The 57,671-nt window shown below is 62.1% G+C and carries 41 protein-coding genes, 1 tRNA gene and 1 pseudogene (1 of these 43 running past the window's edge); 25 read left to right on the forward strand and 18 right to left on the reverse strand.

The features are described 5' to 3' along the window. Positions 1–350 precede the first annotated feature (350 nt). Together JNB89_RS28120 and JNB89_RS28125 are read right to left on the reverse strand one after the other, a co-directional pair. A complete protein-coding gene (locus JNB89_RS28120; RefSeq protein ID WP_220364376.1) occupies positions 351–1,274 on the reverse strand; it encodes a dTDP-4-dehydrorhamnose reductase family protein in 924 nt (307 codons plus the stop codon). 11 nt (positions 1,275–1,285) lie between these two features. Further along, positions 1,286–1,549: a heavy-metal-associated domain-containing protein gene (locus JNB89_RS28125; protein ID WP_220364377.1), complete on the reverse strand. Its 264-nt coding sequence runs from the start codon at positions 1,547–1,549 to the stop codon at positions 1,286–1,288. A 121-nt stretch (positions 1,550–1,670) separates the two neighbouring features. Between JNB89_RS28125 and cueR the strand changes: the two genes are divergently transcribed. The 4 genes from cueR to JNB89_RS28145 all read left to right on the forward strand — a co-directional run bounded on the left by cueR (position 1,671) and on the right by JNB89_RS28145 (position 4,382). Next, positions 1,671–2,111 carry a Cu(I)-responsive transcriptional regulator gene (gene cueR / locus JNB89_RS28130; protein ID WP_220364394.1) on the forward strand — a complete coding sequence of 147 codons (441 nt, stop codon included), beginning with the start codon at positions 1,671–1,673 and terminating at the stop codon, positions 2,109–2,111. A gap of 285 nt (positions 2,112–2,396) precedes the next feature. Then, complete coding sequence (locus tag JNB89_RS28135; RefSeq protein WP_006053111.1) at positions 2,397–2,543, forward strand: DUF3563 family protein; 147 nt, start codon at positions 2,397–2,399, stop codon at positions 2,541–2,543. A 229-nt stretch (positions 2,544–2,772) separates the two neighbouring features. Next, on the forward strand, positions 2,773–3,117 hold the full coding sequence (locus JNB89_RS28140; RefSeq protein ID WP_220364378.1) for a hypothetical protein: 345 nt from the start codon (positions 2,773–2,775) through the stop codon (positions 3,115–3,117). A gap of 224 nt (positions 3,118–3,341) precedes the next feature. Beyond that, positions 3,342–4,382, forward strand: a complete 1,041-nt coding sequence (locus tag JNB89_RS28145) for an ABC transporter substrate-binding protein (protein ID WP_220364379.1) — start codon at positions 3,342–3,344, stop codon at positions 4,380–4,382. Between the two features lie 48 nt (positions 4,383–4,430). Here JNB89_RS28145 and JNB89_RS28150 read toward each other — a convergent pair whose 3' ends face one another. Further along, positions 4,431–5,276, reverse strand: a complete 846-nt coding sequence (locus JNB89_RS28150; RefSeq protein WP_220364395.1) for a 23S rRNA (adenine(2030)-N(6))-methyltransferase RlmJ — start codon at positions 5,274–5,276, stop codon at positions 4,431–4,433. 336 nt (positions 5,277–5,612) lie between these two features. Then, entirely contained in the window at positions 5,613–6,584 is a 972-nt protein-coding gene (locus tag JNB89_RS28155; protein ID WP_220364380.1) for a potassium channel beta subunit family protein, read from the reverse strand. Positions 6,585–6,827: 243 nt separating this feature from the next. Between JNB89_RS28155 and JNB89_RS28160 the strand changes: the two genes are divergently transcribed. Together JNB89_RS28160 and JNB89_RS28165 are read left to right on the forward strand one after the other, a co-directional pair. Beyond that, positions 6,828–7,625 (forward strand): 3-hydroxybutyrate dehydrogenase, encoded by a 798-nt coding sequence (locus tag JNB89_RS28160; RefSeq protein WP_013339828.1) that lies wholly within the window; start codon positions 6,828–6,830, stop codon positions 7,623–7,625. A 10-nt stretch (positions 7,626–7,635) separates the two neighbouring features. Further along, positions 7,636–8,862 carry a DUF3734 domain-containing protein gene (locus JNB89_RS28165; RefSeq protein ID WP_013339827.1) on the forward strand — a complete coding sequence of 409 codons (1,227 nt, stop codon included), beginning with the start codon at positions 7,636–7,638 and terminating at the stop codon, positions 8,860–8,862. Between the two features lie 105 nt (positions 8,863–8,967). Here the strand turns inward: JNB89_RS28165 and JNB89_RS28170 are convergent, their stop codons facing one another. After that, positions 8,968–10,167: an amino acid aminotransferase gene (locus JNB89_RS28170; RefSeq protein WP_013339826.1), complete on the reverse strand. Its 1,200-nt coding sequence runs from the start codon at positions 10,165–10,167 to the stop codon at positions 8,968–8,970. Between the two features lie 334 nt (positions 10,168–10,501). Between JNB89_RS28170 and uvrB the strand changes: the two genes are divergently transcribed. From uvrB to JNB89_RS28195, 5 genes are all read left to right on the forward strand, one after another. Then, a complete protein-coding gene (gene uvrB / locus JNB89_RS28175) occupies positions 10,502–12,595 on the forward strand; it encodes an excinuclease ABC subunit UvrB (protein ID WP_013339825.1) in 2,094 nt (697 codons plus the stop codon). Between the two features lie 568 nt (positions 12,596–13,163). Further along, positions 13,164–13,712, forward strand: a complete 549-nt coding sequence (locus tag JNB89_RS28180; protein WP_220364381.1) for an iron transporter — start codon at positions 13,164–13,166, stop codon at positions 13,710–13,712. Between the two features lie 116 nt (positions 13,713–13,828). Further along, a complete protein-coding gene (locus JNB89_RS28185) occupies positions 13,829–14,161 on the forward strand; it encodes a cupredoxin domain-containing protein (protein ID WP_013339823.1) in 333 nt (110 codons plus the stop codon). A 79-nt stretch (positions 14,162–14,240) separates the two neighbouring features. Further along, positions 14,241–15,086, forward strand: a complete 846-nt coding sequence (locus JNB89_RS28190; protein WP_135894762.1) for an FTR1 family iron permease — start codon at positions 14,241–14,243, stop codon at positions 15,084–15,086. Further along, positions 15,083–16,489 (forward strand): 4Fe-4S binding protein, encoded by a 1,407-nt coding sequence (locus JNB89_RS28195; RefSeq protein ID WP_220364382.1) that lies wholly within the window; start codon positions 15,083–15,085, stop codon positions 16,487–16,489. The genes JNB89_RS28190 and JNB89_RS28195 overlap by 4 nt, the downstream gene beginning before the upstream one ends. A gap of 313 nt (positions 16,490–16,802) precedes the next feature. Here the strand turns inward: JNB89_RS28195 and hemP are convergent, their stop codons facing one another. From hemP to JNB89_RS28215, 4 genes are all read right to left on the reverse strand, one after another. Then, positions 16,803–17,066, reverse strand: coding sequence for a hemin uptake protein HemP (gene hemP / locus JNB89_RS28200; RefSeq protein ID WP_218742226.1), 264 nt, complete (start codon positions 17,064–17,066; stop codon positions 16,803–16,805). 344 nt (positions 17,067–17,410) lie between these two features. Continuing rightward, the gene (locus tag JNB89_RS28205) at positions 17,411–17,893 is read right to left on the reverse strand and encodes an SRPBCC family protein (RefSeq protein WP_220364383.1); all 483 of its coding nucleotides are present in this window, start codon (positions 17,891–17,893) and stop codon (positions 17,411–17,413) included. Between the two features lie 92 nt (positions 17,894–17,985). After that, positions 17,986–18,384: an OsmC family protein gene (locus tag JNB89_RS28210; RefSeq protein ID WP_013339818.1), complete on the reverse strand. Its 399-nt coding sequence runs from the start codon at positions 18,382–18,384 to the stop codon at positions 17,986–17,988. Positions 18,385–18,575: 191 nt separating this feature from the next. Then, a complete protein-coding gene (locus JNB89_RS28215; RefSeq protein WP_218742229.1) occupies positions 18,576–19,454 on the reverse strand; it encodes a pirin family protein in 879 nt (292 codons plus the stop codon). A 121-nt stretch (positions 19,455–19,575) separates the two neighbouring features. On the opposite strand from JNB89_RS28215, the gene JNB89_RS28220 reads away from it, so the two are divergent. After that, entirely contained in the window at positions 19,576–20,562 is a 987-nt protein-coding gene (locus JNB89_RS28220) for a LysR family transcriptional regulator (RefSeq protein ID WP_013339816.1), read from the forward strand. Between the two features lie 394 nt (positions 20,563–20,956). Here JNB89_RS28220 and JNB89_RS28225 read toward each other — a convergent pair whose 3' ends face one another. The 9 genes from JNB89_RS28225 to JNB89_RS28265 all read right to left on the reverse strand — a co-directional run bounded on the left by JNB89_RS28225 (position 20,957) and on the right by JNB89_RS28265 (position 28,942). After that, entirely contained in the window at positions 20,957–21,376 is a 420-nt protein-coding gene (locus JNB89_RS28225) for an ExbD/TolR family protein (protein ID WP_220364384.1), read from the reverse strand. 28 nt (positions 21,377–21,404) lie between these two features. Continuing rightward, positions 21,405–22,133, reverse strand: a complete 729-nt coding sequence (locus JNB89_RS28230; protein WP_220364385.1) for a MotA/TolQ/ExbB proton channel family protein — start codon at positions 22,131–22,133, stop codon at positions 21,405–21,407. Positions 22,134–22,160: 27 nt separating this feature from the next. Next, positions 22,161–22,895 (reverse strand): energy transducer TonB, encoded by a 735-nt coding sequence (locus tag JNB89_RS28235; protein ID WP_013339812.1) that lies wholly within the window; start codon positions 22,893–22,895, stop codon positions 22,161–22,163. A gap of 287 nt (positions 22,896–23,182) precedes the next feature. Further along, the gene (locus JNB89_RS28240) at positions 23,183–23,419 is read right to left on the reverse strand and encodes a (2Fe-2S)-binding protein (RefSeq protein ID WP_013339811.1); all 237 of its coding nucleotides are present in this window, start codon (positions 23,417–23,419) and stop codon (positions 23,183–23,185) included. A gap of 490 nt (positions 23,420–23,909) precedes the next feature. After that, a complete protein-coding gene (gene murI, locus JNB89_RS28245; RefSeq protein ID WP_220364386.1) occupies positions 23,910–24,794 on the reverse strand; it encodes a glutamate racemase in 885 nt (294 codons plus the stop codon). Positions 24,795–24,929: 135 nt separating this feature from the next. Beyond that, complete coding sequence (gene bfr / locus JNB89_RS28250; protein ID WP_027213586.1) at positions 24,930–25,409, reverse strand: bacterioferritin; 480 nt, start codon at positions 25,407–25,409, stop codon at positions 24,930–24,932. 182 nt (positions 25,410–25,591) lie between these two features. Continuing rightward, the gene (locus JNB89_RS28255) at positions 25,592–27,115 is read right to left on the reverse strand and encodes a fumarate hydratase (protein ID WP_220364387.1); all 1,524 of its coding nucleotides are present in this window, start codon (positions 27,113–27,115) and stop codon (positions 25,592–25,594) included. 52 nt (positions 27,116–27,167) lie between these two features. After that, the gene (locus tag JNB89_RS28260; protein ID WP_013339807.1) at positions 27,168–27,734 is read right to left on the reverse strand and encodes a TIGR00645 family protein; all 567 of its coding nucleotides are present in this window, start codon (positions 27,732–27,734) and stop codon (positions 27,168–27,170) included. 314 nt (positions 27,735–28,048) lie between these two features. Continuing rightward, positions 28,049–28,942 (reverse strand): DMT family transporter, encoded by an 894-nt coding sequence (locus JNB89_RS28265; RefSeq protein WP_220364388.1) that lies wholly within the window; start codon positions 28,940–28,942, stop codon positions 28,049–28,051. 407 nt (positions 28,943–29,349) lie between these two features. On the opposite strand from JNB89_RS28265, the gene acs reads away from it, so the two are divergent. From acs to JNB89_RS28330, 13 genes and pseudogenes are all read left to right on the forward strand, one after another. Then, entirely contained in the window at positions 29,350–31,332 is a 1,983-nt protein-coding gene (gene acs, locus JNB89_RS28270; protein ID WP_013339805.1) for an acetate--CoA ligase, read from the forward strand. A 251-nt stretch (positions 31,333–31,583) separates the two neighbouring features. Beyond that, positions 31,584–32,036 carry a DUF4212 domain-containing protein gene (locus JNB89_RS28275; RefSeq protein WP_218742215.1) on the forward strand — a complete coding sequence of 151 codons (453 nt, stop codon included), beginning with the start codon at positions 31,584–31,586 and terminating at the stop codon, positions 32,034–32,036. Positions 32,037–32,040: 4 nt separating this feature from the next. Further along, positions 32,041–34,059 (forward strand): VC_2705 family sodium/solute symporter, encoded by a 2,019-nt coding sequence (locus tag JNB89_RS28280; protein ID WP_220364389.1) that lies wholly within the window; start codon positions 32,041–32,043, stop codon positions 34,057–34,059. Positions 34,060–34,119: 60 nt separating this feature from the next. Continuing rightward, positions 34,120–34,210 (forward strand) — tRNA-Ser (locus JNB89_RS28285). Between the two features lie 971 nt (positions 34,211–35,181). Beyond that, entirely contained in the window at positions 35,182–37,692 is a 2,511-nt protein-coding gene (locus JNB89_RS28290) for a type VI secretion system Vgr family protein (RefSeq protein ID WP_220364390.1), read from the forward strand. A gap of 51 nt (positions 37,693–37,743) precedes the next feature. Continuing rightward, positions 37,744–40,673, forward strand: a pseudogene (locus JNB89_RS28295) (lytic transglycosylase domain-containing protein). A 15-nt stretch (positions 40,674–40,688) separates the two neighbouring features. After that, positions 40,689–41,045 carry a lysozyme inhibitor LprI family protein gene (locus JNB89_RS28300; RefSeq protein ID WP_013339800.1) on the forward strand — a complete coding sequence of 119 codons (357 nt, stop codon included), beginning with the start codon at positions 40,689–40,691 and terminating at the stop codon, positions 41,043–41,045. Positions 41,046–41,054: 9 nt separating this feature from the next. After that, positions 41,055–41,306 (forward strand): PAAR domain-containing protein, encoded by a 252-nt coding sequence (locus JNB89_RS28305; RefSeq protein ID WP_013339799.1) that lies wholly within the window; start codon positions 41,055–41,057, stop codon positions 41,304–41,306. Positions 41,307–41,498: 192 nt separating this feature from the next. Beyond that, positions 41,499–42,002 carry a hypothetical protein gene (locus JNB89_RS28310; RefSeq protein WP_346656235.1) on the forward strand — a complete coding sequence of 168 codons (504 nt, stop codon included), beginning with the start codon at positions 41,499–41,501 and terminating at the stop codon, positions 42,000–42,002. Between the two features lie 458 nt (positions 42,003–42,460). Continuing rightward, entirely contained in the window at positions 42,461–44,626 is a 2,166-nt protein-coding gene (locus JNB89_RS28315; RefSeq protein ID WP_222859091.1) for a filamentous hemagglutinin N-terminal domain-containing protein, read from the forward strand. A 47-nt stretch (positions 44,627–44,673) separates the two neighbouring features. Continuing rightward, positions 44,674–46,515: a ShlB/FhaC/HecB family hemolysin secretion/activation protein gene (locus JNB89_RS28320; RefSeq protein WP_431026610.1), complete on the forward strand. Its 1,842-nt coding sequence runs from the start codon at positions 44,674–44,676 to the stop codon at positions 46,513–46,515. Positions 46,516–46,525: 10 nt separating this feature from the next. Next, positions 46,526–47,440: a peptidyl-prolyl cis-trans isomerase gene (locus JNB89_RS28325; RefSeq protein WP_220364392.1), complete on the forward strand. Its 915-nt coding sequence runs from the start codon at positions 46,526–46,528 to the stop codon at positions 47,438–47,440. Positions 47,441–47,565: 125 nt separating this feature from the next. Then, positions 47,566–57,671, forward strand: partial view of a filamentous hemagglutinin N-terminal domain-containing protein gene (locus JNB89_RS28330; protein ID WP_223216882.1) — the 5' portion only. The gene runs 1,417 nt beyond the window's last position; 10,106 of the gene's 11,523 nt are visible here — the first part of the coding sequence; it begins with the start codon at positions 47,566–47,568; its stop codon lies off the right edge, out of view.

Below are 57,671 nucleotides of genomic sequence, written 5' to 3' on the forward strand. Positions count from 1 at the left end.
ACAGGACCGTGAAACGACTCCACGCCGATGATAGTGCGGATTACCCGTGTGAAAGTAGGTAATCGTCAGGCTCCCCAGCAGTGACCGCAACCCCACCCCGCAAAGGTGGGGTTGCGGCGTTTACGCGAGAGAAAAACGCCCGCCGCACCGCACACCGTCCTCGCATCGCGAGAGACTCAGTTCGCGACTGCAAATCTTCGATGTGCCCGTGAAGCGCCGGCACCATCAGTGTGATTGGGTGCAACCTACTGGGCGGTCCGCTCATATCTCAAGATTTACAACGCAACCGCACCGTCGGATCGACTGTCTCAGCAACTGGAAGCGGCAAAACGGACCGCTTATCCGCGCCGTTAATCAGGGCGCATCTCGCCACGCCACGGAAACGCGGCTAACACCTCGCGAATCCCCGTATCGAACGCCGTGCGTCGGCCAATGCCAAGCAGCTCCAGCCGTTCCGACGCAAGATGGCAATTGTGGGGGCGAGGCGTCGCATCAGTCGGCGCATGTTGCGGGGTGAGCCGCGCGTCGAGGTTTAGCGCTTCGGCAAGGCGCATGGCTATCTCGTACTTGGTCATCGGTTCGTCGCCTGACCAATGCACGATGCCGCGAATCGCGTTACCCTCGACATGACGCTCGAGCATTTGCCGGATCACGAATGCAACGTCCGGCGTGAAGGTCGGATAGCGAATCGCCCACGCGTCCATGTTAGCGGCTTTGCCTTGTACCGCAACGGACGCGGCGATCGCCGGCACGAGGCTGGTTACGGCAGATTCTGCCCAATCGACGATAGGTCCATACAGCAGCGGCAAGCGCAGCACACAGCCGAAGTCGGTCGCGCCGGTCAACGCGCGCTCGCCTTCCAGCTTGCCGCGTCCATATGCATTGAGCGGCGCAGGCTCAGCGTCCGGCCGATAGGGCGGCCGACTGCCGTCAAACACATAATCGGTGGAAATGGACAGCGTCCATGCCCCGCGCCGATGCGCCGCAGCTGCGATTGCACGGACCGCATCCACATTCAGTGCGCGGGCCAATTCAGGGTGACGCTCGCACACATCCGGCCGACGTTCTGCAGCAGCAACCACGAGCGCATTAGGCGCTTCACGTTCGACAAATTCCTCGACCGCCCGCGAGTCGCGCACATCGAGCGCAACAGTATTCGACGCAGGGCGAGTGAATGCTGTGCCCACGACCTGCCAGGCCGGCTGCTTGGTCAGTTCGTTCATAACAGCGCGACCAAGCAAACCTGAAGCTCCTATCACGGCGACCTTGAACATGATCGCGTCGCCTAACGCGCCACGCTACCGGAGGAGCCACCGCTGGCGGCGCCTGCATCGGCCGACGCGCGTCGCTGCACGTCCTTGACGGTATAGCCCGCGTCCTCAATGGCGGCCTTCAGTACGTCGACCGCTTGCGTTGACTCGACCGCGACGCGGCCCGCCTCGAGATCGACCTGAACATTGGCCGCTTCGTCATGCTCGCGGACGGCGTTCGTGACTGCTGCCACGCAATGCTGGCAGCTCATACCTTCAACGTGAAATTCAGTCTTCATCGGAATTGCCTTTGGAAATGACCGCTGCTGAGTTGAATTATGCCTGCAGGAGCGGAATTTAAGTGGCTGACCTTCCCATCATGGGAAGGTGTACGATCGAGGCAGTCAGGAGAACATGGTTATGAATATTGGTGAAGCGGCCCGCGCGTCGGGCGTCACGGCAAAGATGATTCGCTACTACGAAAGCGTGGGACTGCTCACGGCGAAAGGCCGCACGAGCGCCGGCTATCGAGTTTACGGCCCGCAAGAAGTCCATTCATTGCGGTTTATCCGTCAGGCGCGCCGACTTGGTTTTCTCGTGGAAGATATCAGGCGGTTGTTGGCGCTGTGGCATGACCGCACGCGCGCGAGCGGGGAAGTGAAGGCGATCGCGCTGGATCATGTGGCAGACCTCGATCGGCGCATCGCCGAACTCACGGAAATGCGAGACATATTGGCGCACCTCGCTGCCCATTGTCACGGCGATGATCGCCCGGAGTGCCCGATCATCGAACGACTCGCCGACGCTGAATTGCTGACCGGGGGCGAAGGCAGCAGTTGCCATAGACCGTCGTCGTCGTGAATTGCAATGCACCGCTTGGAACGTTCTGCTGCAGCCGTCGCGATGCACCTGAATTGTGCGACACGCGGAGCGCGGGCAAAAATCGAACGGTCGTGAGCTGTCAACGCCAATAAAATCAATTCCTTATACGCACCATCTGTGTGCGTCATTCCAAACAGGAATGCACATCATGCGAGCATTTCACTGGCGCGGTTGCACCATCGGCCTATAATTCGGGTTAACCCTTTTACGGGAAATCCCTGATGCTAGGTCCACCGGGGATTCATTTGATCCTTGGAGAACGTCATGTTTGCATACATCCTTGAAAAGCTGAGCACGTGGTTTGAAACTGCCGAGCGCGACCGCCGTGAAGCCTACTTGGCTTCGTCGTCGGACATCGTGCAGTTGGAACAGCGTATCCGCTCGCTCGAAACCAACGGCTATTCGCTGTAAGTTTCAACAGCGGGGCAGGCCTCGTGGCCGGTGCGCTCCCGTCGCTGTGATTAGTTGTTCATTGTAAAGCCCCGTAATTGCGGGGCTTTGTCGCATCTGGACGCCCCTTATTCGCAGTTGGGCGCCCAGACACTGGAGTTGGCGAAGATCGACTAGCTTCCGGACGTATGTCGCGGTAATGTAAGGCGTTGTCCGCGCAACGCGGCTTTTCGACTTAACCGGTCCGCTCATGTCTCCAATTCGCACGTTCAAACGCTCGGCGGCCGTCGTTGCCCTTTCTTTGCTCGCGACCTGCGCCACGTCGAGCGTTTTCGCCGCGTCGAGCAATACGCGCAAACCCGTCATTCTCGACACTCAGAGCGGCATCAGCGACGGCCAGAGCGGCACTGTGCTGCAGACCGCGCCGCTCTCCCGCCAGCCCATCGTCGAAGCGCAACCGATTGCGACACCTGCCGAACTCGCGCCGAATTCATCGGTGCCGATCGTTGTCGCGCCTTATATCGAACTGCCTGGCGGCGGCGCCACGCTCCCGCAACAGCCGCAGCCAGGCCATGCGCCGCACTACCGGCAATAGCGTGCCTCAACGACCGCTATCTACAGGCCAACGCCAACGTCCATAAGCACGCTGGAGCACCCGGCCTCCCATGCCCGTTGCGCTTTCCGACGATTCGGGTTTGGGCGCATGGCGCGCGCCCGGTCGAAAGACGACAATCGTCCAGCGGTTTGTCGCGCCCAAAGCGGCGCCTAGGTGGCCGGCTCGGCCATCGCACGGAACGAAAACACAACAAGGAGACGTCAATGTTCTCTCACTGGATGCGGCGTGCTGCCGGCGTCTTCGCCGTGCTTTTCGCCGCTGCCGTGCCGCACGGCGTAGCGTTCGCCAAGGACACACCTGAAAAGCCGGCGTTGACCCTGGCCGTCGGCGGTTTGCCTGGGCTTTACTATTTGCCCGTGCTGGCGGCGCAACAGTTGGGCTATTTCAAGGACGAAGGTCTCGAAGTCACGCTAGAAGATTTCGCAGGGGGTTCAAAGGCGCTGGAGGCGGTGGTAGGGGGCAGCGCGGATGTCGGCGCCGGTGCGTTCGAGCATACGCTGTTCATGCAGGCCAAGGGCCAGCGATATCGGGCATTTGCGTTGATGGGCCGAGCGCCGCAGATCGCGGTTGCAGTATTGACGTCGAAAGCCGACAAGATCAGAACGCTCGCGGATTTCAAGGGGGCGAAAGTGGGCGTGAGCGCGCCGGGTTCTTCAACGGATCTGGTTCTTACGGTCGCATTGCGCAAGGCGGGCGTGCAGAGAAGCGATATCGCCGCGATTGGCGTGGGCAGCGGCGCCACGGTACTGGCGGCGGTCGGCAACGGCCAGATCGACGCACTCTCCAACGTGGACCCTATGATGACCAAGCTCACGCGCAGTGGTGCGATCAAGGTGCTGGTGGATACGCGCACGGTGAAGGGCACGCAGGAGGTGTTCGGCGGAACGATGCCGGCCGCCACGCTGTACGCTCCGGAGAGCTTCATCCAGAAATATCCGAAGACGACGCAGGCGCTCGCCAATGCAATCGTGCGTGCAGATCATTGGTTGCAGACCGCGAGCGATGCGGACTTGCTGAAGATGGTACCGCCGGCGTACCTGCTCAACGATTCCGCGTTGTACGTGGAGGCTTTCCACAACGTACGCGACGCCTACTCTCCGGACGGCCTGATGCCCGCCGACGGACCGGCGACTTCACTGCGTGCGCTGGCGTCGTTTGATAATCGGCTCGACCCAAAGAAGATCGACCTGAACGCAACCTACACCAACGACTTCGCCCGCAAGGCCGCGGCACAACTCAAGTAACAGCGCGATGAGAGCGCGCCTCTACCGGCGCGCGTCTTTTGCGCGATTTCAATCGCCGCGGTATTCCACCTTGAACTGCGCGGCTCTGTCCTCGCCGAGCGCTTTTACGATCCACGGCATCTGCTCTTTGAGCATTTTGGGCAGCGTGTACGGCGGATTAAGAATGAACATGCCGCTGCCAAATAGACCAAAACCGTCCGCCGGCGGATTGCTGACGGTCAGGCTGACATGCAGCCAATTGCGCTCTTGCAGCTTTTTCAACTGCTCGGGAAAGCGTTGCGATTCCGGGCGCTTCACCTGCGGATACCAGACCGCGTAGGTGCCGGTTGGGAAACGTTTCAGACTTTCTTCGACGCAACGAAGCGTGCGTGCATAGTCGCGCTTGTCCTCGTATGACGGATCGAGCAAAACCAGTGCGCGGCGCGGCGCGGGCGGGAGCAAGGCGAGAATGCCGTCGAAGCCGTCACCCGCGTACAGCATTGCGCGACGGCCTGCATCGCGGAAATTGTGCCGGAGCACGTCGATTTCCGTGCTGTGCAGCTCGAACAGACGCATCCGGTCCTGCTCGCGCATTTGTCGCCAGGCGATATACGGCGAACCGGGGTAGAAGCGTAACTGGCCGTCGGGATTCAGTGCAGCGACTTCGTCGACATATTCGGCGAACAGCGGCGGCAGGTCGTTGCGTTCCCACAGCCTGGCGATGCCGGTCTGGAATTCGCCGGTCTTTACCGCGTAGCCTTCCTGCAGCGAGTAGACACCTGCACCGGCGTGCGTGTCGATATACCAGTAGGCTTTGTCCTTCTGACCGAGGTAGCGCAGTAGCTGCAACACGACCGCGTGTTTGAGAACGTCGGCGTGATTGCCTGCATGAAAGGCGTGGCGATAGCTGAGCATATGAGGAGACGCTGAAAGAGGGCGTGCTGTTGCTGGCTGGAACGGGCGATGCGCAGGTAACTGGGCGCGCAGCGCGGCAAAGACAGTCGCTATACAGCGCGGTCGCGTATTGTACGCGACGTAACGCAACATAACGCGACGCGCCCAGCTGCGTCCAGCCGCGTCGAGCCGCGTCGAGCCGCGCCGGGCCCACCGAATCGACCCGCAAGCCGAGTCCGGCAGGGTGCGGGCCCGAGCCGAAACTATCAAGCGCCCCGGCGTCACCTCCACACCAGTTGGCGCGCGCCCCTGGCAGCACGATTCTCCCTCGGCCGCAACCAGTTCCCCGAAGCGGCGTCAGTCGTGCGCGTCGCCAATAATGCCTTCGATACGCTCCTTGAGCTCCGGCGTGATCTTATCGGCGACATCGGCGGACTTCATGTTCTCGGCGATCTGCTCGACGCGCGATGCGCCCGTAATCACCGTGCTGACATGCGGGTTCTTCAGAATCCAGGCGATGGCGAGCTGACCCACCGTGCAGCCCAGTTCGTCCGCCACCTCGCCGAGCTTGCCGACCACATTGTTCTTGCCGACGTCGGTTACCTGTTTGCGCAACCAGTCATAACCCTGCAACTGCGCGCGGCTGTCCGCTGGTACGCCATTGCGGTATTTGCCGGTCAAAAGGCCGGACGCCAGCGGACTCCAGGTAGTCAGGCCAAGACCGATGTCGTCGTAAAGACGCTTGTATTCCTGCTCCACGCGCTTGCGATGAAACAGGTTGTACTGCGGCTGCTCCATCACGGGTTTGTGCAGATGGTGACGCTCGGCAATCTCATAAGCGGCGCGAATTTCGTCAGCGCTCCATTCGGACGTGCCCCAGTACAACGCCTTGCCGCGCGTGATCATGTCGCTCATTGCCCATACCGTTTCCTCGACAGGCGTGTTCGGGTCGGGACGATGACAGAACACCAGATCGACATAATCGAGCTGCAGACGTTTGAGCGACGAATCGATGGCGTTCAGCAGATACTTGCGGTTCAGTGTGTGATACTGATTTGGCGCTTCCTCGAGTCCCCAGAAAAACTTGGTGGACACCACGTAGCTCACGCGCGGCCACGCCAGTTCCTTGAGCGCCTGGCCCATGATTTCTTCAGATTTGCCGCCAGCGTAGACCTCGGCGTTGTCGAAGAAGTTGACACCCGCGTCGCGCGCGGCCGCGAGCGATTCACGCGCCGCGCGATGGTCGACCTGATTGCCGTACGTGACCCACGAGCCGATGGACAGTTCGCTGACTTGCAGGCCCGAGCGGCCTAGACGCCGATAATTCATGCAATTCTCCTGATAGTGAAGCGACTGGAATCCTGCCAGAACACCCAGTGTAAATAGATCAGGCCCGGCGTGCTTTTTAACGGCCCCCGGCACACGGTTCATGCACAATAGCAGCATTGGCCGCAGTGCAACATTCGGCCGAACGGTATAGGACGCAGCCTATGCACGCCTATGCCATTCGGCTGACTTCCCGCTGCGCGCGGCTCGTGGTCTCATTGCTCATCAACTGCATGGAGGTTCTGGATGTCGTCACTGAACACAAATCTGAATGGCAAGGTCGCGGTGGTCACCGGCGCCGCGAGCGGCATCGGCAAGCAGATTGCGTTGACCCTCTCGGCCGCCGGAGCGGCTGTGGCCATCGCCGACCTGAACCAGGAGGGCGCCAACGCCGTGGCCGAAGAAATCACGAAGGGCGGCGGCAAGGCGATCGGCATCGCCATGGACGTCACCAATGAAGACGCAGTCAATCAGGGCATAGACAAGGTCGCGGCAGAGCTGGGGTCGGTCGACATTCTCATTTCCAACGCGGGCATCCAGATTGTCAACCCGATCGAGAACTACTCGTTTGCCGACTGGAAGAAGATGCAGGCGATTCACGTGGACGGCGCTTTCCTGACCACCAAGGCAGCGCTCAAGCACATGTACAAGGACGATCGCGGCGGTATCGTCATCTACATGGGCTCGGTTCACTCGCACGAGGCTTCGCCGCTCAAGTCCGCTTACGTGACAGCCAAGCATGCGCTGCTCGGGCTTGCGCGCGTGCTCGCGAAAGAAGGCGCGAAGCACAACGTGCGCTCGCATGTCGTGTGTCCCGGCTTCGTGCGTACTCCGCTGGTCGACAAGCAGATCCCGGAGCAGGCGAAGGAGCTCAATATCAGCGAAGAAGAAGTCGTCAAGCGGGTCATGCTGGGCGGCACCGTCGACGGCATCTTCACCACGGTGGAAGACGTCGCGCAAACCGTGCTGTTCCTGTCCACTTTCCCCACTGCGGCGCTCACCGGCCAGTCCTTCATTGTGAGCCACGGCTGGTACATGCAATAAGGAGGCGCGCATGGCGCAACCCAAGCCCAAGCAGGCGCGCCTCGGTGCACCCGGCAATCAGGAAGGCGCTGGCGCCGGCGCGGCGCCTCGCACGCGCATTCAATTGCCGGGTTACGAAACCATTGCGCTCACGCTGCAGGGCGGGGGTGCGCTTGGTGCTTATCAGGCCGGCGTTTTTCAGGGACTTCACGAGGCGGGCATCGAGCCGAACTGGCTCGCGGGCATTTCCATTGGCGCGTTGAATACTGCGATTATCGCGGGCAATCCGCCGGAAAAGCGGGTCGAGCGGCTGCTGCAGTTCTGGGAGACCATCTGTCAGCCGGCATTCGGTCCGCCGCTACCCGCGTTTGTCGAGCATGCGTTCTTCAACTCGAGCGACGCGGTGCGCAAAGCGTTCACCGCAGCTCAAGCTGTCGGCGCGCTTGTCGAGGGGCAAAAGGGCTTCTTCGTGCCGCGTTTTCCTCCGCCATTGCCAACCGTTTCGGGGCCGCCTCAGGCGGCCAGCTACTACGACACGGCGCCGCTGAAAGCGACATTGGAAGCGCTATGCGATTTCGACCGCATCAACTCGCGGGAAATGCGCGTGTCCGTAGGCGCGGTCAATTGCGGCACAGGGAATTTCGCCTATTTCGACAATACGCACACCACGCTGAGGCCCGAACATTTTATGGCGTCGGGTGCATTGCCGCCGGGTTTCGCGGCGGTCGAGATTGACGGGCAATACTACTGGGACGGCGGCTTGATGTCGAACACGCCGCTTTACGAGGTGGTGCAAACCACGCCGCGGCGCGACACGCTCGCGTTCCAGGTCGATTTGTGGAGCGCGATCGGGCCGGTGCCCGACAACATCACCGACGTGCAGGGGCGCATGAAAGACATTCAGTACTCAAGCCGCACCCGGCTCGTGACCGACATGCTGCAACGCTCGCAACGGTTTCGGCGCGTGCTGCGCGAGGTGTTGGACCGCGTCTCCCCGGAGCAGCGCGACGACCCTTGGTGCAGGCTCGCCGAAGATCTGTCGTGCTCAAAGCGCTACAACGTGATTCATCTCATCTACCGGCATAAAGAGTACGAAGGCCACTACAAGGACTTCCAGTTTGGTCTGTCGACAATGCGCGAGCATTGGCAAAGCGGGCTTGACGACATCCGTCATTCGCTTTCGCAGCCGGACTGGCTTGCCATGCCGGATAACGATGCGGGCTTCGTCACGCACGACATTCATCGCGATTCGCGCTGAAAGCGGCGTTGGCAAATTCGCCAACGCAAATAGAAACGGCGCCCTCGAAGGGCGCCGTTTCTATCCAAGTTCAGCAACGCGCGTGTGAGCGCTTTGCCGAATGCTTTACTTCAACACATGCGCAATCGCGTTAGCGACGACGTCCAGATTGCGCGTGTTCAGCGCAGCCACGCAGATGCGGCCGGTGCTGACGGCATAAATGCCGAACTCTTCGCGCAGGCGGTCGACTTGCGGCGCGCTCAGGCCCGAGTACGAGAACATGCCGCGCTGTGCATTGACGAAGCTGAAGTCGCGATCCACGCCGCTTGCCTTCAGACGCTCGACGAGACCGTTGCGCATGGCGCGGATGCGGTCGCGCATTTCGGCGAGTTCCGTCTCCCACGTGGCACGCAGCTCCGGCGACGCGAGCACCGCGGCGACCACCGAGCCGCCATGCGTCGGCGGGTTCGAGTAATTGGTGCGGATCACGCGCTTGAGTTGAGACAGCACGCGCGTCGCTTCTTCCTTGCTGCCCGTGATGATGGACAGCGCACCGATACGCTCGCCGTACAGCGAAAAGGACTTCGAGAACGACGAAGAGACGAACACGTTCAGTTCCGAGGCCGCAAAAAGGCGCACGGCCGCGGCGTCTGCTTCGATATTGTCGCCAAAGCCCTGATACGCGATGTCGAGGAACGGCACCAGATTGCGCGCCTTGACGACCTCCACGATTTGCTTCCACTGGTCGACCGTGAGGTCGACGCCCGTCGGGTTATGGCAGCACGCGTGCAACACGACGATGGTGCCGGCCGGGTAGCTGTTGAGCGCGCTCAGCATGCCGTCGAAGTTCACGCCGTGCGTATGCGCGTCGTAATACGGGTACGAGACCACTTCGAAGCCCGCGGCTTCGAAGAGCGCGCGGTGGTTTTCCCAGCTCGGATCGCTAATGGCGACCTTGGCGTTCGGGTCGAGGCGCTTCAGGAAGTCCGCACCGATCTTCAGCGCGCCCGTGCCGCCCAGTGCCTGCGCCGTCACGACGCGGCCCGCCGCGATCAGCGGCGAATCGTTGCCGAGCAGCAGTTTTTGCACGGCTGCGTCGTATGCGGCGATGCCCTCGATCGGCAGATAGCCGCGCGGCAACGCTGCTTCGACACGCGCCCGTTCCGCATCGCGCACGGCGCGCAACAGCGGAATCTTGCCTTCTTCATTGAAATACACGCCAACGCCGAGATTGACCTTGGTGGGGCGCGGGTCGGCGTTGAAGGCTTCGTTCAGGCCCAGAATCGGGTCGCGGGGAGCAAGTTCGACGGCGGAGAACAGAGACATGGTGGGTGGCCAGCAGTAGTGAAAAGAGGGCGGCTACGAGCATGCAGGCCCGCGCGGGCTGCGTTTATGCAAAACGCAAGCGCCGGACGACGCGAAACGCGGGCAACTCCAAGCGAGCGCAACTTCGCATTGTAACGAATCTGAGAGCGTTTTTAGGACGACGACGTCAGTTGGCGGGCTTATTTGCTTGAAAAACAGGCAAGCGTCGCAACATGCCTGACATCGTCTGCGTTTTGCAAGCTGCGCTCTTACGCGGATCCGTTCATTCCGTCCCCGATCCGGGTTTGCGCAACCCGTTAGAATAGTTTTTTGCCCAAGGCCGTTGCCGCCCCCCATGTCCGAACAACATCTGACAGAAGCCGAAGATGCGCTCGACGAATCCAAATTCGTCCGTTTCGAAGGCTCGCCGTTTCAGCTTTATCAGCCATATCCGCCCGCCGGCGACCAGCCGACGGCGATCGACACGCTCGTCGAAGGCATCGAAGACGGTCTCTCGTTCCAGACGCTCCTCGGCGTGACCGGTTCGGGCAAGACCTTCACGATGGCCAACACGATCGCGCGCCTTGGCCGTCCGGCTATTGTGTTCGCGCCGAACAAGACGCTCGCGGCGCAGCTTTACTCGGAGTTCCGCGAGTTCTTTCCGCGCAACGCGGTCGAGTATTTCGTTTCCTACTACGACTACTATCAGCCGGAAGCTTACGTGCCGCAGCGCGACCTATTCATTGAAAAGGACTCGTCGATCAACGAGCACATCGAGCAGATGCGTCTGTCGGCCACTAAAAGCCTGATGGAGCGGCGCGACGTGGTGATCGTCGCGACCGTGTCGGCCATTTACGGTATCGGCAATCCGTCCGAATACCACCAGATGATCCTGACGCTGCGCACCGGCGACAGGCTCGGCCAGCGCGACATCATCGCGCGGCTGATCGCCATGCAGTACAACCGCAATGAAGCGGACTTTCAGCGTGGCTCGTTCCGGGTGCGCGGCGATACGATCGACATTTTCCCCGCCGAGCATGCAGAAATGGCGGTGCGTGTCGAATTGTTCGACGACGAAGTGGAAACACTGCAACTCTTCGATCCGCTCACCGGACGCGTGCGTCAGAAGATTCCGCGTTTCACGGTTTATCCGTCGTCGCACTATGTGACGCCGCGCGATACCGTCGTGCGAGCCGTGGAAACCATCAAGGCTGAGCTGCGCGAGCGGCTGGAGTTTTTCTACAGCGAAGGCAAGCTGGTCGAGGCGCAGCGCCTTGAGCAGCGCACCCGTTTCGATCTCGAGATGCTGCAGGAGCTGGGCTTCTGCAAGGGCATCGAGAACTACTCGCGGCACTTTTCCGGCGCGGCGCCCGGCGAGCCGCCGCCCACGCTGGTCGATTATTTGCCGTCGGACGCGATCATGCTGCTCGACGAGTCGCACGTGCTGATCGGCCAGTTGAACGGCATGTACAACGGCGACCGCGCGCGTAAGGAAAATCTGGTCGACTACGGTTTCCGGCTGCCGTCCGCACTGGACAACCGGCCGCTGAAGTTCAACGAATTCGAGCGCAAGATGCGTCAGGTCGTGTTCGTAACGGCCACGCCGGCCGAGTACGAGAAGAAGACCTCGGGGCAGGTGGCCGAGCAACTGGTGCGCCCGACGGGGCTTGTCGATCCGGAAATCGAGGTACGGCCCGCGCGCAGCCAGGTGGACGACGTGCTCGCCGAAATCAACGAGCGCGTCGCCGCGGGCGACCGTGTGCTGGTCACCGTGCTGACCAAGCGCATGGCCGAGCAGCTCACGGAGTTTCTCGCCGACCACGGCATCAAGGTGCGCTACCTGCACAGCGATATCGACACCGTGGAGCGCGTCGAGATCATCCGCGATTTGCGGCTTGGTACTTTCGACGTGCTGGTCGGTATCAACCTGTTGCGCGAAGGCCTGGATATTCCTGAAGTGTCGCTTGTCGCGATTCTCGACGCGGACAAGGAAGGCTTCCTGCGCGCGGAGCGCTCGCTGATCCAGACCATCGGCCGGGCGGCGCGCAACGTGAACGGCAAGGCGATTCTTTACGCCGACAAGGTGACGGACTCAATGCGCCGCGCTATCGACGAAACCGAGCGGCGGCGGGCGAAGCAGATCGCGTTCAATCTCGAACACGGCATCACGCCGCGCGGCGTGGTCAAGCGCATTCGCGACATTATCGACGGCGTGTACAACGTGGACGACGCTCGCGCCGAGTTGAAGGAGCAGCAAACCCGCGCCAAGTTCGAAGACATGTCCGAGAAGCAGCTGGCAAAGGAACTGAAGCGCCTCGAAAAGCAGATGATGGAGCACGCGAAGAACCTCGAGTTCGAGAAGGCCGCGCAAACGCGCGACCAGCTCGCGCTCCTGCGGCAGCGGGTGTTCGGCGCAAACGTCGGCGATCACGTGTCGGGTGTCGAGTAAGGTTTGGCGGGCGAACGGCGCGGGCAGTGCCGCGCCGGAAAGCTGGCTCCGCCCGCCGAGCGCGAACTGGGTCGGGAACCCGCCGCCCCGACCGGCAACCCGCGAACCCCGCCGGGAACCCGCCAACCTGACCGGGAAGCCGCCAACCTGACCGGGAAGCCGCCTACCTGACCGGGAAGCCGCCGACCCGACCGGAAACCCGCCGACCCGACCGGAAACCCGCCAACCGGACCAGAACCCGCCAACGCGACCGCGAACCCAACCAACCAGATCAGGAACCGAATACCCCAACCCTGCGCCGCGGCAATCCGACACACCCATCCCGCCCATACCACCCCAACATCCGCCAACCGCCTCTCACTCTTCATTTCTTAAGACACCCTTAAGACCCTGCTGCTACAAGGCTCGGCGTGCGTTCGTATTTGTTCCGACAGGCGAACAATGATAAACTCGCCCAATATTGAGAATGGTTCGCATTAACGTTCATTTATGCGATCTGCTTCGGTTTGTCGTCCGACGCACTGTTCCAATGGAATCCAATCGAATCGGATAAAAACAAGGAGTTTGAATGCGGATTTCTTCATTTGTGCGCGGCGGTATTGCCGCGGCGGCCGCAGTTGCGGCTTTCTCGGCAACGGCTGCGGAATACCCGATCGGCAAGCAGCAGATTCAGGGCGGCATGGAAATCGGCGCGGTGTATCTGCAGCCGATCACCATGGAGCCGGAAGGCATGATGCGCAAGGCATCGGATTCGGACATCCACCTCGAAGCCGACATCCACGCAGTCAAGAACAATCCCACCGGCTTCGCGGAAGGTGACTGGATGCCGTATCTGCAAGTGCGTTACGAGTTGACGAAAGCCGGCTCGAAAGACACGCAGAAGGGTGACCTGATGGCGATGGTCGCCAACGACGGTCCGCACTACGGCGACAACGTCAAGCTGCAAGGTCCGGGCAAATATCACCTGAAGCTGGTCGTGGAAGCGCCGATGCAGACCGGCCACATGGCGTTTGGCCGTCACGTCGATAAGGAAACCGGTGTGGGTCCGTGGTTCAAGCCGATCACGCTGGAGTACGACTTCACGTTCGCCGGCATCGGCAAGAAGGGCGGGTATTGATGTTCGCGCGTCGTCGCAGCTCGCGATCAAGCGGTGCGCGGGCACGTGGGACGAATGAGTGAATGCAGCAGGCGGCGCGGGCTTTTCATACCGCGCCGCGTTTTCTGGAAACGCCAATGAGAATCAACCGAAAGATCGCGGTTCTTGCGTCGTCGATTGTGCTGGCGGGCGCGGCGCATGCCGCTGATCTGCCCACTTTCAAGCTCGAAATGAACGACGGCAAGCTCACGCCGGCGCGCATCGAAGTGCCGGCGGGGCAGCGAATCAAGATCGAGGTGCGCAATACCGGCAAGGGCGCGGCCGAGTTCGAAAGCGTCCAGTTGCGCAAGGAAAAGGTCCTCGCTCCGGGAGCAGATTCGTTCGTGGTGATCGCGCCGCTCACGCCGGGCGAGTACAAGTTCTTCGACGATTTCCACCAGCAGGCGCAGGGCGTGATCGTCGCGAAGTAGCAGTCGCGCGCATGACGGGCGCGGGGCTCGGCTCCGCCGTCGTGCGCGACAGCAGTAGCAGAGCAGAAGGGAGTGCTTGATGGGTCAGATTCTATTCATCGTGTGGCGGGAGAGTGTCGAGGCGTTGCTGGTCGTCGGCATCCTGTACGCGTGGCTGAAAAATGGCGACGCCGATGCGCGCCGCGGTTTGCCGTACCTGTGGGGCGGCGTTGCGGCCGGCCTGATCGCGGCGGTCGCGCTCGGCGCGGCGCTGGTCGGCTTCACGGAAGTGCTGTCCGGCGACGCGCAGGACTATTTCCAGACCGCGATGGTACTGGTCGCCTGCGTGCTCATTGTGCAAATGGTGCTGTGGATGAAGCAGCACGGCCGCTCGCTCAAGCGCGACATGGAGCAGTCGCTGCAAAAGAGTCAGCGTGACTCGAACTGGTGGGGCGTGGCGGTGCTCGTCGCGCTCGCCATCGCGCGGGAAGGCAGCGAGACGGTGATTTTCCTGTACGGCCTCGGCTTCGGCCAGTCGGGCCACGTGGACACTGCGCAGATGCTCGCGGTTGCAATCGGCCTCGCGCTCGCACTGCTGACGTTCTACGTGCTGCAGCTCGGTGGCAAGATCTTCTCGTGGCGCCTCTTTTTCCGCGTCACCGAAATCATGCTGCTGTTCCTCGGCGCGGGTCTGTTCGAGACGGGCGTCGACAAGCTGATCGACAAGGAATTCCTGCCGACCATCGTCGACCAGGTGTGGAACACCTCCGCCATTCTCGACGATTCCAACACCTTCGGCTCGCTGGTCGCGACGCTCACCGGCTATCGCGCGCATCCGGCGTTGATGAACCTGATTGCGTACGCGGTGTACTGGGCGGTCGTCTATCTGCTGCTGCGGCGCGCGAATCGCAAGCCGGCACGGCAAGCCGCAGAGCGCGCAGCATGAGTACCGTCATGACCCGTCCGGGGCGTCTTGCCGCGGCAGGGCAGTGGATGCAGCGTCACGGTTCGGTGATCCGCGGCATCCAGTGGGTCGTGGTGGCGGTGTATGCGCTCCTCATCATCGTGCCGGCGGTCATGCCGCTGCCGGACGACAGCGCGCATTTGTGGAACAACCTGACGCTTGCCGCGCAGTTCGTGTTCTGGGGCATCTGGTGGCCGTTCGTGCTGCTCTCCATGGTGATGCTCGGCCGCGTGTGGTGCGGCGTGCTGTGTCCCGAGGGCGCGCTCGCCGAATTCGCGAGCAAACACGGCCGCGGCAAGGCAATTCCGCACTGGATGCGCTGGGGCGGCTGGCCCTTCGTCGCGTTCGGCATCACCACCATCTATGGTCAGATGGTGAGCGTCTACCAGTATCCGAAGGCGGTGCTGCTGGTGCTCGGCGGCTCGACGCTGGCGGCTATCGTCATCGGCCTGCTGTACGGGCGCGAGAAGCGCGTCTGGTGCAAGTACCTCTGCCCCGTGAACGGGGTCTTTTCGCTTCTGGCGCGCCTCGCGCCGTTTCACTACAAGGTCGATGAAGACGCATGGCGCCGTTCGTACAAGAACGGCGAGCACGGCCACCGCGTGATTCCGATCAATTGCGCGCCGCTCGTGCCGTTGCGCAACATGAAGGGCGCGGCCGACTGTCATATGTGCGGCCGTTGCAGCGGCCACCGCGATGCGATTGCGCTGACCTGGCGCGCGCCGTCGTCGGAAGTCGTGCAGCTCGGCGACAAGCACGCGAGCGTCTGGGACACGGCGCTGATCCTGTACGGCCTGCTCGGCATCGCGATCGGCGCGTTCCACTGGACCGCGTCGCGCTGGTTCATCGACCTCAAGATGTTCTTCGCGACGTGGCTCGTCGATCACGACATCACGTGGCCGCTCGATACCAATGCACCGTGGTTCCTCTTCACGCATTACCCTGAGCAGAACGACGTGTTCTCGTGGCTCGACGGCACCATGGTGATCGGCTACATCCTCGCGACGGCGCTCGTCTACGGCACCGTGCTGCTCATCCTGATGACGGGGGCGACGCGCATGCTCGGGCGCTTCAGCAGTGTGCGTCTGCATCACCTGACACAAGGGCTGATTCCGCTTGCCGGCGCAGGCGTGTTTCTGGGTTTGTCGGCGACCACTTTGTCGCTGCTGCGTGCGGAGCATGTGCCGTTGTGGTGGGCGTCGGACGTGCGTATCGCGATTCTGGCCATCGCCAATTTGTGGAGCGCCTGGCTCGCATGGCTCGTCACGCGCCGCTACACGGAGCGCTTCGTGCAACGCGCTCTAGCCATGCTCTGGTTCGCCGCAGCGCTCGCCGTGGTCGACAGCGCCTGGTGGCTGATGTTCTGGGGCTGGGCCTCGAAGTAAACGCTCGACCGAAAGCGAACGCGTTTTAGCAGACTTGCCGCTCGCCTGCGCTTGTCGAATGCGTGCGACACAAAAACAGAAGCCGTGAAGATGACATCGTTCATCTTCACGGCTTTTTCATTCACATGACGGGGCACGGCATGTCGTGCTCGCGTCGGCGGGAACCAAAAAAGCGGCCTGGCTGGCTGCGACGGCTGGCTTGGTGTCTGCACGAAGGGGTCTAGTTCTCACGTGCAAGCCGTCGTGGCTGGCTAATGCCCAACACCTCTCAGAGGAGGTGGTCCCCACAATACCTGGTACTGCGATCTGCTCGTTACTTGGTCAGGATCAGCTTGCCCAGACGCGTGGCGCGCAGCTGATACGTCTCGCCGTTATGCACGATGCTGACGTGACTGTGTCCTTGCAGCAAAGCCTCACTGCGCAGCACGCGCGCCGACGTTTCGGACGAGTCGTTCGCACGGCTTGCCGCAGGCCTTGCGGCGGCTGGCGCCACGGCCGCCGCGGGTTTAGGGCGGCTGGTCAACGCGGCCGCCGGGCGGCGCAGGCTGAGCGTGGAAGAGCGAGTGGTATCTGTCATTCGTCCTGGCTGTTGCTCGATTCGATGGATGAATTCTAAATGATAACCATTCCTATTTACAAGAGGCAGAAATTCATCGGATCAAGCTTTCGATAGCCGAAAGACACGGTGGGGAAAGACGCTGCTCGGGCAACGAATAATAGCCGCGCGTTGCACGCGGCAGCAGCGGTGCCGGTGCCACCGCTCTGGACAGGTTGCGACGAGGCGGCGCGACGACGGAGTGATGCAGCGGCGCGGCGACAGAGCGATGCAGCGGCGGGGTGGCGCGGCGGGGCGACGCGACGACAGAACGACGCGGCGGCAGGGCACCTCGCGACAGCGCGACGCCGCGCGAGCCGCGACGCTCAGTGCAGCGAACCCGGCTCCTGCCTTGCCTGCACGTACTGACGGATCAGGCGCACCGTGTCGATGTCGTTCTCGCGATAGGCCGACTTCACGATCTCCTGCGTCTGCACTGCGTCCTGGTCGTTCGAAACCGGCAGCGTGGTCGCGTATTCGAAGCGCAGGAACAGTTGCAGTTCGTCCGGCTGCTCGATGGTCATGGTGAGGGAGCCGCCGACGTGATCCACCGTCGGCAGGATGTCGTAGCGCACGCTCTGGCTTTCCTGCAGCGTCACGCGGTCGCGGACCGTGGCCTGGCCATAGTGCAGCTCCCGCTCGAGCGTATTGCCTTCGCGCGACAGGATCGTGCAGCTGTCGAGTCCTATCACGAACAACTGCGGCTGCTCGGCACGCAGCACGAGCCCTTCCCAAAGCTGCTCGCGGGTCATCGAGTCGACAAACGGGTTCAACGGGTCGTTGATCTGGATAAGGTGTTCGAAATTCAAGACGACAGCATCCTATGAAAGCGTTGCAAGCGCCGCAAAACAGCCGTGCCGGTGCGTTCCTGCTGCACGCCCGGCCGGCCGGCGTGCGCGAGTCATGCGACGGTCAGGCCCGAACGGATCGTGATCGAGCGCGTGAGAATCTTGTGAACTGGGCACGCATTGGCAATTTGCAAGAGGCGTTCCCGCTGCTCGTCGGAGAGCTCGCCGCGCAACTGGATCTTGCGGTCGATAGTCGAGCCTTCGTCACCGGTTTCGATGTCAAGCGTAACGTGCACTTCGTCGAGCGGCCAGCCTTTGCGTTGCGCGTACATTTTCAGCGTGACCGACGTACACGCGCCAAGACTGGACAGCAGCAACGAGACAGGCGTCGGGCCGCGATCGCCGCCGCCGAGCGATTCCGGTTCGTCGGCGAGCCACGTGTGCTTGCCGTCGTCAAAATGGACCTGATAATTCGTCGAACCAATGTGGGCGGTGACGGTGGCTTCTGCCATGCGCGCTCCTGAAAGCAGGGACGGAAATCGCCGCGCGGCGGCTGCATCGGCTGAAGTTTCGAAGCGAGCGCACGCGGCAGGAATCGCTATTGTGAACGAAGTCCGCGGCGTTTGCGCCCCGGGCGTGAGCAGGCGGCGCGCCGGCGCCCGTGTGAGGCAACGGGGAATCGCGCGCGCTTGGCCCGCGCGGTTCAGTGCGTGATCGCGCCCATTCGGCCCGCCTGATAATCGACTACCGCCTGGCGGATTTCGTCCTCCGTATTCATCACAAACGGGCCGTAACGCACGACGGGCTCCTTCAACGGCACGCCGCCAAGCAGCAACACTTCGAGCGGCTCCTCGCCGGCAGCGAGCGTCACCGAGTCGCCGTCGTCGCGAAACACGACCATCTGGCGCGCGTCGATTTCCTGGCGAGCCTCGCCTTCGCCGTAGAAGCCCTTGCCTGCGAGGCCGTAAGCGAACACGCGGTAGTTGGCGGGCACCGGCTGGCGGATCGTCGCCCCCGGCTGCAACGAAAAGTGCTGGTACAGAATGGGCGTGCGGGTTTCCACCGCCGCTTTCGTGCCGAGCGCCTCGCCTGCAATCACCTTCACGCGCACCTTGCCGTCCGCCGAGGTTGCCACCGGAATCTGCGCCGACGGCACTTCCTGGTAACGCGGCGCGATCATCTTGTCGCGGCGCGGCAGGTTCACCCACAGTTGCAAGCCGTGCACGCGTCCGCCCGTGCGCACGAACGACGGGTCGGGCATTTCGCTGTGCACGACGCCCGCGCCCGCGGTCATCCATTGCACGTCGCCGGCGTGCAGCGTGCCGGAGTGGCCGGCCGAGTCCTTGTGGCCGAACTGACCTTCGAGTACATACGTGACGGTCTCAAATCCGCGATGCGGATGGTCCGGCGCGCCCTTGGCCTCGCCGGGTGCGTAATCGACGGGGCCCATTTCGTCGAGCAGCAGGAACGGATCGAAGTCCATCAGCATGCGGGTGGGAAACGGGCGGTGGACCACGAAGCCGCCACCTTCAATGGTGCGAACGGCGGGATACGTGCGTTCGATCGTGCGTGTCGCGGTCATCAATATCACCTTGAAAATTCGGGAATAGCGTTATTTTTGAAACATGGAGCTATTATAGGGACCGTTTTTCAAGGTGCCAGCCGCCGTCACGCAATGGATTGTTCTATTACTGGAACGATAGATGAAGATCGATTCACACAACCTGAACGACCTGATGTACTTCTCGCAGGTCGTCGAACATGGCGGCTTTTCCGCCGCCGAACGCGTGCTGGGTATCTCCAAGTCGCGGCTGTCGCGCCGGCTGACGGAGCTCGAGGCGTCGCTCGGCGTGCGGCTCCTGCAGCGCTCAACCCGCAAGCTCGCACTGACCGAAGCGGGCCAACTGTTCTACCAGCATTGCCAGGCGATGCTGAGCGAAGCGCAGGCGGCGGTCAACGTCGTGCAGCAACTGCGCTCGTCGCCGCGCGGCACGGTGCGCGTGAGCGTGCCGGTCACCATCTCGCAGACCATTCTGTCGACGATACTGCCGGAGTTCATGCATCGTTATCCCGAAGTGCGCGTCGTCATGCGTGTGACGAATCGTGTCGTCGATCTGTTCGAAGATTCGATCGACGTCGCCTTGCGCGTGCGCTCCGCTCCGCCGGAAAACGCCAATATCGTCGTGCGTCCGCTGTGGCGCACGCAGCAGATGCTGGTGGGCGCGCCCAGCCTGTTGCAGCAGAACGCGCCGCCATTGCAGCCGACCGATCTGGCGCGCTTTGCAACCCTCGACGTGCCGACCAGCGACGGACGGCATGTCTACAACCTGATTGCGCCGGACGGCAGCCGTCACGTGCACGAACACGAGCCGCGTCTCGTGACCGCTGACCTCTCGACGATTCGCGAAGCGGTGCTGTGTGGCGTTGGCATAGCCGCGTTGCCCGAGATGATGTACGGCGCCCCGTTGCGCGCGGGGCAACTGTCGCCGGTCATGCCGGGCTGGACTTTTCCGGCGCCGCAGTTGTACGCCGTATTCGTCTCGCGGCAGGGGATGGTGCCGGCCGTGCGCGCGTTCGTCGATTATCTGGTCGAGATGCTCGATCCGGATGACGGTAAGCACATCATGCGGGAATGCCCAATGGGAAACGAACCCAACGTTGCGCGCAGCGCGGCGGCGGTCGCCTCCTAGCAGATCGTGCGCAGCGCGGCATCGCTTTTAGCATTGAAGCGCCGCCTGTCATGAGTACTTTCAATGGCCGTTTGCTTGAATGCGCGGGCTCACGGCGCTATATTGAAATCCCTTCGCTAAGGAGTCTCTTATGCGAAAACTCATGGCCGCTATCATAGCGAGCCTGATAGGGCTGACCGCGCTGTCCGTGTCGAGCACGGCTGTCGCATGCGGTGATCCGAGCCAGCAGTCTTCGACCAATGGCAAATGATCCCGCCGCCCGAAGGCGCCGCGCGCGCACAAAAAAAGGCCTTCATCTGACGATGAAGGCCTTTTACTTTTCAGCCCCTGTTTCAAGGGCTTTTCTTCGTTTCGTGAAGCCGGCGCACTTACGCCGCGCGCAGTACCGCGCGTATTACTTGCCCTTGGGCTGCGTGACGAAACCAATCTTCGTCAGGCCGCCTGCCTGCGCCGCCGACATCACCTGCGCGACCTTTTCGTAAGGCACTTTGCGATCTGCATCGAGGTGCAGTTCAGGCTGCGGATTGGCCGCCGCGGCCTCTGCAATTTTCGCGCTCAACTGCGCTTCGTCGACCTTCTTGTCGTTCCACAGCACGTTGCCGTCGGCGTCGACCGCGACGGTCACCTGAGCGGGCTTGGTGTCTTCCTTCTGACTGCTTGCATGCGGCAGATCTATTTTCACCGCGTGGCGGATCACCGGAATCGTGACCATGAAAACGATCAGGAGAACCAACATGACGTCGACGAGCGGCGTCATGTTGATTTCGTTCATCAGGCCGTCGTCATCGTCGCCGGAGAAAGGGCTCATTGCCATCTGTGTGCCTCGTCGTTCAGTTGGCGCTTCAGTTGACGCGCGTCGCGAGACGCAGGCCGTCGCGCTTGGTCGACGAAAGGCGCGCGCCCGTCACGAAGAATGCATGCAGACCATGCGCGAAGCGGCTCAGCTTGGCGACGATGGCCTTGTTTGCACGCGTCAGCGCGTTGTAGCCGAGCACGGCCGGAATCGCAACGAAGAGACCGAATGCGGTCATGATGAGCGCTTCGCCGACCGGACCGGCCACCTGATCGATCGACGACTGGCCGCTTGCGCCGATCGCAAGCAGCGCGTGATAGATGCCCCACACGGTGCCGAACAGACCCACGAATGGCGCCGTACTGCCGATCGACGCGAGAATCGCGAGGCCGCTCTGCATGCGCGCGACGCTTTCGTCCATGGTGTCTTTCAGGCAGCGCGTCACCCAGTCCGACACGTCCATGCGGTCGTGCAAATGCGGCTGCGTCTGATGGTGATGATCCGCCGCTTCCTGGCCGGACAGTGCGAGCGCGAGGAACGGGTTGTCCTGCGGGGTGGAGGAGCCGGCGCCGAGCTTCTCCACGCCGTCGGCCAGGTCGTCCGAGTGCCAGAACGCCTGCTCGGCGTTCTTCGTGAGGCGGTTCAGGCGCACCACGTTCCAGCCTTTCACGACGATCACGCTCCACGACAGCACCGACATCACCAGCAAGGCGAGCGCGATACCGCGCGTGACGAAATCCCCTTGCGCCCACACGTGCGCCAATCCGTAGTTTTGCATTGCAATTCCTTTATTTTGAAATCCGCTTCAATCTTCGAGATTGAAGTTGTAAGGCTGTGTATAAGCGGCCCGAACGGGCTGGCCGTCCTCCAGATAGGGCTTGCACGCGCTGGCATGCGCGGCGGCGAGCGCGGCGTCGTCCAGACGGCTGAAGCCGCTGCTCTTTTTCAATTCGATATTCTCGAGCTTGCCGGTCAGACCGACCACGAACTTCACGTACGCGGTGCCGGTTTCGCCACGGCGGCGCGAGAGCGCCGGGTAGTCGGGCTTCGCAATGTTGCAGTCGAGGTGCGAGACATTTTTCGGCGCGGTGATTTCCATTGTCTGACGACCGATGGCTGGCGCAGCCGGCGCTGCGGGCGGCGCCGCGGGAGCGGGCGGCGCAGCCGGGGCCGGTTCTGCCGCGGTGACGGGCGTCGGCGAAGGCGCGGGCGCTTCGCGCAACGGTGCAGGCGTGGGCTTGAGCGCCGGCTTCGGCTGGAGCTTCGGTTTGCTGCGCACCGGCGGGGTGGGCGTGGGCGGTGGCGGCGCGACCGACTGCACAGCAGCGGGCGCCGCAACTGGCGCGGGCGGCAGCAGTTGCGCGGTCATTACGCGCGACTCGAGCGCCGGCTGCACCGGCTCGTGGCGCAGCGTCAGGATCACGGCGAGCAACGCGACGTGAACCGCCGCAACCATGGCGGTCGCGGTCAGGACGCGGGGATTCATTCGGGTGGACGAAGCCGGCGCGGCGCCGGCTGCAATGGTATGCGAAGCCTGCATGTTAGCGTGGCGGCGTGCTGTCGACGCAGCACGCCAGACAAAACATCGTCATGTTCGGAAGATCAGCAGCGATATACACAATGTGGTCACGAAACCAATCAGCAGTTCCATCTCAAGCTCCTCAGGTGGACGAGCGGTAGCTGGCTGGTAGCAATACTGGCTTGCTGACGGCAGTGGGTTAAGCAAACAGCGCTGGGTCGGCGCTAAACAGACTGTAGGACACAGACAGCAGCAGCGGCAAACCTGAAGCAGCGGCGCACGGGCGACTGCGCCACGAGCGGCTGTGTTTATGCCGCCTTGCGTTCGTAAAACGTTACCGGCACGGCCTGCTGATGATGCTCGAAGCCGCAGCGGGTTGCACACACGCCGCTTTGCATCATGACGTCGCGCACGGAGTCCGCGCACTTGCCGCAACAGGTGGCCACGCCGAGCTCGAACTGCAATTCGTCGAACGAGTCGACGCCTTCCGCGATCGAGGCACGGATCTTTCGGTCAGATACAGACTTGCAGACACAGACAATCATGGGTTGGCGTCATAGCTAACGTTAATGCGAATTATTATCATTTTGTTTGGACCGTTTGGCAAGCGTCCGCGTCATTTTTTTAGCAAAACCAGACTCTTAGGAGGGTTTCGGCGGTGTCGGGCAGGGCGCTTGGGGTGCTGCTGGGCGTCGCGAGCGGGGTTCGAAGGGATATCCGGGCCGAAGCTGCGCTGCCAATGGGCGAGCAGGAAAATAGCCGGAATGGGGCTGGCAGAGGGCGGGGAAGGGCTGAGAAACTGTGAAGGCTTGGAAGACTATGAAGGTTGGAAGGCTGCGGAAGGCTGCGGAAGGCTGCGGGAGGCTGCGGGAGGCTGCGGGAGGCTGCGGGAGGCTGCGGGAGGCTGCGAGAGGCTGCGCAAGGGGTCAAAGGGCTAGAAGGGGCCGTGAGGCACGATGAGGATGCCAGAAATGGCCGCCAGCCGGCCGTGGGCCCGCTCGGTTCGGCCCGCCACGGGCCGCCCTAGCTAGCAAGTCAGCCCGGCTGCGAGGACAGCGCCGCTGTGCGGCGCGACGGAATCTCCACGCGTTCGACCTCGGCATCCATGTCAAGTAGCGTAGCGACAAGCTGTCGCAGGTGCGCGCCGCCGTCGGTGGAGAAAAAACGCGGTAGTGGCGCCCCGGTCGCATGCAGCGCCGCCCGCACGCCGTGTTGTTCCAACACGCGCTCGAGTTGACGGGCAATCGCCACGCTCGTGTCGATCAGCGCCATCCGCTCGCCTACTATGTCGCGGATCGCCGCGTCGAGAAACGGATAGTGCGTGCAGCCGAGCACGAGCGTGTCGGCGCCGGCTTCGAGCATTGGTTGAAGATAGCCTGCGAGCAGCGCGCGCAATTGCGCCGAACCGACGTCGCAGCGCTCGACCGCCTGCACGAGCCCGTGACCGGGCTGGCAGATGAAGCGGCAATCGGCGGCGTAGCGCTCGAGCAGGGCCTGGAAGCGCGTGCTGCGCAACGTGACCTGAGTAGCCAGCACGCCGGCCACGCGCGACCTGGATTGCAGGGCGGCCGGCTTGATGCCGGGCTCGACGCCGACCAGCGGAATGGACAGCTTCTCGCGTACCAGTGCAATAGATTGGGCGGTCGCCGTATTACAGGCGATGACGAGCGCTTTGGCGCCCTGCCTCGCCAGCCACTCGCCAATGGCGAGCGTGCGGTCCGCGATAAAGTCGTCGTCGCGCTCGCCGTATGGGGCGTACAGCGAATCGGCGACGTACAGCAGCGCCTCGTCAGGCAGTTGTGCCCGAACCGCCCGCAACACCGACAAACCGCCAAGGCCCGAGTCGAAAATGCCCACCGGCGCGCGCGAAGCCGGGTGCGCGGTAATGATGGATGCATTCAGAGACGGTTCTGCGGACATAGACGAGAGGCGCCGCGCTGCGACGCTCAGGCAAAGCGTAGGAAAGAGAAGGCGGCAAGTATATCGCCCGCGCGGCGCATGCTGTCCCGGATTAGCGGGCTCGTGCGCCGACGCGCGGCAACGGCTCGTACCCGCTTAGGACTCCACCGAGCCCATCGCAGTTTGCTGGTAGTTCTGAATGCCGACTTTGTCGATCAGGTCGAGCTGCGTTTCGAGCCAGTCGATATGCTCTTCAGTGTCGTCGAGAATCTTCACGAAGATTTCACGCGAGATAAAGTCGCGAACCGATTCGCAATACGCAATCGCTTCCTTGCAGGTGCTTTGCGAAATCTGCTCGAGCTTCAGATCGCATTCCAGAATTTCTTTCGTTTCCTCGCCGATCAGAAGCTTATGCAGGTCTTGCAGATTCGGCAGACCGTCCAGCATGAAGATCCGTTCGATCAGCCAGTCGGCATGCTTCATTTCGCCGATCGACTCGTCATACTCATGCTTGCCGAGTTTCTCGAGACCCCAATGCTTGTACATCCGCGCGTGCAGGAAATACTGGTTGATCGCGGTCAGTTCGTTCTTCAACTGCGCGTTGAGATACTCGATGACTTTGGTGTCGCCTTGCATGATCTTTTCCTTAGTGGGAACTTCAATTTTTCAACAACAATAAACGCCATACCTGAAAAAGCCAAGCGAACAGAACATCTTCCACGTCGCTTCAAGCTCGGTGCGTAACGCCTGTCCAACATGAAAAAAGCCGGGACCGTGGTCCCGGCTTGTGACGACAGGCGAGAGGCGAGAGCGTCAGCTCAGGCGGTTGCGACCGGAATCTTGCCGATTTTCGCTTGCCATTCCTTCGGGCCGGTCTGGTGCACCGAGGTGCCGTTCGAGTCGACTGCAACCGTCACCGGCATGTCCTGCACGTCGAATTCGTAGATCGCTTCCATGCCGAGGTCCTCGAATGCGAGCACTTGGGCGCTGCGAATGGCCTTCGACACCAGGTAAGCAGCGCCGCCCACGGCCATCAGATAGGCAGCCTTATGCTTCTTGATGGCCTCGATCGCGACCGGTCCGCGCTCGGCCTTGCCGATCATCGAGATCAGGCCGGTTTGCGCGAGCATGGTCTCGGTGAACTTGTCCATGCGCGTGGCGGTGGTCGGGCCCGCCGGGCCGACCGCTTCGTCGCGTACCGGATCGACCGGGCCGACGTAATAGATCACGCGGTTCGTGAAGTCCACCGGCAGCTTCTCGCCTTTCGCGAGCATGTCGGCAATGCGCTTGTGCGCCGCGTCGCGGCCCGTCAACATCTTGCCGGACAGCAGCAGTGTCTGGCCCGGCTTCCACGAAGCGACTTCTTCCGGCGTCAGTGTGTTCAGGTCGATGCGCTTGCTGGTCTCCGTGTTCGGTTCCCATTGCACTTTCGGCCATGCGTCGAGCGAGGGCGCTTCGAGCTTCGCGACGCCCGAGCCGTCCAGCGTGAAGTGAGCGTGACGGGTGGCCGCGCAGTTGGGGATGATCGCGATCGGCTTGGACGCGGCGTGCGTCGGCGCAGCCATGATCTTCACGTCGAGCACGGTGGCAAGACCGCCCAGACCTTGCGCGCCGATGCCAAGCGCGTTGACCTTCTCATGCAGCTCGATGCGCAGCTCTTCGATCCAGTCTTTTGGGCCGCGTGCGATCACGTCCTGAATGTCGATCGGGTCCATCAGCGATTCCTTGGCCATCACCATCGCTTTCTCAGCAGTGCCGCCGATGCCGATGCCCAGCATGCCGGGCGGACACCAGCCGGCGCCCATGGTCGGTACGGTCTTCAGAATCCAGTCGACGATGGAGTCCGACGGATTGAGCATTGCGAACTTCGACTTGTTTTCCGAGCCGCCGCCCTTGGCCGCCACTTGCACGTCCACTTTGTCGCCCGGCACGATCTCGTAGTGAATCACGGCCGGCGTGTTGTCCTTGGTGTTCTTGCGCGCGCCTTCGGGCGGGCTCACGATCGACGCACGCAGCACGTTGTCCGGGTTCATGTAGCCACGGCGCACGCCTTCGTTGATCATGTCAGTCACGCTCATCGTCGCACCGTCCCAACGCACGTCCATGCCGACCTTCACGAACACGGTGACGATGCCCGTGTCCTGGCAGATCGGGCGTTTGCCTTCGGCGCACATGCGGCTGTTGGTGAGGATCTGCGCAATCGCATCTTTCGCGGCCGGGCTCTGTTCGAGTTCGTACGCGCGGCCCAGGGCCTGGATGTAATCGAGCGGATGGTAGTAGCTGATGTATTGAAGCGAATCAGCAATGCTCTGGATCAGATCTTCCTGTTTGATGACGGTCATGGCTAAGCTCGGTGGGGACAGTGGCGCTTTTTTCTGTTCGCAGGCTGTGCGGTCAGTCGTGCGCTTTCAGGGGAGAGGAACCGGCGGAACCCAGCGGCTGCAAGTCCGCGGGTTCCTGAAAATGGCTTGGATGCGTGTTCGTGGTCAGACGGTCGACGAAGGCCATGACGAGAGCCGAAACGAGGAACGCCACATGAATGATCACCTGCCACATGATGGTGTGCGTGGTGTTCTGGTCGGGGCTGATGAACGTCTTCAGCAAATGGATCGACGAAATGCTGATGAGCGCCATGGAAAGCTTGACCTTCAGCACGCCCGCGTTGACGTGATCGAGCCATTCCGGCTCGTCCGGATGGCCTTCCACGCCCAGCCGCGACACGAAGGTTTCATACCCGCCGATAATCACCATGATCAGCAGGTTCGAGATCATGACCACGTCGATCAGACCGAGCACGACCAGCATGATGTTGGTTTCGTCGAGCGTCATTGAAGCTGTGACGAGATGCCAGACTTCCTTCAGGAACAGCACCACATACACAGCCTGGGCGACGATCAGGCCCAGGTACAGCGGCACCTGCAGCCAACGGCTCATGAAGATGATCACAGGCAGCGGGCGCATGGGGCGGCGTTGGCGCGCGGAGTCGGGTCGCGAAGCGGACATAGGCAAGAGTCGGATCTAACGCAGGTGACGGAACGTGGGCCCAATGCGGCCGGTCTGTGCAAATCACGCGCGGCGACCGGGCGCGCAAAGCGAGGCGCGGACGACGCGGCGCAGGCGGACAGCAACGAGACGTGCCGCCGGCAGCGCTCATGTCAGGCGCACTATTGTACAGCGTCGGCCGGCTTTGCTGCGGCGCGGCGGGCAAGGCGGCACCAGACGGCGCCAGACGGCGCGAAGGGGCACCCGGCGGCACGAAGCGTCGAGCGCTTGCCTTACGACGCGACCGGCGGCACGCGCTTGACCCTCACGCTGGCGAGTCCGATACCCGCCACCACGCAGGCGAGCGCAATGCCGTGCGCGAGCGTGGGCCGCTCGCCGAGAAACGCCATGCCGTAGATGGCGGCCGCGACCGGCAGCACAGCGCTGAACACGCCGGCGAGACTGCCCGGCACGTGGCGAATGCCTTTCATCCACAGCCAGAAAGAGAAGATGCTCGCCGACAACCCGTACCACAGCACGAGACTCCAGATGCTCGCCGGCACCGAGCGATAATCGAAATGGATGAGCGCGCCCGCCGAGAGCGGCAGCATCAGCAACAGGCCAAATAGATGCGTGTATGCGCAGATGTCGATGGGTGCGAGCGTTTGCGTGAGGCGGCGCGACAGGATGATGTAAAGCGACTCGCAGCAAACTGCACCGAGGACCATCAGATTGCCGGCTAACGACGTTGTGCCGGCGCCTTCGGCACCGGCATGCGCGAGATTGATCACGACCACGCCCGCAACCGCCAGCGCAATCGACGCAAGCGCGCGCCGGTCCGGCCGCTCCTTCAGTATCAGCCAGGACAGCAGCGCGACGACTGCGGGAATGGTGCTCGTGATGACGCCCGCCGCCACCGCGCTCGTGCGCTGAACGCCGTTGAGCATCAGCAGCGTAAACCCGAAGGTGCCGAAGAGCGCCTGCAAAAACAGATTGACCCATTCATCGCGCTTCACGCGGCGCAGTTTTGCCACGCGAAGAAGCGGCCATAGCACGGCCATTGCGATCACGAATCGCAACAGCGCGAAAAGAGGCACGGGGACGAACTCGACAATCGATTTACCAATGCCGACATTGCTGCCGACCAACAGCATCGAAGTAATGAGAAGCAGGGCGTAGCGATTCAAACTGGAATCCGGGCAGCTAGTTCAGTTAGCATTGTATTAGGCGCTTCAACGCGGCGTAAGGGCTGCTGCGCGATGCGAGCATGACGGCAATGCTCGTGACCCTGCGTCGAAAGCGTCGTACGAATCGCATCAGGGTTTTTGCGGGCATGCAAGCAGCGCGCGCGTAAGTGGCCGGTAAGTTGCACCGCTTATGGTTGAACACGAGAGCGGACGCGGCTTCGTCTTCGTTCATGGTGCAATGCGACATGAGCGAAGCAAGGGCGGCCGCGGCGCGACGATCCAATATGGATCGCTCGCGCGAGGGCGGGAGACAGCGCGTCGGCAATCGTGTTCCGATTGCGGCGCGAACATGACAGGCGCACCAGCGTGCGCCGGCACAGGTTTTCATCTTCACCAAGGGGTTGTCGATGTCTGCGATTGAATCGGTTCTTCAGGAACGCCGTGTTTTTCCGCCCTCCGCTGAAGCAGCGGCAGGCGCCACGATCTCCGGCATGGATGCTTACCATGCGCTGACCGCCGAGGCGGAACGCGACTACGAGGGCTTCTGGGGGCGTCTTGCGCGCGAGACGCTGAGCTGGAACAAGCCCTTCACGAAGGTGCTCGACGAATCGAACGCACCGTTCTACACGTGGTTCGAAGACGGCCAGTTGAACGCGTCGTACAACAGCATCGACCGTCACGTGGAAGCGGGCAACGGCGAGCGCGTGGCGATCATTTTCGAAGCCGACGACGGCACCGTCACCCACGTCACCTATCAGGATCTGCTGCAACGCGTGTCGCGCTTTGCGAACGCGTTGAAAAAGCGTGGCGTGAAGAAGGGCGACCGCGTGGTGATCTATATGCCGATGTCGATTGAAGGCATCGTCGCGATGCAGGCCTGCGCGCGTATCGGCGCGACGCACTCGGTGGTGTTCGGCGGCTTCTCGTCGAAGTCGCTCAATGAGCGTCTCGTCGACGTCGGCGCGGTCGCGCTCGTGACCTCCGACGAACAGATGCGCGGCGGCAAGGCATTGCCGCTGAAGAACATCGCCGACGAAGCGCTCGCCATGGGCGGCTGCGAGGCCGTGAAGAGCGTGATTGTGTTCAGGCGCACCGGCGGCAAGATCGCATGGAACGAAGGCCGCGACCTGTGGATGCACGAGCTTGCGCAAGCCGAGTCCGATCAATGCGCGCCCGAATGGGTCGGCGCGGAGCATCCGCTCTTCATCCTCTACACGTCCGGGTCCACGGGCAAGCCCAAGGGCGTGCAGCACAGCACCGGCGGTTATCTGCTGTGGGCCGCGCAAACCATGAAGTGGACCTTCGACTGGAAGCCCTCCGACGTGTTCTGGTGTACCGCGGACATCGGCTGGATTACCGGTCACAGCTACATCACGTATGGCCCGCTCACGCTCGGCGGCACGCAGGTCGTGTTCGAAGGCGTGCCGACATATCCGAATGCCGGCCGCTTCTGGGACATGATCGCGAAGCACAAGGTGTCGCTTTTCTATACCGCGCCGACCGCCATCCGCTCGCTCATCAAGGCGTCCGAGGCGGACCCGAAAGTGCATCCGAAGAGTTATGACCTGTCCACGCTGCGCATCATCGGCACGGTCGGCGAGCCGATCAACCCTGAAGCGTGGGTGTGGTATCACGAGAACGTCGGCGGCGGCCGTTGCCCGATTGTCGATACGTGGTGGCAAACCGAGACCGGCGGCCACATGATCACGCCGCTGCCAGGCGCGACCCCGCTCGTGCCGGGTTCGTGCACGCTGCCTTTGCCGGGCATCATGGCTGCGGTCGTCGACGAAACCGGTCAGGACGTGCCCAACGGGCAGGGCGGCATTCTCGTCGTGAAGCGGCCATGGCCCTCCATGCTGCGCAACGTGTGGGGCGATCCGGACCGCTACAAGAAGAGCTATTTCCCCGAGGAACTGGGCGGCAAGCTGTATCTCGCCGGCGACGGCGCCGTGCGCGACAAGGAGACTGGCTACTTCACGATCATGGGTCGTATCGACGACGTGCTGAACGTGTCCGGCCATCGTCTCGGCACGATGGAAATCGAGTCGGCGCTAGTGTCGAATCCGATCGTCGCCGAAGCCGCCGTAGTGGGGCGCCCGGATGCTACGACCGGCGAAGCGGTGTGCGCGTTCGTCGTGTTGAAGCGCGCGCGTCCACAAGGCGACGAAGCGGTGAAACTCGCGAACGAACTGCGCAACTGGGTGGGCAAGGAAATCGGTCCGATCGCCAAGCCGAAGGACATCCGCTTCGGTGAAAACCTGCCGAAGACGCGTTCGGGCAAGATCATGCGCCGTCTGTTGCGCTCGCTGGCGAAGGGCGAGGCGATCACGCAGGACGTCTCTACGCTCGAAAACCCGGCGATTCTCGATCAGCTCGGCGAGTCGCTGTAAGCGAGGTGTCGTCAACCAGGCGCCGGCCGTTGCGGTGCCTGTGAAAAGGCGAGGGACGTGTCGTGTGACGCGTCCCTTGCGCGGTGGCCTTCAATGGGCGTTCGCCGGGCAGCCGTTGCCGGGCTAGTTCAATGGGCGCTTGAGCGAACACCTTCGACGTACGACTCGCCGTAATGTCCGCCAGGCGCCGCGAGCGGTGTCGCGCGGACAATCCCGATTGCCTGCGCGGTGCCTTTTTGATACATAGGCGCATGGCCGCGCCGCACCCCATCCATCACGCTACGCACAATCCCGCACCCGAACCGCCGGCGGTGTCGGAGGCATTGGCGCGCGCGCATCAAAGGTACTGGCGCTTTAACGTCGCGCTGATTGCCGCGTTGATGACGGTCGGCTTCGCCGTGTCCTTCCTGCTCCCGCTTGCCGCGCCGGCACTCGCGCGCGTGCGCTTTGCCGGCTTCAGCCTGCCGTTTTACTTCGGCGCCCAAGGCGCGATCCTGATCTACCTTGCGCTGATCGTCGTCTACATTCTGTCGATGCAGCGCGCCGACCGCCGCTTGCAGCGCGCGTTCGATGCGGATGCCAATGCCGCTCCTCGCAGCGCGCCCGGCGCCGGCGATGCGAGTGACGCCGTTCGCGCTGCCGCGAGGCAAAGCCTGACCACGCAGCCCACGGCCGCCGCGGACTCCCGCGCACGCGGAACTTGAGCCGATGAAGCTTACGAACCGGCTGATCCGCTCGTATGCGTTCTACACGCTTGGCTTCCTGCTTTTCGTCTATGTGATGTGGCGCATCGAGCGCACCACCGGTCCGGGCATGTGGATCGGTTATGTGTTCCTGTTCGTGCCCATTGCCGTGTATGCGGTGATCGGTCTGCTGTCGCGTACGTCCGATCTCGTCGAGTATTACGTGGCGGGGCGGCGCGTGCCGTCCGCGTTCAACGGCATGGCAACGGCGGCGGACTGGCTCTCGGCGGCGTCGTTCATTGGCCTCGCCGGTTCCATTTACGCCACCGGTTACGACGGCCTTGCTTATCTGATGGGCTGGACGGGCGGCTATTGCCTCGTCGCGTTTCTGCTCGCGCCCTACGTGCGCAAGCTCGCGCGCTACACGATTCCCGATTTTCTCGGCACCCGTTTTTCAAGCAATGCGGTGCGTGCGCTTGCGGCGTTGTCGGCGATTTTGTGCTCGTTCGTTTATCTCGTCGCGCAGATCCAGGGCGTGGGTCTGATTGCGACGCGCTTCATCGGCGTCGACTTCGCCGTCGGGATTTTCTGCGGACTCGCGGGCATTCTCGTGTGCTCGTTCCTCGGCGGCATGCGCGCGGTGACGTGGACACAGGTCGCGCAGTACATCATTCTGATTGCCGCGATTCTGATTCCGGTTTCGATGATCGCGCATAAGGACGGTCTTGGCTGGGTGCCGCAACTGAGCTACGGCCGTTTGATGGAGCGCATGGAGAGCCTTGAAAAACAGGTGCGCGACGAGCCGCTCGAGCAGACCGTGCGCGATGACTACCGCCGCCGTGCTGCGTTGATGCAGCAGCGGCTCGACATGCTGCCGCATTCGTTCGTCGAAGAGAAACTGCGGCTCACGCAGCAGGTGGCGGACTTGCGGCGCCGCAATGGTCCGCTGCGCGAAATCAAGGAGCGCGAGAAGGCGCTCGAGCAGTTCCCGCGCGATGCCGCCGCCGCACAGGTGGTGTGGACCCAGCAGCGCGATGAAATGCTGATGCGTGCCGCCGCGCCCTTGCCGATGCACGAGCCGTTTCCCGCAACGGGCGACGACGACCGGCGCATGCACGAGCGCAATTTTCTTTCGCTGCTGTTGTGCCTATCGCTCGGGACGGCGAGCCTGCCGCATATTCTGACGCGCTACAACACGACGACTTCGGTGGCATCGGCGCGGCGTTCCGTCGGCTGGACGCTGTTCTTTGTCGCGCTGTTCTACGTGACCGTGCCGGTGCTCGCGGTGCTGATCAAGTACGAGATTTTGACGAACCTTGTTGGTCATCACTTTGCGGATTTGCCGCAATGGCTCACGCAATGGCGCAAGGTCGAGCCGAGCCTCATTACGCTCGCGGACACGAACGGCGACGGCATTGTGCGATGGAGCGAGATCCAGATGCAGCCCGACATGGTGGTGCTGGCCGCGCCGGAGATTGCGGGGCTGCCGTATGTGATGTCCGGTCTGATCGCCGCGGGCGCGCTGGCCGCGGCGCTTTCGACTGCAGATGGCTTGCTGCTCACCATCGCCAATGCGTTGTCGCACGATGTCTATTACCACATGGTCGACCCGGGCGCGTCGAGTCAGCGACGCGTGACGATTTCGAAGATTCTGTTGCTGGGGGTGGCGCTGTTTGCGTCGTATGTCGCGTCGCTAAACACGGGCAATATTTTGTTCCTCGTGGGCGCGGCGTTTTCGCTTGCGGCATCCAGCCTGTTTCCGGTGCTGGTGCTGGGTGTGTTCTGGAAGCGCACGACGCGCCTTGGCGCCGTGGCCGGCATGCTGGCGGGGCTGCTGGTGTGCATCTACTACATCGTTTCGACGTATCCCTTTTTCGCGCAGATGACCGGTTTCACGGGACCGCGCTGGTTCGGCATCGAGCCGATCAGTTCGGGCGTGTTCGGCGTGCCGGCTGGCTTTCTGGTGGCGATCGGCGTGAGCCTGCTGGACCGCAAGCCGGACGCGTATACGACGGCGCTGGTGGACTATATACGCCATCCTTAGACGGCTTCTTTCGAGAGGACTGGCGCACGGCGCGAAGTTTGCTATAATTCGGCTCCCCGCGGAGAGATGGATGAGCGGTTTAAGTCGCACGCCTGGAAAGCGTGTATAGGTTAATAGCCTATCGGGGGTTCGAATCCCCCTCTCTCCGCCAGAAGCATGTCAAAATCCCCGCAAAGTCAGTGGCTTGCGGGGATTTTTGTTTTTCGACCCACAAGTCGACTATCGAATGTCGCGCTCGCCACGTCCCGCCGCATCTGCCAGTAAGCCTTGTACTGACTTCCGCAGTCTTGGTCGTTTTTGGACGGGCAGCAGACGATTTGTGCCCGGTATGTCCGGCCGCCGCCGGCTCAGCGGCACTGGCTGCTGAGCAAATAACCGCTCTTTCAAAACGATTTCCCCGATTTCGCAATTGGAGCGCCGCTCTATCGGTCTCACAACAATGTACGACCGTGCCGATGTATTGCTATGAGAACGACCCGAATGCAATGCGTAAAGAGCATAACACGATAAGATCGACCTGTTGGCATCAAAGCGATTTTTTGTGCCAAATGCAAGCGGCTTCAATTGAGTGCTGACGTTCATCAAAATCCACGGTAGTGGACCTGCTCAACGCGAACGCGGACGGCTTATTCCATCCGTAAGCCGAAGTGTCGAACGTCCCCCCGTGGTCGATCCCGAACTCTCAGCCGCCGCAGGCGATTGCCGGTCAGCCCGACGAACTCCAGCTAGAGCCCTTGCGGCAATTCGGGTTTCGTCGAAGGAGACAATTGTGACGACACTATTACGTGTACGCGCTCCCGGATTCTTGTCAGCGAGGCCCTCCCATCTGACAAGCTTTAACATTGCGTAAATATGGCGCGGCGCATTGGGTTTCGATAAAATCCCGTGCACGGCTAATGTCGTGAACGGGTTGCGTAATCGGCTATTTATGCGGTATGAGTACCGAACTTCGAGAAGACCGACGAGCCGGAATTTGTCTTTCCAGTTTTAGCGACTTAACAGCTTAGTCACGGCTAATGTCCGAAAACCCGGTCTGCCAGAAGCGATTATTGACGAAGTAAAAGCAGGCCGTCTCATTTCTGATAGACGCCGCATGCGTTTTCCACAACACGGGGTTTCTGCATGAGTTCCGAAGTGCTGAACAATGCGCTGCGCGCCGGATATACGCAGTTGGGCCGACTCGTCAGGCTCGATACACCGCTGGGCGTTGACTGGCTCGTGCCGGTGTACGTCAAGGGGACGGCGCGCCTCGGGCGGAATTACGAATTCACCGTCGACGCCGCATCGACGCGCGGCGATCAGATCAAGCTCAGCGCACTTACGCTGAAGCCTGTCACTCTCTGGATTCAGCAGACCGACGGCAGTTATCTGCCGGTCCACGGCTACGTTCAGCACGCGCGCCGGTTGGGAAGCGATGGGCCGGTCACGTATTTCCAGATCAGGTTCTCGTCATGGCTCAGCTTCCTCAAGCTCAGCAGTGATTGTCGCGACTGGCAGGAAGCCGGTGGCCAGGAAATTCTTTCGGACGTGTTCGCGAAAATCCCGCAGGCACAGGGCCAGTATCGCTTTGATCTGCGCTCGCCGATCCGCTCGTATTCGCAGCGCGTGCAGTGGGAGGACGACTGGAACTTTGTTCACAGGAGCATGGAAGAGGTCGGCATCTTCCCGCGCTTCGAATTCGCGAAAGACGGCAAATCCCATACCGTCGTCATCATGGACGATCTGCACTTCGTGCCTCCCTTGCCGCAACAGGTCGTGACGTTCAGCCGCGCGGGGACGAACGAAGAATTCGATGGACTGTCGCAGTGGACGGAGCAGCAGGACTCGCAAAGCCAGACGCTGACGGGCAATACGTTCGACTATATGAGCCCCGACGCGCTGAAGGAGGTCAGTTCGCCGGCGTTCAGTCAGGATGAGCTTCCGGCGCAAGGTGAACGCTACGACTATAGCGGTGCCTATTCGTGGTCGGACAGTGAGATGGGCGAACAGCGGGCGCGCATCTGGGCCGAAGAAATGGCCAGCCATTCCAAACGATACTTTGGTGTTGGCAGCTTGCGTTGCGCGATGCCGGGCTACTGGTTCAGGCTCGACGGCCATCCGGTTCACGATACGGAAGGGGAAAGTGATCGCGAGATGGCAATCATCGCCACTCACTGGCTGATCCAGAACAACGTACCGGGCATTGATGCGCTCGCGCGGTTCCCGAAGAGCCTGCGGGCCGAAATCGAACAGGCGCGCACAGCAGGCGCAGGATCGATTGTTCGCCACACGGACGGCAGCGCCGGAGTTTTTCAGGTTGAGATTGAAGTGCAACGGCGGCGCGTCCCTTTCCGCAGCCCCTTCGAACACCGCAAGCCCGAGATGCATCTGCAGACGGGCATCGTCTGCGCGCCGGACAATGAAGAGATTTTTATCGACTCCCTGAACCGCGCGAAGGTCTGGCTCTCATGGAGTCGCAAGGGCCGCAATGAGCGCGCGTCGGCCTGGATACGCGCGGCGATGCCGGATGCGGGCAGCCAGCGCGGCGGGCACTTCGCATTGAGGAAGGGAGATGAAGTGCTGGTCGGCTTCGTCAATGGCGATTGCGACCGGCCCGTGATCATCTCGAGGCTTCACGGAGGAGCCACCAAACCTGTCTTCCACACGCATGGGTTGTTCTCCGGTTACCGTTCGAAGGAGTACGGTGGCGAGGGCTTTAACGAATTCCTGATGGACGACGCGAGCGGCCAGAATCGTGTGAGCCTGTACTCGACCAGTTATAGCACTGGCCTCCATATGGGGTATCTGATTCAACATTCAGATAACACCCGCGGCCCGTTCATCGGGACTGGATTTGACCTGAGATCGGGCGCTTACGGAGCAATTCGCGCGGAACAGGGTATGGTCATCTCGACGCAGCCCGTCGCCACCCAACCGCTGAACGTGGCGGCGACCACGGGTCAGCTCGCAGGCGCCGAAGCCGTCCTCGAAACCGTCTCCAAAGCGAGCGAAGCGAACCGCGGCGAGAGCCTGCAGGATGGCCACGACGCGCTCAAAACGTTCACCGACGCAACCCAGCACAGCGTAGCGGCTTCGGTCGGCAAAGGCGGCCGCACGGCGGGCGGTGGGACGGGCAACGCAAACGGATTCTCGAAGCCGCTAATGGTGCTGTCGAGCCCTGAAGGCATCGCGGCGAGCACGCAACAGTCAGTACACGTCACGGCAGACCAGCAAGTCAACACGGTCGCGCGGAAGAACATCATTTTCGCCGCAGGTAAGTCGTTGCTCGCGAGTGTGATGGACGGCATCAGCCTGTTCGCACAGAACCTTGGCATCAAGCTTATCGCGGGGAAAGGAAAGATTGACGTTCAGGCGCTCAGCGACGCGATGAACCTGCTTGCGCAACTGGATGTGAAAGTCGAGAGCGCAACAGGGCGTCTGATTCTGACGGCCAAAGAGGAAGTGTGGCTCGGCGCGGGCGGTTCGTACATCAGCATCAAGGGCGCGGGAATCGAGAACGTCACGACCGGGCACATTCTCGAGCGCTGCGCATCGTGGGACAAGCCCGGTGGGGCGAGCGCGACAAAGCTCGACCCGTTGCAGGCAACACCCGTCGCGACGAAAGGCGGGCGGGGCCTCTCGTTTTCCGGCTGACCTCGGCCACCGTAAAACATCTGTCATGAATCACAACGGGAACTGAGTCCCATGAGCAATTCGCACAACGGCGCGCATCACCCCCATCCTGCGCACCCGCAGCAGACTGCGGCGACTCCGGCTGCGCCTGTCACGCCACCCTAAAGCCGCTGAATTTCAGCTTTCCGTTTGCACCTGCGGGGAAAGACGACGCAGGCGACCCGATGACGTACATGAAGGCGCTCGGCAATGCACAGAACGGCTTCTATCCGCTCGGCGCAAATGGCCTGTGGCACGGCGGCATACACTTCGATGGGAAAACCGGCAACGCGCTGAAGCAGGACGTCGGCGTCCGCGCCATTGCGGATGGCGAGGTGGTCGCGTACCGGCTCGACTCGAAATATCCCGAACTTGAATATCAGGACAAGCGTTCCGCGTTGTATTCGACAGGCTTCGTACTGATCCGCCACAAGCTGCAGCTGCCGCCGCCGCAACCGAAACAGGACACCACCACGCCGAATGCGGCAAGTGCGCCGGGCGCATCCAGTGCGTCAGCAGTCTCCGCTTCTGCCGCCAGCATCGCGAGTGCTCCCGCTGCTGCAAGCGCGCCAGGCACGCCCGCCCAACCCGCTAAAGCTCCCGCCGCCGACACGCTGGTATTTTTCAGCCTGTACATGCATCTGCTGGACTGGGCCGGATATCAACTGGCGATGGAGGCGGCGAAGGAAGCTCCCGTTGACGCGAATGCGCCGCAAGTCCGGCCGATGCCGTTCTGGGAAGGCGAGAGGTACTATCGCGTCGGCGCGAAGGCGAAGGACAAACAGGAGGTTCCGAAGCCAAAGCCGAAGCCCCTTGCTTCTACCGCGCCCCTGACGCAACAGGCCGGCAGCGACGATAGCGATCCGATCGGCGCTCTGATCCGGAATGATTTCAAATTGCCGGCAGCCGCTGTCGACACCAGCGATGCAAACGACGAACCGCCTCCACCTTCGCCGGTGTCAGGCATCCGCGTGCGCGACTCAGCCAATGGGAAGATTATCGGGCTGCTGCCGACGGGCTCAGAAATCATCGTCTCGACGACCGAAAAGTCGGACAAGCCCGGCTGGGCGAAGATCGCGTCGATCAGGAGCGGCACGCCCGTCGGGCCGGTAGCGGGTCAACCCGCGTCGCCACACGTTCCATATGGCTGGGTGTATGTGAAGGAACTGGATGTCGTGATCGATCCGAAGCCGCTCGATCAGGTGGTGGTGCTCAAGACGCCGTTCGCTGTTACGGCGGGAACCGTGATCGGACATCTTGGCCAGTATCAGGACTACACCGATTCCAGCTCGCTGCCCCCGGGGCGTACGCATCCTATGCTGCATCTGGAAACGTTCGCCGGGCCGGATCTGCAGGATTTCATCAGCAGGAGCCGGGAACGGGCCAGGCAGTTGCCGCCGGCGAAAGCGTTTCTGGAAATTTCGCCCGGTGCGCTGCTGGTGACCGATGTGCCCGAAGCCAACCAGACGTTGACGCAGATCGGCCTGCATCTCGTGCCGCTCGCCGATGCGAAAGGCTCACGCTGGGTCAAGGTGCAGCCGAAGATCGCTCCTCCAGCGACGCCGGGCGCATCGGCTCAGGCTCCGCATGGTCAATCCGGTAGCCATCACGGACACCATCCCGCACCGCCGCTCCAGAATGTCGGAACGCCACTTTGGGTCGACGCGAGCCTCGCGAACCGGACGACGACAGGGGTCGTCAAAGGCTGGACGGAGTTTCCACTGAAGGTCGCTAACGCGAAGGGGCCGGGCGCGGATTTTCGCGATGTGTTCCGTCGTGTCGATCTGGATAAGCTTGGTGCAGAGAATGTTGCGAAGGATGACAAAGGCCAACACTGGTGGAACATCACGATCGGCACGAAGGACGGCGCAACCCGTCAGGGCTGGGTGTGTGAGAAGGACCATCCGCTCACCCGTATGTGTGGTCCGTGGGACTGGCCCGGTTTTGAGCTGATCGACCACCGCAGTATCAAGCCGATCGACATGCTCAAGCGTTACCTGCATGTCACACAGCAATTGATCGAAGGCGAGGACAAGACGGAATTCGAGTCGAACGCGTTGCTCGTGAACGGTGGTGAGCTCATCACGAAGCTGGAAAAAGCAGTCGACGCGAATCACGACGGCAAGATAACGGCGCAGGAATTGAGGCAGGCCCAGCAGACACCATGGCTCGCTGAAGCGCTTTCGCATCTGGTGGTGCGGTGCGAGAGCGAATGGGGTGGCGGACTGAGCAAGTGGGACGACCTGTCGCCGCTGATGAAGAAACTGCTGTGGCTCTGGAAAAGTGAGCTTCAGCGCATCAACAGGCTGCAGTGGTGGGAACAGGTGACGGGCGTTGAAGGCTTCCCGAAGGAGCCGACGCCTTGGCATTTCCATCCGGTTGGGTTGATTGGGAGTTTCATTAATGCTATTGATAAAGCAAGGGTGCTGCGGCTCTCCGATCAGGATGTGGATGATCTGATTAAAGTTACGGCAACCGAGGTCGCGCTGAGCTTGAATGATGATAATTTGGGAAAGCAGGCCGGTGCTGTGGTTGATACCATTTTAAACCGCCGCATGTCTGGGCTTCAAAAGTGGAACACAATTAGAGGTGTAATTAATGAAAGATGGCAATTCTCGGACATCAATGCTCCACGGCCAACTGCCTATGGAAGTGTGCAAAATGTACCCGAGAGTCGGGTTTCTCCGAGAGTGAGGTCCCTCGTTATCGCCCATCTGCAGGATCGGGCTAACGGAGGGGCTTCCCTGGTTGGAAATAACCTGAGCTATGCCAATCCATATGCTTTAGACGAGGCTTCGGCGGCTACAAGGGCATGGGTTGAAGACGTCATCCATCAAGCAAGCATTACTGGGTATAGGTATGGAAGCGGGCGTGCGGTTCATGTGCACGGTACAACGCAAGGACTGATGTCTTCTAGGCCAGAACCTTATACCATCGAGCTTCCAGAGTCATACAATCAGTAACCTGTTGAGAGTGTTATGAGAAAAACCATTTGTCTGATTCTTATATTGCTGCCTCTGAGTTCATTCGCCCAGACGTGCTCCGACAGTGGTAACGTGTATGGCGATTTATCCTGCGCGAATCAAGCGCTGGATCGCGCAAAAAGGGAGCTTAATGCAATCTATCAAAAAATATACACAACCACACAGTACAAGAGTGAGTTTGAGCAGTCACAAAAGGCTTGGCTTAACTATAGAGAGAAGCAGTGTAATGGCTATATTGCAGCCGAAGCTTCGCAATCTCAAGGCGTTGGCCCTGGTTTAATCACGAAAGACTGTCTCGTCACAATCACCAGGCAACGAGTTGACTATTTGAAGACTCTTCTCGAGAAATAGCAGGTCGATATGATGAACCTCATCCGCATTGACGACGATACCGACCACGGCGGCAAAGTACTGACCGGCTCGGCGACGATGCGTTTCGATGGCCGCTTCGTCGCGCGTAGGGGCGACCGTGTTTCGTGCCCGGGGCATCCGGACGTATCGCCGAACGTGATTGAGGAAGGAGACGCATCGATGACCGATGACGGTGTCCCTATTGCTCGGCATGGTCACCGCGCCACGTGTGGCTGTCGCCTGATCTCAAGTTTGACCTGATACCTCGCGACCGTCGCTAAGATCGCCAGCTAGAAGAATGTGGCCTCACGTTGGGCGGAACCTATATCGGCGCGAAGGAGGTCGACCAATCGAGGCGTGCGGCGTCTTCCGCGTCGGGCGAGGCAGGCTCATCAGTATTTCGCCGCCACAACTGGCGGCGTCACAGCAGTCGGCAGCGGTCGAGGTACTACTGTGGACGATGAGTCCTCTGCTGGAGCGAGCCTCAAGACACAGACCATATTGCTTATCCATTCGGCTGAAAAGGCAACAACGCCAATGCTCAAAGAATCTATCTTTGCTGCAGTGCTCTTCTCCCTGCCCCTCGCCACGCATGCAGAAATAACGAGCGAGACATTCTGCTTCAGTTCCGGCGACGCGAAACCGATCAACTTTGAGATGCATACGTACTACGACTCGGCCAACAAATTTTCCTCCGGCTTCGTCAGGTACCAGAACTCAAAACAACCGATCCCCCTGGTTCTCGCCAACTCAGCGGAGGAAACGCTGAGCGAGAATGCGCCCGACCAGGAGACCACAACCTGGACCGAGATATACAACGGACGGGCTACCGGCGAATACGAAATGATCGCGCAGGGAACGAAAGTTTCCTCTTTGGTCTACACCAATAAGAAGACACAGAAAACCGCCTTCGTGTTGAACACTCGTGCAATCGCGGATGGCAACTGCAAGTGGTAATGCTTGTGCATGGTTCGCAACGGCGGATTGGTGGCGGTGCGAAGTCCAGGATGGCAGCTTTCATTGAAACCCGCAGATAACAAACGCTATTCGAGTCGATGACTTTGCACGCGCGACACCAGCAATGCCATGACAACAACCGTGGACGCCCCGACACTCCCACTGGAGCCGTATGGAGAGCGCATCGCATCGCGGGTGGTGGGCCTTGAAGCAGATCAGCAATCCGCGCGGTGATCGATTCAAATGGGGCGATATGAAATATGCACTCTGCATAATCTAAACGAAGTCCGCCTGAGTTATGTATTTGATTGATTTTCGTAATGAAAAAGTAATAAAAAATATTCCAAATTCTTGCTCAAGTTTTCTCCTGTCACGCCGACATTCGTAATACGGGCGCATGGGTCAAAGAACCCGCCCTACACAAAAACCAAGCTAGAGAGTCTGTCGGACGGGGTTGCATGAAAGGCCGGTGTTATCTCCGACTCCCGAAATGCGGGAGTTGGCGCGCGATTGCTCGCGCTGTCTACTTCATTCAGTTGCTATTTGCCGCTGCGCCAGTTACGGCCAGTGCGGCAGGCATCGTCATAGACGGCGCAACTGCAACCACGGTTTCCACTGCCGCAAATGGTCACCAGACCGTCAATATCGCTCCGGCATTTGCGGGCGTTTCCAGCAATACCTACACGAATTTCAATGTCGATGCGGCGGGCGCTTCGCTGAACAACGTGGGTATTAATGCCCGCACGATTGTCAATCAGGTCACGAGCACGAATCCCAGCGTTATCAGCGGCCGTATCGATGTATTAGGCTCTCGCGCCAATGTGATATTGGCCAATCCCAACGGCATTACGGTGAATGGCGGATCGTTCGTCAATACCGGCCGTGTGGCGTTGACGACCGGGCATGTCAGCTTCAAGGACACGGTGCCGGTAGCCGGACTTCCGGAGCGAGACATCGTGCTCGACACGAGCACAGGCACCATCGTCGTCGGACCGCAGGGATTGACAGGCGCGCTGATCGGTCTCGACCTGATTGCGAAGAACCTGCAGATCAACGGGCCGCTGACCAACACCTTCACGTCGCAAACCGCTGCTGTACGCGCGGTCGCGGGCAACAGCAACGTCACGCTGAACACGGCGGTGTCGCCAACCGACAATGGCAACGACTGGTTGACACTGAGCCAGCCGACATCGCCCGCCACCGCAAGCTCGTTCGCCATCGACATCACCGCAGCAGGCAGCCTGACGAGCGGCCGCGTGCAACTGATCGTCACCGACAAAGGCCCTGGCGTGCGCAGCGCGGGGCCGCTGAACGCGACGCTCGGCGACTTCACGCTGGCCTCGAACGGCTCCGTGCAGTTTTCCAACACCACGCTCACCGCGCAGAACAATCTCGATCTGCAGGTGCACGACAACCTTGCGCTGACCGACACAAAGGTCACGACGAACAACGGCGCGGCCACGCTGGCTGCGAGCGGCGCCGTGACGCTGACAGGCAGTAGCCTGCTCGCCGCGACGGGCATCGACATCAGCGGTGCGGGCATTGCATTGACGCAGGATGCCGCGGCTCAATCGGTGGTTGCGTCTGCAAAGAGCGGGGTGGTTCTGACGAGCACCGGCGACATCACTAACTTTGGCTCGCTGATTCAGGGCCAGCAGATCAATACGCTCGACGCCGCATCGCTCGGCGCCGTGACGCTGAACGCGACCGGCAACGTGCTGAACCACTCGACAGCGGATAGCAAACTCGCGGTTATCTTCGGCGTGGCCGGCGACGTGTCCATCACTGCCGGTGGTTCGGTGACCAACCAGAACGCCCGCATGCTGTCGAACAAGGCGCTGACAATAACGGCCGGCGGCGACGTGAACAACATCGTCGATCATTCCGCCGGTACAAACGGCGGCGCGCCGGTCGGCTATTCCGACCGCAGCTGGCGGCTCCTTTTTGTCGAGCATCGCGAAAGCGGTTTCGACGTGGATTACGGCGCAATCGACGACCCTTCGAAGCTCTCGTACATCACCGCGGACGACGGCAAGCTCTCCATCTCGGGCACGAACGTGACGAATGTCGGCGGCTCGATTCTCGCGAACGGCGGCTCCATTGCGGTCACGGCTCGCAACCAGCTGCTCACGCAAGGCGTCTTTACAGGCCAGGCCTCTTACCGGCAAAAGTGCTTCTTCTTCTGTAGTTCGTCGTCTTCGAGCAGCGTGCAGGCGTTCGGCGGAGTGATCGAAGCATCGCAGGACATCACGCTGAAGGCCGGCACGCAGATTACCAACACCGGCGGCACGGTGCTCGCGCTCAATACACTCAAGCTCGATGCGCCGAAGACGCTCGCTCAGGCCGTACTCGGCTACAGCGCGATCAACCGCAATCACGACCTGAAGGCGTGGTTCGGCAACTCATGGTCGGCGATTTTCGCGGCGGACACCGGCGGCGTCTTCACCGGCGGCAACGGCCAGGTCGAGCTGACCGGTGAGGCCGACATTGACGGGGGCGCCTTCAATGCCCCTGGGGGGATCAAGGCCGCGGGCGGTGTGAACACCATCCGCACGCCGTACCGCGCGCCGGTGACCATCGGCAATCACAATCACATTGGGCTCGTGTCATGGTTCGGACTTTGACGCGCGCGATGCGGCGGGTACTCAAGCCGGCCGCGCAGCAGCCCCGCATGCGACCCGCGCAGCAGGCGCGGAAGCACCGCCTGCGCAGCCTTGCACGCTGCACATTCGCCGTGCTTGCCGGTGCCGCCTCAGCCCGCGCTTTCGCGCAAACGTTGCCTCCTGGCCTCGCCGGCAACCCGGCACTGGGCGGCGCACCGTTCGGTGTGCCGATGCGCGCCGAGCAGGACCCTGCACAACGGTTGCTGCAGGAGCAGCGCGACCGCCAGCGTCGCGAGGAAATCCAGCAGGCGCCCGCGCAAATCGAAGTACAGCAGCCCACCGTGGTCAACCTTCCCGAAGGCGCGGATGTGGAAACGCTGACGGACGTGGAGCCGCTCTTCAGGATCGACCACATCGAATTCATCGGCGACACGGTGCTCGGGCAACACGAACTGGACACGATTGCCGCGCCTTTCATCGGCAAGCAGCTCGGCCGCAACCGCATCAACCTGCTGCTGCGCCGCGTGACCGAAGCATTCATCGCGCGTGGCTACATTACGACGCGCGCCTATCTCGGCGCGCAGAATCTTGCTTCGGGCACGCTGAAGGTCAATATCGTCGACGGCAAGGTGTCGGCGTTCACGCTCAACGGGCATGCCCTGCGTCCGCGCGACTCCAACGAGCCCTGGTACACGACGCACGGCGGCGGCCTGCTGACCGACGCGGGTACGGCATGGGCATTCGGCGACAGCGTAGGCGACGTGCTGCGGCTGCCCGATCTCGAGCAGGGCGTCGACCAGATCAACCGGTTGCGCCGCAACCAGGCCGAAATCCAGATCATGCCGGGCGAGACGCCGGGCGATTCAGTGGTCGCCATCACGAACCACTATGGCGACCGCGTTTTCTACGATCTCGGCATCGACAATTACGGCAGTTCGCAAACCGGCACGCTGCGCTATCGCGCCGGCGTGCAGGCGAACAACCTGATCGGTTTGCAGGAGTCGCTGTCGTTTAACTTCGTGGGCACTCAGGACAGCAATGCGTTGGTGTTTTCCGCTGCGGCGCCTTACGGGTATCAAACCTTCAGCTATACGACGTCGCTCTCCGAATACCAGCAGGCCATCGGCGACATCGCGTTGCTTCAGGGCCGCACGTTCAGCCAGATTCTCGGCTGGAACGATGTGTTGACGCGTTCGCGTGCGGGCCGCACGAGCGTCGACGTCACGCTCACGAAGATGCGCACCGAGCGCACCCTGAACGGTATTGAACTGTCGCCGCAGGACCTCACGGTATTGCGCATCGGTCTGAATGGTTTGCGCCGTTTCGTCGCGAATGACCAGGGCGCGGCTGCGACGTGGGACGTCGGTGTGTCGCGCGGGTTGCCGTGGCTCTCGGCCAGTCACGATAGCGCCGGCATCGACGAGGTCGAGGCGCACAGTCAGTTCACGCGGCTCGATGCGACTGCCACGCTGCAGATCGCGCTCGGCACGCTGGCGGGCACGCAATGGAGCTATCGCGGCACGCTGCGCGGCCAGTACAGCCGCGTCGCGCTGTTCGGCAACGAGCAGATTTTCCTCGGCGGCATGGACTCGGTGCGCGGCTTTACCGAAGGCGGCATTGCAGGCGACAGCGGCTTTTATCTGCGCAACGAGGCGGCCTGGCAGAACGTGCCAGCCTGGCACGACGCGCGTCTCGAACCGTATGTGTTTCTCGACGGCGGCAAGTCGCATCTCGTCGCACAAGGCGGCTGGCCGACGCTGATCGGCACGGGCGTCGGCGCACGCGCGCAATGGCGCTACAAGACACAAACCGTCACCAGCGAGGTGCTGCTCGGGCAGGCCTTGCTTCAACCGGCCGCGCTCGGAAAGAAAGCCACCGTGCTGCTCGCCACGCTCAACTGGTCACTCTGAAGAGGTCCCTATGAAACATCGCCCGATCGCAGTCACGATCCGCAACGCCACGCTGTTCGTCATGCTTGCCGCAGCAGGCCTCGCTGTCGGTACGCCCATCGCACAGGCAGCCAACAAGCCTTCGACGAAGCCCTCCGCGGAAAAAAGCGTCGAAGCGGCGCCCGGTCCGTTGCCCGCCAACGCGGTCGCGCGCGTGAACAACGTAGTCATCACGCAGGCCCAGCTCGACGATGCTGTGCGCGCGTCGAACGCACCTGACACACCCACGCTGCGCGCATCGATCAAGAACCAGATGATCGCTCGCGAACTGTTCCGCCAGGCTGCGGAAAAACAGCACTACGAATCCCGCCCGCAGGTGGTGGCCGCAGTCGAGCAGGCGAAATCCGCAGCGATGACTGCCGCGTATCTGCGCGATCAGGTGAAGCCTGTGCCGGTAACCGATGCAGACGTAAAGGCGAAGTACGACGCGATCGTCGCCACGCTCGGCGAGTTCGAATACAAGCCGAGCGCCATTGCGGTGAAAGATGCGGACACCGCGCAAACGGTGCTGACGCAACTCAAGAAGGGAACAGACTTCGCGCAGCTCGCGAAGCAGTACAGCCAGGGGCCGGGGGCCGCGCAAGGCGGCGCGCTCAACTGGATTTCGTTCAGGACGCCGATTCAGCCCGGCAACACGCAGAACTGGCCGCAGCCGCTTGCCGAAGCACTCGTGAAGCTGCCGCAGGGCGGCGTGTCGAGCGCGCCGGTACAGGTCGGCGACGCGTTCTGGATTCTGCGCGTCGACGAAAAGCGCCCGACGCAAGTGCCGCAATACGACCAGATCAAGGACACCTTACGCAAGCAGCTGGAACAGGTGGCGCTGCAGAAAGCGACCGCGCAGGTGGTTGTCGATCTGATGAAGAACGCACGGATTCAGCAGCAGTAACAACCTTGCTTTGCGAGGGATGCAGCGGGCGGGGTGAAACCGCTGCGACGCCACTTCGGGTTTGAACGCCCGGACCGGCGAAGAAGTGCCATACGTACAAAAAACCAGAAGAAGACGAGAGCATCATGAACGCGTCGACGCGCAACGCTTTACGACAACTCGAACAGAATCTCCACGCCCACGACGAGCGGCACGAACGCGGCATGCAATCGGCGCGCGAGCGCTGGTCGGTGCCGACGCCTGCCCGCGTGTATCGCGTGTGGCAGCGTGCGGTCTCGGCGCTGGTCGCGTTGACGCTGTTCGCCGGGCCGCTGTCTGTCACGTTTGAACAAAGCCGCGACGCGGCAGGCGTGCTCGCCGCGGGCAGCCAGCGTCTGGACGACGATGCATGGCAGCAGATTCTCGATCTCGCCGGCTTGCGCGTTCGCTTCGTGATGCAGGAGGCGCAGGCCGCGCCTATCGTCGACCCGACTGCACCGATTTCCTTTCAGCCGAAGATCACGCAGAGCACCGGCGCGAACGGCGGCGTACCCGTGGTCAACATCACGGCGCCGAACGCAGCAGGCATTTCGCTGAACCAGTATCAAAGCTTCAATATCGACCCGGTCGGGTTGATCCTCAACAATAGCCTGATGTCCGGCACGTCGCTTACGGGCGGCGACGTGCAGGCCAATCCCAATCTTTCCGGGCGGACGGCAAGCGTCATCGTCAACCAGGTGACCTCGACGGGCGCCGCATTCGCGAGTCTGCTGAACGGCCCGCTGGAAGTGTTCGGCGCGCCGGCCACCGTCATCATCGCGAATCCGAACGGCATTACGACGAACGGCACCGGCTTCACGAATACCATCGGCGTCACGTTGTCGACCGGCACGCCGCAATTCCTGAGCGATCTCAAAGGCACCGTCAGCGACTTCAACAACGCGCAGGCGGTCGGTTACAGCGTGACTGGCGGCCATATCCAGATCGAGGGCAACGCGGGCGTGAACGGTCCGGGCGCGGGTATCGAAGGCACGGTGGGCACGATCGATCTGATCGGCGAGACCATCGGCATCAATGCGCCGCTGTATGCGGGCCAGCGCATCAACGCGATTGCGGGCCGCCAGTTCGTGCTGCCCTCAGCAGTGGCAAGCAGCGGCACCACGTATGCGACCTCGTCCAACGGTGCGCAGAATACGGCCAGCGCGATCAACAGCGCAAATGGGCGCGCCAACAACGGGCTTGCGATCGACGCTACTGCCTTCGGTGCAATGACCGCGGGCCAGATCCAGGTGATCGGCACGGCAGCCGGAATGGGCGTGCGCACCGATGCGCAGATGGCGGCAAATACCGGCGACCTGTTGCTCTCGTCAAATGGCGATCTCACCGTCAACGGTTCGGCTGCGCAACAGCAGGCGACCTTGCAGGCAAGCGGCAACCTCGCGATGACGGGCGCGCACGTCGGCGTCACCGGCTACACGATCAATGCAAATGGCGACGTGACGTCGAGCGGCACGATCCAGACTGGCGGCAAGCTCGCAGTGAGCGCGGGCGGCAGCGTGAATGTCGCGAACGCGCAGTCGAACGGCGACGCTGCGCTCAAGGGCGGTGCGAATGTCACGCTCGGCGACGTGCAGACGGGCGGCGCGCTGGCGGTCAGCGCACAAGGTAATGACGGCGCTGGCGACATCAATCTGAACGGCACCTCCGTGGTGAGCGGCGCGACGAACCTGCAGGCCGCGCGCGACATCAACTTCAACGGGCAGACCAACAGCGGCACATTGCAGGCAACCGCGCAACGCAACGTTAATTCAAGCGCGGCGTTGCAGACATCGGGCGAGCTCGCGCTGAATGCCACGCAAGGCAATGTCAATGCTGGCGGCACCGTGAAAAGTGGAAGCGGGCTTGCGCTCGCATCCGGCCAGAACGTCAACGTGAGCGGACAAGTCACTGCGCAGAACGCAGTCACGGTCGCGGTGGGCCAGGACCTCGCAGTGACCGGGTCGCTCGCGAGCGGCACGACGCTCTCGGCCAACGTTGCGCGTGACGTTTCGGTCGCAGGGTCGCTGCTTGTCGGGACCGATGCGCAGATCAACGCGGCGCGCAATGTCGATGTGCCCGGCGTTGTTATCGTGCAGCAGGACGGCGTGGTGAACGCGCAGAACAACCTGACCGGCAGCGGTTCGCTTGCGTTTGGACAGAACGGCACGCTGACCACGGGGCAGGACGTCGCGTTTACCGGCAAGCTGCTCGCCAACGGTCTGCAGGTGAGCGCAGGCAATAACGCCAGTGTCGCCGACGTGCAGGCTGGCGGCACGTTCAGCATTGCGGCGAACGGCCTGACCAGCAACCCGGCTGGCGGCGGCGACGTGAGCTTCAATGGCAATGCGGCTGTGGTGGGCGCAACGAACGTGCAGGCCGCGCGCGATGTCACGGTGAACGGCACACTCGCGGGCGGCTCAAAGGTCGCACTGACGGCGCAACGCAACGTGACGGTGGCAACCAGCGGAACGGTGCAGGCCGTCGGGGACCTGGCTGTCGCAGCGGTGAACGGCAATGTCAGTTCGAGCGGCACGATGAACGGTGCCGCGAATCTGTCGGTAAGCGGCGCGCAGGACGTCGCGTTGACCGGTGCGACTAGCGTGACCGGAGACACGACGCTCAAGGCAGGGCACGACATCGTGATTGGCGGCACGCTGGCGGGGCAGGGCGCGGCAACGCTCGATGCCGGCCACGACGTTAGCGCGGGCGGCAGCAGCGGCTTCGTCAAGGATACGAGCATCACCGCGGCAAATGATCTTTCGGTGACGGGCTCCCTGCAAGGCGCGGCGGTTTCGCTGTCAGCGGGTCAGTCGGTGACGCTGAACAACGTGCAGGCCAACAACGCGCTGCAGGTGACGGCGTCAGGCGGCACGCTCGCGGTGAACGGGCTGGTTGCTTCGCTTTCCACTGCGTCGCTGAGTTCCGGCGGCGACACGTCAGTGAGCGGCGCATTGCAGAGCGCCAACGCATTGAGCGTGACGAGCGGCGGCAATACGACGGTTGCGGGAAGTGTTGCATCGAACGGCGACGTCACGCTTAAGAACGCGAACGGGTCGCTCGTCAGCACAGGCAATATTCAGTCCGGCGACAACCTGCTGATCGACGCGGCGCACTCGGTCGATCTCGGCACGCAAGGCACCTCCGCACTTGCGGACCTCACCGTCAAAGCCGGCCAGAATCTGACGATGAACGGTTCCGTGGTCGCGCAAGGCAACGGCACGCTGAGCGCGGGCGGGAACATTGCGGGCGCTGCTGCAAGCGCATTTGGTCTCGCGGCAAACGTCGCTTCCGGCGGCGATACGAATCTCACCGGCTCCTTGCGCGGCGGTACAGTGCAGACGACGGCGGGCGGCTCAGCATCGCTGCATGACGTGCAGGCCGCATCGGGTCTTGCGCTCGCAGCGAACAACGACCTCAACATTACCGGCGCTGTGACCGGCGGCGCGGCGGTTGCGCTGAACGCCGGGCAGAACATCGGCATCAGCGGCTCCATACAGGCGGCCAATGACACGACGCTGGGCGCGCAAAACGGCAACGTCACTTCGACAGGCACGATCGCGAGCAACGGTGCTTTCAATGCGCAGGCCGGTTCCGACATCAACCTGGGCGGCACGACGAGCGCTGCGCTCGACACGACGCTCACGGCAACGCGCGACATCAACGTGACCGGCATGCTTGCCGGACAGGGGCAGGGCAGTGCGACTGCCGGGCGCGACATCGGCGGGGCGGGCACCATGACGTTCGCGCAGGCCGCCACGCTCGCTGCGGGCCGCGACGTTGCGCAGGGCGGTTTGATTCAGGGGCAGTCCGTGCAGGTGACGGCTGCAGGCAACATCGCCACGAACAACGTCGAGTCGGCGAGCACCGTTGCGCTCACCGCGAATGGGACCAATACGGCTAACGGTCCCGGCAATGTGACGGTGAATGGTTCGGTGGCGGCTGCGGCGGCGGTGAGCACGACGGCGCGCAACGACGTGTCCGTTGCATCGACCGGCAAGATTGCCAGCGGCACGACGGTTGGCATCAATGCTCAGCACGACATCAACATTGCGGGCGCTGTGGAGTCGGTCGGCAATACGCTGCTCACTGCGCAGCAAGGCAGCTTGAATGCGACGGGCGGCATCAACAGCGGCGGCACGCTCGACATCGCGACCGGGCTCGATCTGTCGCTCGGGGCGAGCACGAGTGCAGTCGGTGATGCGACCTTGAACGCCGGCCGCGATGCGCTGCTGAACGGCCTGCTGATCGGCGAGGCAAACGGTTCGGTAACGGCGGGGCACAACATCGGCGGCGCAGGTACGCAGGCCTTCACGCAAGCCGCATCCTTCACGGCGCAACACGACATTGCGTTGACGGGCGGCGTGCAGGCGAGCGAGGTGAGTGCGATCGGCGGTAACAACGCAGCGCTGCACGATGTCCATTCATCGAGCACGTTGACGCTGAGCGCGAACGGCAACGCTGGCGGTGGCGATGCGGCCATCACCGGCACGGCCACCGCTCCGGGCGTCGTCACACTGAGCGGCGCACGCGACGTGCTGGTGAGCGGATCGCTGACCACCGGCGACTCGCTGACACTCACAGCGCTTCGTGACGTATCGGCAAGCGGCACGCTACAAACCACGGCTGGCGATCTCACCGCGACGACGGCCACCGGCAGCATCGCGCTGACGGGAACCACGACCACCTCCGGTGCGCTGACTCTGAACTCGGCGCTCGACACGCGACTCGGCGGCCAGATCAACGCGGCGAGGGACGTCACCGTACAGGCGGGACGTGACATCGCACTGAGCGGCACGCTGGCCGGTCAGCTTGGCGGCTCGCTCACGGCATCGCACGATATTGCCGGTGCGGGCGCGGCGGCATTTGCCCAGGCCGCGACGCTCGACGCTTCACATGACGTTGCATTGACCGGCGCGTTGCAAGGCGCGAGCGTCACCGTGACGGGCGGCAACAACGCCGGACTGGGCAGCGTGCAGGCAGTGACCGGCAATGCGAGCGTCACCGCAAACGGCAACGCAACGGGTGGCGACGTGACGATTGGCGGTGCGGCAACCGCGCTCGGCGCGCTCGCCGTGCAGGCGGCGCGCGATGTCAGCGTGGGCGGCGCGATCAACACAGGCAGCACGACCACAATCGACGCAACCCGCAACATCGCGCTTGCCGATGTGAATTCGGCAGGAAACCTGACGTTCGCCGCGACGAACGGCAACGCCAGCGCCGCGAACGTCACCACGCAGGGCAATCTCACAGGAAGCGCCGGACAGGCACTGACCGTCTCCGGCGCGACAACCGTCGGCGGCAATGCGCAGCTCGCGTCGGGCGGCAACATGACGTTGACGGGCGGCATCGGCGCGCAGAGCACCGGCACGTTGACGGCAGGCGGTTCGATCAGCGCGGCGTCTGTGGCGTTCGGTCAGCAGGCGACGTTAAGCGCGGGAGGCAGCATCGGCGTGAGCGGCGCTGTCGCGACCAACGGTGCGCTCAATGCGACCGCGGGAAATGACCTTTCGTTAGGTTCCGCGCAGGCGGGCGGCGCGCTCGCGCTGCAGGCGCAAGGACATAACGGCGCGGGCGACGTGAAGGTGAACGGCGCACTTGCGTCCGGCAGCACGGCGACGATAAATGCCGCGCGCGACGCAACCATCGGCGGCAACGCAAGCAGTACCGGCACGCTTGCCGTTAGTGCTGGCCGCAACGTCACTGCGAACGGCACGATCGGCGCAAACGGCGACGTGACGCTGACTGCGACGAGCGGCAACCTTGCCGTGGGTGGGCCGATCACGAGTCAGGGCAATCTCAACGCGAACTCAGGCGGTGCGCTCGCGTTGAACGGCGAGCTCGTCAACGGCAATACGACGTTGGCCGCGGGCAGCACGGCGACGCTGACCGGCACGTTCCTCGGCCTCGGTCTTGCGAACATCAACGCGGGCGGCGCTGTGAACGGCGGCGGCTCGCTGACCTTTGGCAAGGACATTACCGTAGGCGCCGGTAGTGGTATCACGCTTGGCGCGATTCAGGGCGCAGGCCAGTTCACGGCGACCTCGGCCGGCGCCATGTCGCTTGGCGCGACAACGGCGGTGGGCAATGTAAGCGCGAAGTCGACGGGCGGCAGCGTGAGCTTCGGCGGCGATCTGCAGTCCGGCGGCAACGTAACGCTTCAGGCCGCGAACAATGCGACGGTGGCGGGCGCGGTGTCGTCGATGGGCACCGTGAACATCAGCGGCGCGCAAGGCAATGTGAGCGTGGCGGGCGTGTCGTCCAACGGCGATACGACGATGAGTGCCGGACAGACGCTCTCGCTGAGCGGCACGAGCACCGTGGCGGGGCAGTTCACGCTGAGCGGCGGCAACGTCACGTTGAGCGGCTCGCAAGGCGGCTCGAAGAATGTGAGCGTGAGTGCGCAGGGGACGCTCGATGCGAGCGGCGCGTCTGTCGTGTCCACGCAGAACATGCAGTTCAGCGGTACGAACGTGACATTGGGGACGGCGATTGCCGGCGGGGCGCTGACCGCGACGGCATCGAATCAGCTCTCTCTCGTGGGCGCGGCGGTGGATGCTGTCGGCGCAGCGACGCTGAGCGCAGGCAACGGCTTCTACAACGCGAGCCAGGTGCTCTCGGGCGGCGCGCTGTATGTGTCGGCACCGAATCTGACAAACGCGGCGAATGCGTCGCTGGCGTCGACCACTACGACGACGATCAACGCGACGAACTTCACGAATGCGGGGCTCGTGAATGGTTCGACCACCAATGTGACGGTGGCCGGCGCGCTCAACAACAGCGGCGGCTCGTTGATGGCGGTCAACAGCCTCAATGTGAATACGGGGACGCTCAACAATCAGAACGGGATCATTTTCGCGGGCAATCCCAATGGGCCGGGTGGGCCGACTACGGGCGACGTCTCGCTGACCATCAACGGCGGCGACGGTTCTTTCTACAACGCTGGAGGCCAGTTGCTCGCGCAGCGCAACATGGGCATCAGCGCGATGAACATGGCGTTCGATCCCTCGCAGGGGACGATCAGCCAGGGCGGGCAGCTTTCGATCACCGCCGGGTCGATCAGCAATAGCGGAACCTGGAATTACGGTGGACAGGGCGTGACGCTGACAGGCGTCTATGGCATCAACAACTACGGGACCATGACGGGGACCGCGCCGCTGACGCTGTCGACCAACGGCACGTTCACGAATTTTGGGCAGGTTACCGGCAGCAACGTTACGTTCAATGGGACGTTGAATAATGTTGCTGGGGCGGTGATGCATGCGGACGGCACGCTTGCGTTGAATGGGAATACCGTTAATCGCGGGACTGTGGAGGCCAGTGGGCTGCTGTCGGTCACTGGCGGGAATTACGACAACCAGGGTGCGACGACGCAATCAAAGGGGGATGCGAATTTTAATCTCTCAGGGACGTTGCTGAATACTGGTGGTTCTATTTTCGCGGGGAATAACGTCAATATTAGTGCGGGGGCGGTGGTTAATGATCAGACGGCGCCGAGTGCGCCAGTGACGACGACTGCAACGGTCACTGATCCCACGCTTCTATGGTCAGCAGTTGCCGGGACCAAGACGTCCTGGTCGCTGCATCACGTAGGAACCGGAGACGGAGGCGAGCTCGCAGCCGGATCGACCACTGTCAGTGCGACGCTCGGAGACGTCCTGTCGCCGCAAGGTAATGCGAGCGCCTCTTCGCCCGTGGCCGGATCAGGAACGGTCACCTTTTACGATCACGACGGAACATGGACGGTGGCGGATGGGCCCGACCCGACTGCGACTGGATCTGTCACCCTCTCTTTGCCCACGATTTCGCAAACGTCCGTGACACAGCAGCCGGGGACATCCGGCGTGATTTCCGCTGGTGGATCGATATCGCTAGTGGCGGGTTCGCTGTCTAACCAAGGTGGGCAAATCGCGGCGCAGGGCGATGTCACTCTCAATGTGCAGTCGCTCAGCAATGGTGCTGCTGCCGCCACCACAACCTATCAGACGGGACTGAGCGTTGACGCTGGGCAATTCTCGAGTTTCTTTGCGCAGTTGAAAGCGCTGGGCGTGATTACGGTGGCAGGTACCGGTAACCCGACCGGCACCAACTGCGATTCGCAAGGATACTGCACGGTCGGGGACGCACTTCCGCCGACACAATTTAACATCGCACCGGGCGCAGCTCCCACCGCTACAGGATCAACTACAGTCTCGTTGCCGACAGGCATGATCGCGGCTGGCAGCAACCTGGCTATCTATGGCGGCAACCTCGCTAACGCGGGTTTGTTATATGCCGGCAATAACGTTCTGGTCGGCGCGGCGAGCCTGACGAACCAGGGCGGCAACCAGCAGAGTTCTTCGACGCAGACTGGTTGTGCGGCCGGTGTGCCAAGCACCGCGTGCGGCACTGCAGGCCACCTCCGCGGGTCGAATCCCACCACGACGACGTTCGGCTACAGCCAGAACGACGCGACGATCTACGCCGGCCACGACCTGGTGATTGCCGCAGGCCAGATCAACAACACGTTCGGGAATCTGCTCGCGGGGCATGACATCGTAATTGGCGGTGTCGGTACAACCGCGAGTTCGACGACGCCCGCAACTAGCCTGAACAACACGTCGGGCAACATCGTCGCCGGCAACAACATAACGCTTAATGTGTCGGGCGCGATCACCAATAACCTGCCACCGCCGGTTCCCGTGCACGAGAATTACGGCATGAAGGAGCAGTATTCCGGCTGTATGACCGCTGGCGGTTACAAGGAGAGTTACTGCGAAGGTTATGTCGATCAGCAATCGGGTAGCTCGTCAGTCATCGGTGCAGGCAACAACCTGCAGATCAATGCGGGAAGTCTGACTAACATCGGTAGCCTGATCGCTGCGGGCAATACGGCGACCATCGCGGTGGCTGGCCCCGTCGTCAATGAAGCGCAGACACTGAATGCCTACTGGCACTCGCATTGGGTCCAGGAAACGGGCCTGTTCAGCAGCGACAAGCGTCATGATGTCTGGGCCTGCGGCTCACCTGCGGAATGCACGGCGCTCTATGGCAGCGCGTACACAAGCGCTGGCGGGACGATTGATCCGCCACAGCCGATCGGGAACATTGCTGCGACAATCCAGGCGCCGAACCTGTCGATCACTTCCGGCGGTCAGATCCAGAACGTCGGCAATGTAATCGGCACGTCCGTGACCCTGACGGGTCAGAAACTCATCAATGGCATTACGACGGCGAACACTTATACACCGCGCGTCAATGCTCCGTCGCAGGTCATTTCCCTCAGCCCGGTGACGCTGCCTGGGTTGAACCTTGGGGTGCCACGCACCGTGGGCGGCGCTCTTCCGACGCCGGTCGCAGGCAAGGCATCGTTTGTCGACAGCTCGCTGGGTAGCTCAGCAATCGGCAATCTGGGCCCGCAGAACCTGCTTGATGCCCTGCCGCCGCGCTTGCAGCCAGGCTCAACACTCTTCTATTACAACCCGCAGGAAGAAGACCTGATGCTGCAGCAGGCCGCATTGCAGCAGACGGGCAAGGCGAGCTTCATCGACGGGCTGACGTATGACAGTACGAAGGCCAGGTCCGTTACTGAGCAGGAGAAGCAGTATCTGTATCAGAACGCCCTCGACTACGCTACGGCAAACAATCTACAGCTGGGCGTAGCGCTCACGCAGGCGCAGATCAACGCTCTCGACAAGCCGATGCTCTGGTATGTCGAGCAGACGGTACCGGACCCGTCGTGCACGGCGACGGGCGTAGCTGCGTGTCCGACGATCACTGCGCTGATGCCGCAGGTTTATCTGCCGAGCGATACGAGTGCGATGTCGGCCGGTGGCAACATCACGGGCACCGACGTCACCCTTAACTTCAACAAGGACGGCGGCAGCGTCCTGAATACCGGAAGTATCACGGCTTCCGACACGCTGACGGTCAATACCGGCACGCTCACCAATCAGGCGAATCAGGTCAACATTGGTGAGATCTGGGGATATGTAAAAGACGCCGGTTACTCAAAAACGACCGGCACGGAGGTACAGCCGGGCGGGTTCATGAGCGCGGCCAACATGGACCTGAACGTGCAGACGCTCAGCCAGATCGGTGGTGCGCTGCAGAAGCTCGACGCGGATGGGGCAGTTGATCCAGCCGGAACACAAGAATTGCTGGCGAGTCTGCAGCAGCAGCTTGGTGGGGCTTTCGCGCAGACGACGGTACACGATGACATTCATACGGATTTCGT

It is taken from the genome of Paraburkholderia phenoliruptrix, from assembly GCF_019511605.1.
Classification (GTDB): Bacteria; Pseudomonadota; Gammaproteobacteria; order Burkholderiales; family Burkholderiaceae; genus Paraburkholderia; species Paraburkholderia phenoliruptrix_A.

What these genes read in the sequence shown, in the direction of transcription:
- JNB89_RS28120 (WP_220364376.1), bottom strand. Translation starts at nt 1,274, where the DNA reads ATGTTCAAGGTCGCCGTGATAGGAGCTTCAGGTTTGCTTGGTCGCGCT.
- JNB89_RS28125 (WP_220364377.1), bottom strand. Translation starts at nt 1,549, where the DNA reads ATGAAGACTGAATTTCACGTTGAAGGTATGAGCTGCCAGCATTGCGTG.
- cueR (WP_220364394.1), top strand. Translation starts at nt 1,671, where the DNA reads ATGAATATTGGTGAAGCGGCCCGCGCGTCGGGCGTCACGGCAAAGATG.
- JNB89_RS28135 (WP_006053111.1), top strand. Translation starts at nt 2,397, where the DNA reads ATGTTTGCATACATCCTTGAAAAGCTGAGCACGTGGTTTGAAACTGCC.
- JNB89_RS28140 (WP_220364378.1), top strand. Translation starts at nt 2,773, where the DNA reads ATGTCTCCAATTCGCACGTTCAAACGCTCGGCGGCCGTCGTTGCCCTT.
- JNB89_RS28145 (WP_220364379.1), top strand. Translation starts at nt 3,342, where the DNA reads ATGTTCTCTCACTGGATGCGGCGTGCTGCCGGCGTCTTCGCCGTGCTT.
- JNB89_RS28150 (WP_220364395.1), bottom strand. Translation starts at nt 5,276, where the DNA reads ATGCTCAGCTATCGCCACGCCTTTCATGCAGGCAATCACGCCGACGTT.
- JNB89_RS28155 (WP_220364380.1), bottom strand. Translation starts at nt 6,584, where the DNA reads ATGAATTATCGGCGTCTAGGCCGCTCGGGCCTGCAAGTCAGCGAACTG.
- JNB89_RS28160 (WP_013339828.1), top strand. Translation starts at nt 6,828, where the DNA reads ATGTCGTCACTGAACACAAATCTGAATGGCAAGGTCGCGGTGGTCACC.
- JNB89_RS28165 (WP_013339827.1), top strand. Translation starts at nt 7,636, where the DNA reads ATGGCGCAACCCAAGCCCAAGCAGGCGCGCCTCGGTGCACCCGGCAAT.
- JNB89_RS28170 (WP_013339826.1), bottom strand. Translation starts at nt 10,167, where the DNA reads ATGTCTCTGTTCTCCGCCGTCGAACTTGCTCCCCGCGACCCGATTCTG.
- uvrB (WP_013339825.1), top strand. Translation starts at nt 10,502, where the DNA reads ATGTCCGAACAACATCTGACAGAAGCCGAAGATGCGCTCGACGAATCC.
- JNB89_RS28180 (WP_220364381.1), top strand. Translation starts at nt 13,164, where the DNA reads ATGCGGATTTCTTCATTTGTGCGCGGCGGTATTGCCGCGGCGGCCGCA.
- JNB89_RS28185 (WP_013339823.1), top strand. Translation starts at nt 13,829, where the DNA reads ATGAGAATCAACCGAAAGATCGCGGTTCTTGCGTCGTCGATTGTGCTG.
- JNB89_RS28190 (WP_135894762.1), top strand. Translation starts at nt 14,241, where the DNA reads ATGGGTCAGATTCTATTCATCGTGTGGCGGGAGAGTGTCGAGGCGTTG.
- JNB89_RS28195 (WP_220364382.1), top strand. Translation starts at nt 15,083, where the DNA reads ATGAGTACCGTCATGACCCGTCCGGGGCGTCTTGCCGCGGCAGGGCAG.
- hemP (WP_218742226.1), bottom strand. Translation starts at nt 17,066, where the DNA reads ATGACAGATACCACTCGCTCTTCCACGCTCAGCCTGCGCCGCCCGGCG.
- JNB89_RS28210 (WP_013339818.1), bottom strand. Translation starts at nt 18,384, where the DNA reads ATGGCAGAAGCCACCGTCACCGCCCACATTGGTTCGACGAATTATCAG.
- JNB89_RS28215 (WP_218742229.1), bottom strand. Translation starts at nt 19,454, where the DNA reads ATGACCGCGACACGCACGATCGAACGCACGTATCCCGCCGTTCGCACC.
- JNB89_RS28220 (WP_013339816.1), top strand. Translation starts at nt 19,576, where the DNA reads ATGAAGATCGATTCACACAACCTGAACGACCTGATGTACTTCTCGCAG.
- JNB89_RS28225 (WP_220364384.1), bottom strand. Translation starts at nt 21,376, where the DNA reads ATGGCAATGAGCCCTTTCTCCGGCGACGATGACGACGGCCTGATGAAC.
- JNB89_RS28230 (WP_220364385.1), bottom strand. Translation starts at nt 22,133, where the DNA reads ATGCAAAACTACGGATTGGCGCACGTGTGGGCGCAAGGGGATTTCGTC.
- JNB89_RS28235 (WP_013339812.1), bottom strand. Translation starts at nt 22,895, where the DNA reads ATGCAGGCTTCGCATACCATTGCAGCCGGCGCCGCGCCGGCTTCGTCC.
- JNB89_RS28240 (WP_013339811.1), bottom strand. Translation starts at nt 23,419, where the DNA reads ATGATTGTCTGTGTCTGCAAGTCTGTATCTGACCGAAAGATCCGTGCC.
- murI (WP_220364386.1), bottom strand. Translation starts at nt 24,794, where the DNA reads ATGTCCGCAGAACCGTCTCTGAATGCATCCATCATTACCGCGCACCCG.
- bfr (WP_027213586.1), bottom strand. Translation starts at nt 25,409, where the DNA reads ATGCAAGGCGACACCAAAGTCATCGAGTATCTCAACGCGCAGTTGAAG.
- JNB89_RS28255 (WP_220364387.1), bottom strand. Translation starts at nt 27,115, where the DNA reads ATGACCGTCATCAAACAGGAAGATCTGATCCAGAGCATTGCTGATTCG.
- JNB89_RS28260 (WP_013339807.1), bottom strand. Translation starts at nt 27,734, where the DNA reads ATGCGCCCGCTGCCTGTGATCATCTTCATGAGCCGTTGGCTGCAGGTG.
- acs (WP_013339805.1), top strand. Translation starts at nt 29,350, where the DNA reads ATGTCTGCGATTGAATCGGTTCTTCAGGAACGCCGTGTTTTTCCGCCC.
- JNB89_RS28275 (WP_218742215.1), top strand. Translation starts at nt 31,584, where the DNA reads ATGGCCGCGCCGCACCCCATCCATCACGCTACGCACAATCCCGCACCC.
- JNB89_RS28280 (WP_220364389.1), top strand. Translation starts at nt 32,041, where the DNA reads ATGAAGCTTACGAACCGGCTGATCCGCTCGTATGCGTTCTACACGCTT.
- JNB89_RS28290 (WP_220364390.1), top strand. Translation starts at nt 35,182, where the DNA reads ATGAGTTCCGAAGTGCTGAACAATGCGCTGCGCGCCGGATATACGCAG.
- JNB89_RS28300 (WP_013339800.1), top strand. Translation starts at nt 40,689, where the DNA reads ATGAGAAAAACCATTTGTCTGATTCTTATATTGCTGCCTCTGAGTTCA.
- JNB89_RS28305 (WP_013339799.1), top strand. Translation starts at nt 41,055, where the DNA reads ATGATGAACCTCATCCGCATTGACGACGATACCGACCACGGCGGCAAA.
- JNB89_RS28315 (WP_222859091.1), top strand. Translation starts at nt 42,461, where the DNA reads ATGAAAGGCCGGTGTTATCTCCGACTCCCGAAATGCGGGAGTTGGCGC.
- JNB89_RS28320 (WP_431026610.1), top strand. Translation starts at nt 44,674, where the DNA reads ATGCGACCCGCGCAGCAGGCGCGGAAGCACCGCCTGCGCAGCCTTGCA.
- JNB89_RS28325 (WP_220364392.1), top strand. Translation starts at nt 46,526, where the DNA reads ATGAAACATCGCCCGATCGCAGTCACGATCCGCAACGCCACGCTGTTC.